We start from the raw sequence: 57,671 nt of genomic DNA, 5'->3' as shown, positions 1-57,671 counted from the left end.
TCCGGGGCACGCAGATCCGGATGCTCGGACTCCAGGGCGAGCAACCGCTGGAACAGTTCGTCGAATTCCCCGTCGGAGATGATCGGCGCGTCGCGCACGTAATAGCGGAACTGATGCTCGCGCACCTCATCGGCGAGCTCCTGCCATTGCCTGCGCTGCTCCGCTGTCGCAGGCTCGGCAGCCTCGACGGTTTCCGGTTCGGCGCCACTTCCGATGTCACTCACGCCTGGCACATTAGCGGAGCCCACCGACAACCTCGGTCACGTTCCCGCACGTCGCCGCACTGATCCGGATGGGTGCGCAACGGTGGTGCAGACACGCCTCCAGCCTGAACAACCCGCGTTCGCAAGTGAACCGTCCTGAGGCCAGCTGGGCCGGACCGACTGCCCTCGGACGCGAAGCCGTGCTCATACAGTCGACCTGCCGGCAACTCGATCGCCGTCCAGCGAAGTCACGACGGCTGCATCACCCAGCTCAGTCCGTCGTCAGCGGTTCGGGTTCATCAGCGAAGACGTCCCCGACCTCCCCCACCGGCCGCAGGGCTGTCACGCCGAGCCAACGTGAGCCGGGGCGGGCGCCACAGCCGGGAAGCCAGTGCTCAGGACAGTCGAACTGCCGGCAACTCGATCGCTGACCAGCGGAGCCACGGCGGCTGCTGGGACCAGCTCAGTTCATCAGCAGCGATTCGGGTTCGTCGGCGAAGACATTCGCGACCTCGTTTGCCAACCGTAGGGCCTGCCGCGCCCAGGTCAGCGGTGCTTCGGCGAGGCCACAGGCCGGGCTGACGGAGACCTGCCGCAAGGTGCCGCGTGGGAAACCGAGCCGGTCGATCAGGCGGACGGCAGGTTCGGCAACGTCGCGCCAAGTGAGCGGCGCTGTCGGCGGTGTGGTCGGGACCAAACCGAGGACGAGGCCTTTCCCCGAGTCGATGGTTTCGCCGATGGCGTCGAGCTGCCTGGTACTGATAACGAACAGGTCGAAGCCGAGGGAATGTGCGGCCGAGCGGCGCAGCAGATCCAGTGCGGGCGGTGCGGCGCAGGTGTGCACCAGAACCGGCGCCTGCTGGGCTTCGATGACGGTGTCGAGTAGCGCCAGCGCCTCCGGTTCGGGGACCGCGCGCACCGTATCGAGCACGCTCGTGCCACTGAGGGATCCGTCGAGCACCTCGGTCAACGACGGTTCGTCCAGTTGCAGCACCACCTGAGCGTCGAGGCGTTTACCGACTTCGGCGATATGCCCGGCGAGGCCTTCGGCCAATGATTCCGACAGGTCGCGTACGGCGCCCGGGTCGGTGAGGGCACGGCGCCCGCCCGCAAGTTCGACCTGCGCGGCGAGTGTCAACGGCCCGGTGGCCTGAACTTTCACCACGCGGCCTTTTCCGGGGAGCCCGGCCGTCTCCCAGGCTCCGTCTAGTGCGTCGATGTCGGTGCGGAGCAGGTCGCGCGCCCGCCGCGCTACCGCACCCGGGCGGGACGTGAGCCGGTATCCCCTTGGTGTGGTGTCGAACTGGATATCGACCAGCAGCGCCGAGGCGCGGCCGAGCATATCGGCGCCGACGCCGCGGGCGGGCAGCTCGACAAGATGCGGCAACCCGGCCAGTTCCCCCACGACGACGGCCGCCGCTTCGCGGGGATCGGTGCCCGGCCAGGAGCCGACTCCCGTAGCGACCCCGGCCGGTATGCCGTTCCTCACCCGACCGCGCCCGTGGGGGCGGTGCGGGCGGTCGCGCAGATGGTGCCGCTGCCGATTACCCGATCGCCGTCCGCGTCGGGCAGGTACAGCACGACAGCCTGGCCGCGAGCGACACCAGTCAACGACTCCCGCAATCGCACGGTCAGTCCGTCACCGGACGCTTCGGCGACGGCGGGCGCGGTGCCGCCGTGCGCGCGAACCTGCGCGATGCAGTCGACGGGGCCGTCGGGAGCGGATCCGGAGGTCCAGACCGCCTTCTCGGCCTCGATCGTCCACACGTGCAGATCCTGTGCCGATCCCACCTGGACGGTGCCGGTGTCGGGATCGATGCCGGTGACGTAGCGCGGTTTCCCGTCGGCGGCCGGGCCGGGCAGCCCGAGCCCTTTGCGCTGGCCGATGGTGAAGCCGTGCACACCTTCATGCTTGCCGAGTTCGGCGCCGTCGGCGTCGACGATCGCGCCCGGCCGGATGCCGATCTTCGCCCCGAGGAACGCGCGCGTATCACCGGAGGGGATGAAGCAGATGTCGTGGCTGTCGGGTTTGTTCGCCACCGCCAGCCCGCGTTCGGCGGCCTCGGCACGAATCTGCGGCTTCGGGGTGTCACCGACGGGGAACATTGCCCGCGACAGCTGCTGCGCAGTCAATACCGCCAGCACATAGGACTGGTCCTTGTCGGCGTCGACGGCGCGGCGCAGCACACCGTCGTTCAGCCGCGCGTAATGCCCGGTGACAACGGCATCGAAACCGAGCGCGACCGCCCGGTCGGCCAGCGCGGAGAACTTGATCTTCTCGTTGCAGCGCAGGCACGGGTTCGGGGTCTCGCCTGCCGCGTAGGCGGCGACGAAATCGTCGATCACGTCCTCTTTGAACCGGTCGGCGAAATCCCAGACATAGAACGGGATGCCGAGCACGTCGGCGGCGCGGCGCGCGTCACCGGCGTCCTCCTTCGAGCAGCAGCCGCGCGATCCGGTGCGCAGCGTGCCGGGCGCCGTCGACAGCGCCAAATGCACTCCGACCACCTCATGACCGGCGTCGACGGCCCGTGCCGCCGCAACCGCCGAATCCACACCCCCGCTCATCGCGGCGAGTACTCGCATCAGACACCTCCTCTCGCACCGGCCAGTCCCGCGGCCCTGGCCCGTTCCACCACATGCGGCAGCACCTCGAGCAACGCCCGGATATCGGATCGGGTCGTGGTGTGCCCCAAAGAAAATCGTAGAGAGCCGCGCGCCTGTCGCGGCTCGACGCCCATCGCGATCAGTACATGGCTGGGTGAGGCGACACCCGCGGTGCACGCCGAACCGGTCGAACATTCGATACCGGCGGCGTCGAGCAGCATCAGCAGCGAATCGCCTTCACAGCCCGGGAAAGTGAAATGGGCGTTACCCGGCAGCCGGCGCTCGTCGTGCGGGCCGTTGAGTACGGCATCCGGGACGAGTTCGCGAACGCCGGCGATCAGTTCGTCGCGCAGCGAAGTCAGCTCCGCGGTGTTCGCGGGCAGCTCCGTCACTGTCTGGTGCAGCGCGGCGGCCAGTCCCACCGCCGCGGGCACATCAGAGGTTCCCGACCGTAGGTCACGTTCGTGCCCGCCGCCGTGCTGGATCGGCACACACGGCACCTGCCTGCCGAGCAGCAGTACCCCGATCCCGTGCGGCCCGCCGACCTTGTGACCGGCCACACTGGCCGCCGACAGACCGCTACCGGCGAAGTCGATCGGTAGTTGGGCGGCGGCCTGCACGGCGTCGCTGTGGATGGGCACCCCGAATTCCTGCGCCAGCGCCGCGAGCTCCCCGATCGGCTGGATCGCGCCGACCTCGTTATTGGCCCACACGACGCTCACCAGCGCGACCTCGTCACCGTATTCGGCCAGCGCTTCGCGCAGCGTGCGCGGCGACACCATCCCATCGCCGTCCACCGGCAGCCAGGTCACCTGCGCACCCTCGTGCTTGTGCAGCCATTCGACCGCGTCGAGCACGGCGTGATGTTCCACGGCACTGGCGAGCACGCGAGTGCGGTGCGGTGCGGCGTCGCGACGAGCCCAGTAGATGCCTTTGACCGCGAGATTATCGCTTTCGGTACCACCCGAGGTGAAGATCACCTCTGAGGGCCGCGCCCCCAGATCCGCCGCGATCGACTCGCGCGCTTCCTCCAGTCGACGCCGGGCGGCCCGACCGGACCCGTGCAGCGAGGACGCATTGCCGAGCAGTCCCAGCGCACCCGTCATTGCCTCGATGGCGGCGGGCAGCATCGGTGTGGTCGCCGCATGATCGAGGTAGACCGTTGTGGGCACACCGCTGACCGCACCCTGGAACGCCGACTTCATGACCAATCCAGCCTATCCCACCGTTGACCTGCATATCTGCGGGGTATCCCCCGGCTCTTTACGCTACGACTACGAGTTGACCCCACGCTCGGCAAACCACTGATCGCCTGCCGGTATTCCGGGAGCCCACCTGCAGTGCCGCTCCGGGCCGTCCTGCTCCTCGCCCACCGGAGGTACGTCGGCCGAGTGGTCCTGACCGGCCAACGTACCTCCGGTCAGGACCATCTCAGGCGTGCGACTGGACCGCAACGAGGGCGACCTCGGTAAGCGTCGGTCGCTCTTCGATCACCTGCATGCCATCCGCCTACCGGTCATGCCAGTCCTGTTCGGCGGGGCTCGAGCCGATGTCTCGATTGCCTTGAAACAATTTTACATGTTGAACGTACCGTTATTTAGCGGTACGGTAGTCAACGTCACAAAGGTTGGCTGGCTTGCATCACCGGAAGCCAATCGGAATCACCACCAACCCCGCGGCCGGACAGCCGCCCGAACTTCGAACGAGGACATTCCCGATGAGCCGAGAGAACCGCCCACAGCGCACCCGCCGAGTGCTGGCACGAGTGGCCACCGCATCTGTGCTGGCCCTGATGCCGCTCACAGCCGTCGCCGTTCCTGCATCGGCCGCGCCGATCGCACTGGAACCGTCCGAGCAGGTCGAGACGGTCAGCCGCCCCGGCGGCAAGCACAACCACGGCCACGGACGGCACAATCACGGCCGCCACAACCACGGCTCGTACGGTCGCCACGACCACGGCCATTGGAACCGCGGGCGCCACGACCACGGGCACTGGAACCGTGGCCGCAACGACCACGCCGATTGGGACCGCGGGCGCAACAATCACGGCCGCAACCACCATCGGCACGATCACAGCCACTGGAACCACGGCCACCACAACAACCACCACTGGAACCACGGCCGCGGCAGGCACGGTCACTTCCCGTTCCCGCTGCCGTCCACAGGCAGCGCATTCTGAAACGGTGACCGCGCCGGGGCGCTTATTGAGCACCGAGTGCCCTCTTCGGCGGTCTCGGCCCCCGTCGCCAGCGGTCGGCTGTCGATGTCGCGGGCCCGGCCTACGATCGGTGAACGTGATGCATGTACGGGAGCTGCATTCGTGGCCGTCCACCGAGGCCGAGGGGGTGGCGATCCAGCAGCGGTTACGCCCACTCGTGCGGTTCGACGGTGCACCGGCGCAGGTGCGGACGGCGGCCGGGCTGGATGTGGCGTACCGCGAAGACGATGAGCTGGTCGCGGTCGTGACCGTCGTGGATATGGCGGGATTGGATGTCGTGGATCGCGCGATCGTGTACGGCAAGGCCGAATTCCCTTATATCCCCGGCCTGTTCGCTTTCCGGGAAGCGCCGTCACTACTGCGGGCCCTGACCGAACTCACCGTGACCCCGGATGTACTGATCTGCGATGGCCACGGCCTCGCCCACCCCCGCCGCTTCGGGCTTGCCTGCCATCTGGGCGTGCTCACCGATACACCCAGCATCGGCGTCGGCAAAACCGCCATAGGCCACTACGAGCAGCCCGCCGACCAGCGCGGGGCCTGGACCCCGGTCGAACTCGACGGCGATACCGTCGGCCGGGCCCTACGCACCCGCCCCCACGTGAAACCGGTATTCGTCTCCATCGGCCATCGCTTCACCCTCGACGCGGCCTGCGAGCTCGTGCTGCGGTTGACCCCGAAGTATCGGTTGCCGGAAACGACCCGCACCGCCGACCACCTCGGCCGAACAGCACAGGGCCGATAGGCGATTCTCGATAGCAAGACCGCTGTTACCTCCAGCGACGCGCTACATCTGAGCTGATAGGCGTCCTGACGAGCACGAAAGCGAACAGGACCGCCATCGCTGCGTCGAACAGCTGACACAAACAGATGCAAGCGCTGCGCACTCGACGTCAATCGGTTGCGGAGCTTCTCGGCGCAATAGGCGAAGAGCTCCCGCAAGCCCGGTACTTCATAGGCGTCGGCGGGGATCTCGTCGTCGGAAAAAATGCCGCAAACTATCCTCGCTCGCGACCGAACCTCCACTGTGCAAGCTTGATAGCGGTCGGCCTATGCCGGTCCCCGGGGTGAGACGACCGAGTCGACCAGCTACTACCGCACGCTGACAGTTACTGCCCTGGCGGAAATTTCAGTCTCCGGATCAACGGTGTTGAACCACACCATGGTTCAGGTGTTCTGTCGCTGCTGCGAGGACGGCGTGCGCGTCGGCAGAAAGATCTGTTGCCCGAACCGAACGTTCGCAGCGCAGGGCGAGATCGCGGCGGTTGCTGCCGGGTTGTTCGACGGGGGCCAGGGTCACCTCAGCGGTGATACCGCGGGAGCGCAGGACCCGTAGGGCGGAGCCGGTGAAGGTGTCGTCGCCGACGAAACCGGGGATGGTGGAGCAGTTTCCGTTGCGGTCCAGGTAGCGCAAGCGGACCGGCTGGACCGGTATGGCGCTGTCGATGGCGGCTTGGAAGAAGGCGGGGCGCAGGCGGCCGTAGGCGCGGCCGCACCAGGTGGTGCCTTCGGGGAAGACGCCGATGCGTTCGCCGGACGCCAGGCGGGCGGCTACCTGGTCGACTACGCGGGGCAGGTCGCGCAAGTTTTCGCGGTTGAGGGGTACCACCCGCAGCAATCGGGCGAGGGTGCCAAGGATCGGCCAATCGATCAGGTCCGCGCGGGCGACGAAACCGAGGGGTTGGACTGCGGCGAGCGCGACGATATCGGTCCAGCCGATATGCCCGGCGACCACGAGCGTTCCGTTCCCTGGTTCCGCATAGCGGGCATTCGGTGCGCTCTTCTCGGCGCGGTCGTCCGGAAAGCCTGTATCCGCGCCACGCGTACCTGCAGCCGTACCGTCCCGCAGATCGACCACGCGAAGCCGCAAACCGCAGCAGCGCAGCACCATGTGGGCGAAGCGGCGCTGCACGTGCTGGCGGCGCTTCGCCGGGGTGAGCACATGCGCGAACGGGTAAGCGGCGAGAAGCACGGTCAACCCCAGAATCCGTACGACCAACCGGACGATGCCGGCTTCCGCGGCCTGCTGCACACAGCTGATCCCACACGGGCTGGACGGAACCCATTGGTGTGTCATATCTCTCACCGTCCGCTGTCGAAACTCGCGGCAGCGCCGCGTAACCGGTCCAGGTAGCGAGTGTTGATGGTGGCGAGACCGAGCAGCGCGACGAAGTCGGCGACGGCGAAGTCGGGGTCGTGCGCGGGTTCACCGCAGATTTCCGCGCCCAGCCGCAGGTAGCCGCGCAGCAGCGGCGGCAGTGCGGGGCGGGCGGGAGCAGGTAGCTCGTCCAGGGGCGTGCCGTCGACGACGACGGGCCGATACGGCCGCACCCGGCGTTGCGGATCGCAGGCGTGCCGTGCCAGCAGCAGATCGCGCACCCCGCGCACGTTCACTCCGGCCGGCTCGGCGGGACTGTTCTGCATGGGCACCGACACGCATCCCATCACCCAGTCGTAGCCGGTGAGCTGGATGTAGTGCAGGATTCCCGCCCACATCAGGGTGAGCACCGACCCGTTGCGGTGTTCGGGCACCACGCAGGCCCGTCCCATCTCCACAATGCGGTGACCTGTGGGGTCGAGGCGAGTCAGATCGAATTCGGTGGCGGTGTAGTAACCGCCCGTCGCACCGACTTTGTCCGGTGGCAGCATCCGGTAGCAGCCGACGAACTGTTCAGTGGTTTCGTCGCGGACCAGCAGGTGGTCGCAGTGTTCGTCGAAGCGGTCGGCGTCGAGGCCGGTGCCGTTGTCGGGGATCCGGAAACCGGGTTCGGCGGCGAACACGTCGTAACGCAAACGCTGTGCCGCCGTGCGATGTTCGAGGTCAGAGGAAACGATCAACGCATATCTGGACTTGTGCGCGCCCGTGTCCGTCGGTCGAGCCGGGGCTGTCAGCACAGACGTAATGCTCATATCTGTAAGGAAGCCAGCCCGACACTGCGCCGGAGCGTCCGCCGGGTGTCGCGGTGATGCCGGTTCCGTGAACGAGACGCCGATCACATCCGGGTGTTCACCGATGCGTCGCCGCTCGTTCGGTTCGGTGTCCGGGAGCTGACGACCTGCGCCAATTGGCGAACCTACGTGCTCGAACGACACCCGACCGCGACGTCATGGTATGCGCCGCCACTGTTCCCGCTGCGCTCGAGCGGCAACACCGGCCGCCGGGAAGGCCGATAACCGAGCCGAACCGCAGCCGGTGCGCGGGCGGCTCGAACCTGGTGACAGATCCGCCCGCGCTCTTCGCTGCGTGTCGTCTGCGGCTCAGGCTGCGACGCGTTCCCGCTCCCGTGGCCGGTCGGTTTCCCGCTCCACCTCCGCGAACCCGGGCCGCCCCGTCCCGATGAACGCCACCAGCCACGACACCACCGCCGCGAACCGGTTTCGGAAGCCGACCAGGTAGAACAGGTGCACCGCCAACCACACGAACCAGGCGATCACACCGCGGAAGGTGATGCGGTCGTTGAGTTTGGTGACGGCACTGAACCGGCTGATCACCGCCATACTGCCCTTGTCCCAGTAGATGAACGGGGTGCCCGGCTGGGTTTTGCGGCTGATGATGTCGGCGGCGTGGCGGCCTTCCTGCATGGCGACCGGCGACTGCCCGGGGTAGCCGTTGAGCGAGGTCATATCGCCGATGGCGTAGATATCGGCGTATCCGGCGACGGTGAGGTCGGGGTTGATGAGCAGCCGACCGGCGCGGTCGGTCTCGCATCCGGTGGCTTCGGCCAGCAGTTTCGCGAATCCGCCCGCCTGCACACCGGCCGACCAGACCACGGTTTCGGCGTCGATGTTCTGCTCGGTACCGTCCTTGCCTTTCACTGTCACCTTGCCGTTGTCGATATCGGTGACAAAGGTGTCGACCAGCACGTTCACCCCGCTGCGGGTGAGCGATTTCTTCGCGTACGCCGACAGCCCACCACCGAACGGCGGCAGCACCTCGCCGGCACCTTCCACGAGCGTCACCGAAACTTCCTGGTGGTAATACCTTTTGGCGAGCTCGGTGAGCTGCCCGGCGACCTCGACGCCGGTCGCGCCCGCACCGACCACGACGAAGCTGAGCAGCCGCCGCCGGGTTTCCTGGTCGGCGTCCGCGGCTTCGGCGAAGACGTGTTCGATCTGCGCGCGCAGCACCCGTGCGTCGTCGATGGTTTTGAGCGAATAGGTTTTCTCGGCGAAATCATCGCGGCCGAAGTACGACTGGCTGGCGCCAGTGGCGGCGATCAGCGAACCGTAGCGGATGCGTCGGGTCCCGCCAGGGGTCTCGTAGGTGAGCACGGCGTCGTCGGGGTCGATATCGACGACCTTGCCGAGCCGGACATCGGCTTCGTCATGGCGGCGCAGGATGCCTGCGATGGGCGGGGCGATCTCGTTCGCAGCCAGCACCCCGGTGGCGACCTGGTACAGCAGCGGCTGGAACAGGTGTTCCGGGGTGCTCGAGATCAGCACATAGTTCACCCCCGCTTTGGCCAGCTGTTTCGCGGCGGCGAGCCCCCCGAATCCCGATCCGATGATGACGACGTCGGCATGTTCTATTCCTGTGGCCTGGACCACAGCCGTGTTACGCATGAAAACTCCTCCTTCTGTCATGACAAACCGTCATTCAGAACGGAGATATTTCAAGGGTCAGGGCGCATAATTGAGATGACTCTTATCGAGATTGTTCATGAGTGGAGGTTGGGGTGGAGCTTCGCCAGCTCACATACTTCGTCGCAGTGTGCGAGGAGCTCAGCTTCAGCCGGGCCGCGTCCCGCTGTTTCATCTCACAGTCGGCGATAAGCCATCAGATCGCCCGGCTCGAACACGACCTGGGCGTCCAGTTGTTCGAACGCACAACCCGCTCCGTGGTCCCCACCGACGCCAGCACCAGGCTACTGCCGCTGGCCAAGCAAATGCTCAGTTTGGAGTCCGCTATCCGCGCCGCCGTGCGCACTTCCAGTCCCCGCATCCGCCTCGCCGCGAATATGTCCTTCGCCACCCGATCCCTGTCCGCGATCGCGGGCGCACGCGAAGCCCACCCCGGCGCGGAAATCGAATTCGTCATCAAACCCTTCCGCCAGCGCATCGCCGCCGTAGCCGACGGCGACTGTGATCTGGCCCTCATCCGCGGCAGCGTCCAACAACCCGGCCTCACCGTGGAACAACTCTGGGTCGAAGACCTCATGATCGCCACCGCCCCCGCCCACCCCCTGGCCGGCCGCACCGACGTCACCCTCAAAGAACTCGGCGACTACCCTCTGCTGCTCCCCCCGGAATCCGAACAAGTTCTGTTGCACAACGTCATCCGCGCTGCATTCGCCGACTTCCCCGGCCCGATCTTCGGCCCACCCATCCCACCCGACCACACAGCCACCATGGAACTCATCAACCATCCCGACGCGTGGACGGTGCTGTACGCGAACAGTCCCACCGACGGAATCGCAACCGTGGAGCTGATCGAACATCGCCTGCGAATCCCGGTGTCGGCGGTGTTGCGCACCGATGCGCGACGCTCACCGATCCTGACCACCCTGCTCGCAGCCCTGCACTGCGCGTAACCGGACGGGCACTGCGTTCACCTGGCGAAGAACTGCGAAGTAGCTGGAGAAACGTCGTGAATACCGTTGTGTTGCAAGGTCTCGTAGGGCACGATGCCCTTGTATGAACAGACGAATCCATGGCGCTGTCCTGCTGGCTGTGTCCGCTGCGGTTGTCACCTTCGGTCCCGTCACTCCGGCGGGAGCGCAAACGCCGTTCAAAGCACCTGAGGTCACCTTCGCCGGCACCGCACCGGGAATAGTGACCGCCACCCTGCACAACCCGAACGACCGGGGCCAATGCTGGGCCGAAGCGGGCGTCGGCCCCAACAACGACCATGTCTTCTTCGGCAACGGTGCCCCCGAGTCGCTGGCGCAACCCGGCCAGACCGTCAAGACGACGCTGGAAGGTCTGGAACCGGGCACGACGATCAGCGCACGAGGCGGCTGCCATAACGGCGCCGAGTTCGAATTCTCCGAGCTGGTCCAGGTCGCTGTTCCCGCCGATATGCCCGCAACCGGCAGCTTCGGCAGCTGACAACGTGCGGTGGCGGCGAACGTGCCGCCACCCACACCAAACCTCGTCAACTCGCGGGCATGGTGGCCGCAACCGGCGAACTCGGCTCGTATCAGTCACCGCCTCGGCCGGGTCACAACAGCGGAGTCGCCACGTAAATCCAACACTGAATACCTTGGCCCAGGTCATAATTGGGGTTCTGCTTGTACGGTCGGCATGGCATGCAAGACCCTGCAACCAGGCCAGTGGTGCCCGTCGGTGTGATGAGGGAGTGAACATGGGATCGATCGAGATCATGCAGTGGCTTCAAGAAGGTGCGAGTGTCGGAGACCCGATCCGGGGGCCGCTGTACGTCGTGGCGTTCCTCGCGATCGGGTTGATCGGGCTCCTCACCGGCGGAGCAGTCATCTGACCGGTACAAGCCGATGGCATACGAGGCCACCTGCATTCCAGCCGAGGCCGGGCATAAATTGGTAGACGAGGTGTCGGCTCGCTCCTAGCATCGCCAGCTATGTCCTACGAGCATCCTTTGGCGCACCTCATCGGTATCGAAGGCGTGGCCCTGTTGCGTGCGTTCAATGGGGAGTTCGATCGAGATTTTGTCGATGCTCGACTGGACGAGGTTCGTCGCCTGCTCGACGATCATTCCCTGATGGAGGCGGGAGTGACGGTTGATCGGCTCGATTCGATTGCCGGATACCGTTCTTGGGCAGGAACTTACGATGAGCCGGGCAACGCAGCGTTCGATATCGAGCAGCCTGTCGTGCACGACATCCTCGACACGCTGCCTATGGGCACCGTACTCGACGCCGCCTGCGGGACCGGACGGCACGCCGCGTACCTGGCCGCAGCAGGACACCGAGTGATCGGAGTCGACAGCTCGCCGGAGATGCTGGAGAAAGCCCGAATTCGGCTGCCGCAGACCGATCTTCGCCGAGGCGATCTCGAAGCTCTCCCGTTGGACGACGATTCGGTGGACGCTGCTGTCTGCGCCTTGGCCCTGACCCACCTGCCGCGTCTCGACAAGGCGATAGCCGAATTCGCTCGCGTCATCCGGCCGGGCGGCCACCTGGTGATCTCCGATATTCATCACGAGATGGTGCTGCGCGGCTCCATCCCACCGGTAGAGATCGGCGGACGGCCCGGGCGGCTACCGGCGTACCGCCATTACGCGGGCGACTACCTATCTCCCGCGCTGGCCAGCGGGTTTCAACTGAAAGCATGCAAGGAACCGCGCGTCCTCCACAACGGCCCCACCCCACCGCCCGCAACCGAACCTGGACCGTGGCAGACGTGGCCATGGTCGCTGAGCGCCTTGGTTCCGGAAGCGACACAAGCGGCGAACCGCGAAACACCAGCGCTCACCGTGTGGCACTTCCAGCTGCCCGAGTAGTCGCACCACACCGGCAGGCTCAGCGAACCCCCTTTATCGAAGGTTCGCTGAGCTCTCGATGGCCTACACCTGACTGGCCCCGAACCACCCGTTCAACAAATCTGCGGTGGACGCATCACACTCCGCCGCCCTGAAACCAGGGGGCGACCAGCCGGGTTCTTCGAATCGCGATCACCGACCATGCCGCCCGCCAGGTGGCCACTTCCATGCACTCTTAGCCGCCACTGCTGTGGCTACTCTTGGCCCAACTCACTCATCATCGGCTACGTTCCTTGATCACCGCCGGGACAGCAGTGCGGCGGCGCCGTGTGCCATGCCGAGGACTGCCGCTGTCGAGGCCACGGCTGAGACCGTAAGGCCACGATCATCTCGGCGTATGCCCGCGCGGCCGAGTTCCCGTCGCGCCCACCAGTAGTACGGAATCACCACCGTCGGCGCCGTGACAACCCCCGGCGTGTAGCCACGCGCCGCCGCGGACAGTGCCAGATGCGCGAAACCGTGCAGCCCGAAGGCGGTGACGACGGTCTGGAAGAAGGGCGAGCGCCCATCTGTGCGCACCCCGTCCGCAGCAGCCGCTGCCATCACCACGCCTACCAGGCCGATAGCGATATGTGCGTGTTCGTCCGACACTCCTCGGCGCAGCCACGGCGGGACCGGCAGCCAACCTGGTTTCACACCACTTTCGGCCCTGTTCCTGGACCAGGGCCCCATAGTGAGCCACTCCTCGGCATCGTTGACAAGCCAGGCACCGAACAGACCCAGCGCCACCGTCTTCGGCCCCATCACAACCACCTCTCATTTTATTTACAGGTCGTAATGTAATATAAACATGGTGATGGATCAACGTCCGACAGCTACCCGCGGCAGACCCCGCAACACCGAGATCGACAGCGCCATCGTGTCGGCAACGCTGGAACTACTCGCCGAACGCGGATACGCGGAGCTCACGATCGGCGCCGTAGCGACCCGCGCCGGAGTCGGCCGCCCCACGGTGTATGCGCGCTTCCCGGATAAGAACGCCTTGGTCGTGCACTCACTCGTGCAGACCGTGCCGCAATTACGGAACCCGGACACCGGTAACGCACTGCGCGATCTGACCGAGTTGGCGACCGAATTCGCGACCCAGCTGGTGCGATCACCCATCGGCCGCACGGTGTTGGCGGTGCACGCCGAAGCCGGTCGCCATCCAGAGCTCGCGGATTTACTCCGCACGCACTACTGGCGCCCCAGGGAACAACTGGTGCACGAACTGATTCACCGCGGCCAGCAGCAGGGCAGTATCCGCGCCGACATCACCCCCGAGCACATTCAAGACCTTGTCTACGGCCCGCTCCTCTACCACTGGCTGATCCTCGGCGAACCCGACCGGCACACGATGGAAACACTGCTGACCGCGTCGTTGCATGCGATCACACCGTGCTCGCACGCAGACTGACCTACTTGCACACATTTGGTACATTTGAGCAGTCACTTCGGTGATGCTGAGAGGTGGGATGCTGCTGTCACGACACCCCACCGGGTGAGTTAGCTAGCCCGCACTCGGCGGACCAGTGGTACCTTCGGGGCGAAGGTCGGGAAAACTCCTGCGCGACAGCAAGAAAACTCCGCCCGCCGTCGTGACGGCGGTCTTCGATAGACCACCTCACTTTCTCGACCACGCGCATGAACACCCATTCGGCGCCCGTTCTGCGGCGATCTCTCGGACGTTCCCGCCTGCACCTGGTCGGCGTCGACGACGGCAACGGCCAGCCTGACAAAAGCGGCGATGCCTTGGAATCCTCATTGTTTCGGTAGCAAGGGAATCGCGCCGGTCCGCGATAATGTGAGTAACAGGCGCGATCGGAAGACAGCTGAATGCCCGCTGACGGAAGGCCGAACGCCTATCCCGCGCAATCGGTGACAGCCGGATGGGAGGCAGGATGCGCACTTTCCATTCGTGGATTTTGCAGGCCCACATACTGCGTATTCGGGACCGCCTCACCGAAAGCTTGCAGCGGGCCGGAACACGCCACGCCGAGATCAGCTGGGAAGTAAGCGGGGGTGCTCGCGACAGCGCAACACGCACGACCGACACCGTTCAATCGGGTTTGCAACTCCCCGAGGGGTCGAGCAGCTTCTCCCCGACAGACGCGGGCCGGGACCTCTTGCCGCAAAATCCTAAGGAGCTACACGCTTTGTGGTCGGGACTGACGCGCGCCGAAAAGGACAAGTTGTACCGGGCCGACCCGTTCATCGGCAACCGTCCCGGTATTCCGCATGTCGACCGTGACTTCTACAATCGCCGGAATCTCGCCGCTTGGTTCGCTCAGGCACGGAAGATGCATGACGCACCTCGTCTGGCACGTGCCGATGCGTTGCGGCGCTGCGGTGTGATCGACTTCGCGCTCAAATCGCCGGAGGGAGCGCCCCGGCACTATTTGACCCGGTTGGACCAAGACTTCCGGGTCGCCGTTTCGGTCGACAACCCGGATACGGCCGAGAACGTGGTGACCCTTGTCGCCGGTACCGGCACCAACCCGATCGGCATCTGGCATGCCACGGACCGGGCGGAGCGAATCCGGCAAGCCGCGCTGGCGGTCGATCCGAACGCCCGCACCTCCGTGACCACCTGGTACGGCGATCGGCCGCCGTTGCCCAGCCGAGTGGGGGACAGTCTGCCTGCCCGCAACGATGCGCAACCTCTGCGCAGCCACCACGAAGGGTTGCGAGCGACCCACGAAGGGCCGCCGTCACACAACACCCTCATGGGCTACTCCTCCGGCTGCACCAATGTCGGTTACGCCGCCATGCACCCTGTGCAGGCGGACGCCCTCGTCTTCGTGGGCGGTGTCGGCACCGGTGTGGAACGCGTCGCTGACCTGCGCCTCGCCGGTGTCGACCCGACCGATATGGAACGGCACGTCTTCGCCACCGTTGCCCAACACGACTCGATCCAGCTGATGCCCAAGGTGCACGGCCCACCGCCGACCGAGCTGGACGTGACCGTGTTCACCTCCGACACCATCCGCGGCCCCTGGACGTCGCTGGGCTGGAATCCCGATATCCACGGCTCCTACTTCGACAGCAACAATCAATCCATGCACAACATCGGCCTCATCGTCACCGGCAACGGGCATCTGGTTACGTGAGGGCGGGTCTTCCCGGCCCGGAAAGGACAGCACCGTGTTCGAGAATTCGGAAGCCACCGCGCGCGAACAGTTACATCGATATCTGGTGGAAACGCTGCGGGCACTCCCGGCGCGGCTGTCCCTTTCCCAGGTCGACCCGGCAATGCCGGAAGCGGTATTCTCGCCGGGAACAACGTTGCCCTGCAACGATAACGATGACGAAGCCGGGCCGAGATACTTCGATATCGGGTACTGGCTGATCGGGACAACCGCCGCGACCTCCGACGTCGATATCGATCTCGTCGCGGCAGCATGGACCCGCCTGGGTTGGCGAACGCATACACCTCACCGCGGGCGCCCCCGGGCCGTCTTCTGTCGCACACCAGACCAGTACGGGCTCACCGTCCAACAAAGCGTCGACGGGCATTTGAGCCTCTTCGGTTCCACCCCACCCTTTCCGTCCGACGCCACCGGCGGGGAACCACTGCCCAGAACCATCGAGCACCCGTGACGGCTCAGGGCAAAGGTCAGGAAAGCGCCTGCGCGACAGCGAGAAATCTCCGCACATCGTCGTGACGGCAGTCTTCGACAGACCACATCACTTCCTCGACGGCCCGCATGAACGCCCAGCCACGCGCGCGTTCGCACTCGATATCGAGTTCTGCGGCCGTCGCAGCGACGAATCTCCGCGCCCGCTCGGGGTCCGGATTGCTCTCGACCTGTTTCATGATGAGAAAGCCTGCGTCGAATGCGGCCTCACCCAGATATGCCTTGGGATCGATCAGCAGCCACGGTTCCCGTTCCGCAGCAACGATATTGCCCAGATGGGTATCTCGATTGACGATCAGCAGCGGGCCGTCCGGCTCGGCGAGTTCGGCGCACCAGCGATGTGCTCTAGCCAGTAAGGACGCCGGGAACGGGGCCGCCAGATCGGGTTCGTCGAGTTGCTCCACCCAGCCGGCGACCATATCCGCGACCAACGGCAGCGGCGGGTATCCGGGTGGGATGTCGATGGGTGGGCGGCGCAGCCTGCGATACAACGCGCACGCGATCTGCACCTTGCCCGCGTTTTCCGGCTTACCCTCCAACGGAATTCTGGGCTGCCGCACCAGTGGCGTGCCCGGCCGCGCCCATTCCAGCAGCAGCGCCCCGCTCTCAGGGTCGTAGTCGTACAACTGCACCGCCCCGTCGCCCTGGTAGCAGAACATCCCGGCGGCTTCACCGAGGTTCTCCTCGTCCACCACGGGAATCTTCAACACCGCGACCGAACCGTCCGCCCGCCGAACAGGAGCGACGAAAGAATGAGTACCACCCCCGAACGGCTGCCCGATCAACTCCAACGCCCAATCCTGGCACCGCTTGGCGACCACTTCGGGCAGATCGGCGAGCCAACGCTCGCCCCGTTCCTCGAAGATCTCCCGAATGTTGTCGACCACATCGGGAGGCAGCGACATCGTCACCGAACAAGCCTGGCGAAGCGGGATCGCTGAAGCAACCCATTTGTCGTCCGGATCACCGCCCTCCGACCGATAGCTGCATGAGGACGGCCCGGCACCAGCCGACGACCAGCAAGCCAACTGGGCTACTACCGATGGCGGTGCCGGATGGACGTGACGGGCGCTGCAGGCGAGAATAGTGCCGCCTCAAGGGCATAGAGGGCAGGGCGCCCGCGACAGTCGCCTACACGGGCTGTTCAGACCGCCCGTGTACCGACGACGGCGGTACAAAGCGAATGGGAGGAAGGTTGCGTACCTTTCACTCGTGGATCCTGCAGGCTCATCTGTTTCGCCTGCGGGACAGCCTTGCCGAGAGCTTGCAGAAGTTCGGTCGCCACCATGAGACAACCACGCGGAAATTCGGCGGTCACCTGAAAGCCGCGGGTACCGAAGCAACCGCTGCCGACGCCTCGAGCAAACGAGATGTCGAGAACTCGTTCAACCTCTCGCCTGCGGATAGGACCCAGGGATCGCCGCTGACGAACAACGAGACGTTACCGACCGATCCCAGGGAACTCCACGCAATGTGGTCGCGTCTGTCGACGGCCGAAAAGGATGCGCTGCACCGGGCCGATCCGTCCATCGGTAACCGCGACGGTATCCCCCAGGCCGACCGCGACTACTACAACCGCAAGAATTTCGAGGCATGGATGGCACAGGCGCGTGCTGCAGAGTACGACGACCCGGAACAACGTGACAGAGTCATAGCCGACTTCAAAACAATCGAGAAGGCGCTCGCTGCCCCGGAAGGGTCCCCGCCCCGCTTTCTGACTCGGCTGGACGAAGATTTCCGGGTGATCGCGGTCTCGGTGGGAAACCCGGACAAAACCCAGAACGTGGTCACGTATGCCTCAGGCACCGGGACCAACCCCAACTACATCGACAAAATCACGGACAAAGCCGGGAAGATACGGCAAGCCGCGCTCGCAGCGGACCCAAAGGCCGATACAGCGGTGACCATATGGATGGGAGACAGAGCCGATCTACCCAACCACGCCATCGAAAAGGTTCCCGCAGAGAACGGCGCCCAGCCGTTGCGCAGTTATCACGAGGGGCTGCGCGCCACACACGAAGGCGCGCCATCGAACAACACCTTGCTCGGTTATTCCTACGGCGCAGTCAATGCCGGATACGCTGCCCGGCAACCACTGGAGGCAGACAACATCATCTTCGTCGGTAGCTTCGGCACGGGCGTCGATCGAGCCGCCGACTTGCGTCTCGCCGGTGTTGATCCGGCAGACATGGATAAACATGTTTTCTCCACGATGGCCCGGCACGACTCCATCCAGCTCATGCCCAAGGTCCACGGCCCGCCACCGACGAGGCCGGAATTCGGTGGCACCGTATTCAGTGCCGATTCCGAACGCGGCTCATGGACTTCACTTGGTTGGAACCCCGATGCTCACGGCTCCTACTTCGACACCAGCAACCAAGCCCTGCAAAACATCGGGCTCATCATCACCGGCAACGGCCATCTGGTGACATGAGAGAAAGGACTCGTCCATGCCGATGGCGGCCTCGGAATCTATCGCGCGCCAGCAGCTGTACCGCTATTTCCTGGACACCCTCCGAATGCTTCCCGTGGAACTGTCGCTGTCCGTGCACAACGCAGCGGTGCCGACGGCAGCATTCGACGTCGGCACCACCCTGCCCTGCGACGACTCTGATGACGGCCGGACCGGCCCTCTATACTTCGACATCAGCTATTGGCTCATCGGGACCACCCCCGCAAGCTCCGACGCCGTCATCGATCTCGTGGTCGGCGCCTGGGCCGCTCTGGGCTGGCGTACCCGAACAGGCCGCACCACGCGGCCCCGGAGCGCGTTCTGCCGCACACCCGATTACTACGGGCTCGCCGTTCAGCAGAGCGTCGACGGGCACCTGAGCCTGTCCGGCTCCACCCCACCCTTCCCTCCTGACACCGCCGGCGGGGCTCCACTCCCCAGAACTATCGAGCATCCGTAACGGCCTCTCGTCCTCGACGGCGCCAGAACATCGCCCAGTCGCAGAAAAGTGGGCAGCCGACCGGAAGTACCGGTCGGCTGCCCACACGAGCCCTTCGCGGCCGGGACTGCCACAGCCGCGTGGCGTCAGCCCTTGTGCTTCTTGACCTCTTCGGTCAGCTGCGGGGCAACGTTGAACAGATCGCCGACGATGCCGTAGTCGGCGATCTCGAAGATCGGTGCCTCTTCGTCCTTGTTGACCGCGACGATGGTCTTGGAGGTCTGCATACCGGCGCGGTGCTGGATGGCGCCGGAGATGCCCAGGGCGATGTACAGCTGCGGGGACACCGTCTTACCGGTCTGACCGACCTGGAACTGGCCGGGGTAGTAGCCGGAGTCGACGGCGGCGCGGGAGGCGCCGACGGCCGCACCGAGGGAGTCGGCGAGCTCTTCGACAACGCCGAACTTGTCGGCGGAGCCGACGCCGCGGCCACCGGAGACCACGATGGTGGCTTCGGTGAGTTCTGGGCGGTCGCCGGAGACGGCGGGTTCACGCGAGGTCACCTTCACGACGCCCTCTTCCTGCGCCGGAACCTCGACGGTCACCTTTTCGCCTGCGCCGCCCTGGGCCGAGGCCTCGATCGAACCGGGGCGCACCGAGATCACCGGAACATCGCCGGTGGCCTTGGCGTCGACAGTGAACGCGCCACCGAAGATGGAGTGCACCACCGAGCCGTCGCTGTTGATGTCGATGACGTCGACCAGCAGGCCGGAGCCGATGCGGGCAGCCAGGCGGCCCGACACCTCTTTGCCTTCGGCGCTGGCGGCCACGAGGACAGCAGCCGGGGAGGCCGACTCGACCAGGCCGGCGAGCACGTCGACCTTCGGGGTCACCAGGAAATTGTCGACATCGTCGGATTCGGCGATGTAGATCTTCTCGGCGCCGGCGGCGGCGAGCGCATCGGCCAGCTTCTCGCCGGTGCCCGCGCTGCCGAGCACGACGGCGGCGGGCTCACCCAGGGTGCGGGCGGCGGTGAGCAGTTCGGTGCTGACCTTTTTGATCGCACCTTCGGCGTGCTCGATGAGCACAAGTACTTCTGCCATTTGTCTTCTCTCCTGAAGTTTTGCGACCTGTGAACGGGGCCGGGGCCGAGCAGGTCCGGATCAGATGATCTTCTGGCCGACGAGGTACTGGGCGATCTTGGTGCCGCCGTCCCCTTCGTCGGCGACCTTCTCGCCTGCGGTGCGCGGCGGCTTCGGGGTGGCCCCGGTGACAGCGCTGCCCGCGTTGGCGACGCCAACGGTCGACGGATCGATGCCCAGATCGGCCAGGGTGAAGGTCTGCACTTCCTTCTTCTTGGCGGCCATGATGCCCTTGAAGGACGGGAAGCGGGGCTCGTTGATCTTCTCCGTGACGGAGACGATGGCCGGGAGGGTGGCCTCCAGCTTGAACACGCCCTCGTCGGTCTCCCGCTCGCCGGTGATCTTGTCGCCGTCGACGGTCAGCTTGCGCAGGTGGGTCAGCTGGGGGATGCCCAGGTACTCGGCGATGATCGCGGGCACCGCGCCTGCGCGGCCGTCGGTGGCCTCGTTACCGGCGATGACCAGCTCGACGCCCTCGACCTGACCGAGCGCGCCTGCCAGCACCCACGCGGTCTGCACGGCATCGGAACCGTGGATGGCCGGATCGTTGATGTGGATGGCCTTGTCGGCGCCCATGGACAGCGCTTTACGGATGGCCTCGGTGGCGCGGTCGGGACCGGCGGACAGCACGGTGACCTCGCCGCCCTGGGCTTCCTTGATCAGCAGCGCTTCTTCGACGGCGCGCTCGTTGATCTCGTCCAGCACCGCGTCGGCAGCTTCACGGTCGAGGGTGTAGTCGCCGTCGGTCAGCTTGCGCTCGGACCAGGTATCGGGAACCTGCTTGATGAGTACGACGATGTTCGGCATCGGTCTTCGTCGACCTCCTGTTCTGGTTTACACGGTTATGGCGGTCGCACGATATGTGGCCGTACGTCCTTGTGAATAGCTCAGGGCGTGAGACTACCCTACGTTAAGTTACTAGTGGGTAACTTATTTGTCAGGTGTCTTCCGTCACCCGTCCAGCCGCGACCAGGCGATCGGCCGTCCAGGTCATGGCAGTAACGTCAGGGGGATGAGCGAGGCTGTGATTCCCGCCGCATCCGGCGGCCCGAGTGCCGCTGTGTTTACTCCCGCGGTGTCTACTCCCGCCGTGATGAACGACGTGACGGAGAACACTGCCGTCGAACCGCTGCCCTTGACCGGCGAACGCACGGTGCCCGGTATCGCCGAGGAGAACTATTGGTTCCGTAGGCATGAGGTCGTCTACGCCCGGCTACTGGACCGTTGCACCGGCAAGATCGTCCTGGAAGCCGGGTCGGGCGAGGGATACGGCGCGAACATGATCGCCGATGTCGCCGCACACGTCATCGGGCTCGATTACGACGCGAGTGCGGTCGCCCACGTGCGCGCGCGCTACCCGCGGGTGGAGATGATCCAGGGCAACCTCGCCGCGCTGCCACTGGACGACACCTCCGTCGATGTGGTGGTGAACTTCCAGGTGATCGAACACCTCTGGGATCAGGCCCAGTTCCTGCGCGAATGCCTGCGGGTGCTGCGCCCGGGTGGGGAACTGCTGATCAGCACCCCGAACCGGATCACCTTCTCCCCCGGCCGCGACACCCCGCTCAACCCGTTCCACACCCGCGAACTCGACGCCGCCGAACTCACCGAGCTCCTGGCCGAAGCCGGATTCCGGGTCGAGACGATGACGGGCGTGCAACACGGGCCTGCCCTGACAGCGCTGGACACCAAGCACGGCGGCTCGTTCATCGACGCGCAGATCGAACGCGCCCTGGCCGGGCAGCCGTGGCCGCAGGAGCTGACCGCCGACGTCGCGGGTGTCACCGCCGACGATTTCGTCCTCGTCCCCGACGATATCGACACCAGCCTCGACCTGGTGGCCATCGCGGTGAAGCCGTGAGTACCACCGAAAACGCCGCTGTGCCAGGGCAGTTCACGCTCGTCCTGCATTCCCATCTGCCGTGGCTGGCCCATCACGGGCGCTGGCCGGTCGGCGAGGAATGGCTTTACCAGTCGTGGGCCGCAACCTATCTGCCGGTCGTCGAGGTATTGAGAACCCTTGCCGCCGAAGGGCGCTCACATCTGCTGACCCTCGGCATCACCCCGGTCCTCGCCGCCCAGCTCGACGATCCGCACTGCCTGGCCGGGATGCATCACTGGCTGGGCAACTGGCAGCTGCGCGCCGATGAAGCGGCACTGGCGGGCAATCTCGCGCTCGGCAGGCACGAACACCGGCTGGCGGCCGCCGCGCTGACAGAATTCGAACAGCATTGGCGGCACGGGGCCGCGCCGGTGTGGCGGCAGCTGATCGACGCCGACGCCATCGAATTGCTCGGCGGGCCGCTCGCGCATCCGTTCCAGCCGCTGCTCGACCCGCGATTGCGGGCGTTCCAGCTCAGCGAAGGCCTGGCCGACGCACAGCTGCGCTGGGGGCATACCCCCTCCGGTATCTGGGCCCCCGAATGCGGTTACACCCCGGGCATGGAGGCCGGTTACGCCGAAGCAGGTGTGACGCATTTCATGGTCGACGGGCCGTCACTGCGCGGTGATACCACGCTCGGACGGCCGGTGCGCGACTCCGAAGTGATCGCCTTCGGGCGCGACCTACAGGTGAGCTACCGGGTGTGGTCGCCCAAATCCGGTTACCCAGGACACGGGGCCTACCGCGACTTCCACCATTACGACCATGACACCGGGCTCAAACCGTCCCGGGTCACCGGCAAAACCGTGGCCGGGCCGGACAAAGCCCCCTACGACCCGGAGCTGGCCGCCGCGGCGGTGCAGCGCGACGTCGACGATTTCGTGCAGACCGTGCGGGAGCGGCTGATCGCCGAATCCGAACGCATCGGCCGTCCCGCGCTGGTGGTTGCCGCGTTCGACACCGAGCTGTTCGGCCACTGGTGGCATGAGGGACCGCAATGGCTGGCGCAGGTGCTACGTGCGCTGCCCGAAGCCGGAATCGAGGTCGGCACCCTCGCCGACGCCAGGAACCGCGGGTATGTCGGTGAGCCGGTGCAGCTGGGCGATTCGTCGTGGGGTTCGGGCAAGGACTGGCGGGTATGGGCCGGTGACCAGGTTCGTGACCTGGTAGAACTCAACGACGACGTGGTGCGGCTTGCACTGGACACCGTCGACAAGATGCGGCAAGACGACCAGTACGACACCGCCCTCGGGCGCGACCGGGTGGCCGACCAGCTGCTGCGCGAGGCGATCCTCACCGTGTCCAGCGACTGGGCGTTCATGGTCAGCAAGGATTCCGCCGCGGGATACGCCCGCGACCGGGCACACCGGCACGCACATGCGGTGCGCGAGATCGCGGCCGCGGTCGGCGCCGGTCAGCGCAGCAAAGCACGGCAGTTGGCGGCAGGATGGGCTGCGGCCGACGGATTGTTCCCGGCCCTGGACGCCCGACGATTGCGCGTCCCTCCCGCAGAAGGACCTACATGAAGATTTTGATGGTGTCGTGGGAGTACCCGCCGGTTGTGGTCGGCGGACTCGGCAGGCACGTCCATCACCTGGCCACCGAACTCGCCGCCGCCGGGCACGAAGTGGTCGTGCTGGCCCGCAGGCCCACCGGCACCGACCCGGTCACCCATCCCACGCACTCCTATATCGCCGACGGCGTGCTGGTGGTGGCGGTCGCCGAAGATCCGCCCGTCTTCGATTTCGGTGAAGACATGCTCGCCTGGACGCTGGCCATGGGACACGCCATGGTGCGCGCCGGTGTCGGGCTCGGCAAACCGGGGATCGGCGACGGCTGGACCCCCGATGTGGTGCACGCGCACGACTGGCTGGTTGCGCACCCGTCGATCGCGCTGGCCGAGTACTACGACGTCCCGCTGGTCACCACCATCCACGCCACCGAAGCGGGCAGGCACAGCGGTTGGGTATCGGGCCGGGTGAACCGGCAGGTGCATTCGGTGGAATGGTGGCTGGCCAACGAATCCGATGCGCTCATCACCTGTTCGACCTCGATGCAGGACGAGGTGGAACGGCTCTACCAGCCCGACCGGGTCCCGATGACGGTCATCCGCAACGGAATCGACGTCGGCGCATGGTCTTTCCGGCCCCGGCCGCCGCGCAGCGGGCCGCCCCGCCTGCTGTATGTGGGCAGGCTGGAATACGAGAAAGGCATCCAGGACGCGATCGCCGCGCTACCACGCATCCGCCGCCTGTACCCGGGAACCACACTGACCGTTGCGGGGGCGGGAACGCAGTTCGAATGGTTACGGGAACGCGCCCGCGTGCACCGGGTGATGCGGGCTGTGCACTTCATCGGCCGGTTGGACCACGAAGACCTGCTCGGCTGGTTGCACAGCGCCGACGCCATCGTGCTGCCCAGCCGGTACGAGCCGTTCGGGATCGTCGCGCTGGAAGCAGCCGCCGCGGGCACGCCGCTGGTCACCTCTACCGCGGGTGGTCTCGGTGAAGCCGTTATCGACGGCGTCACCGGTTCTTCGTTCGAACCCGCCGATGTCGACGGATTGGTCGCTGCTGTACGCACGGTGCTCGACGACCCCGCCGCCGCCCAGGAGCGCGCCTACACCGCACGCGAACGCCTCACCGCCGACTTCTCCTGGGATGTGGTCGCCGCCGAAACCGCGCAAGTCTATTCGTCCGCGAAACGCCGGGTCAGGACGCCGCTCGGGCGTCCCGTCATGGTGGAACGCCCGCTACCGGAACGGGACCCGAACCAGCCGGTGTAACCTGCTACGACTCGTCGTCCTCGGCCTTGAACGCGAAGATTTCGCCCACCGTGGTAGCGACCACGACCTCCCCCTCGGGACCGACGGAGGTCCCGGTCGTCGTGCCTTCGGCGCCCGGAAGCACGTCGGAGTCGAGGGTCTCGCCGGTCCGGGTGTCGAACGTGATCAAGTGCAGGCCGTCCCCGGCGGCGGTGACGTAGCCGGTATTGCCCGCGGTCTGCACGGGGGCACCACGCAGGGCAACTTCCTTGCGCTCCCATACGGTTTCGACGGCGTCGCCGTTGTCACGCAGGGCGAGCAGGTGGCCGTCGTCGCCTGCGGGGATGATCAGGCCGTCGTCGGAGACCGAAATACCACGACTGGGGGCCCAGTCGAGTTGGTGCACCCATGTGGTGCTGCCGTCGGCGGTGTCGACCGCGATCAGACGTTTGCTGTTGTCGCCGACGTAGACGGTGCTGCCGTCGGCGGACAGAGCCGGGTCGGTGGCGCTGCCGCCGATGAGCATATCGGCGCGCCATTCCTCGTTTATCGCACCGCCGGCGTAGCGCATCGCGACGAGGGACGCCGTCTGCGCGCCCGGCTCCCACACCGTCACATAGAAACGACCGGTTTCGGTGTCGAGAGCGGAGACATTGGCGACCGCGCACTGCGGGCCGCCGGTGGAGCAATCATCGAGGCCGTCGCCCGCGGCGGGCCAGTCCAGGCCGGGATGTTCGAGGAAATCGGGCTGGCCGAGCAACTGTGCCGTGGGAACCAGGCGGTGGCCGGTCTGCCGGTCGAGGACATCGATCTGGCCGGTCTGGGTGATGCTGAGCAGATTGCTGTCGCCGGTGAACTGCAGCGAGATCGGCACCCCGGCCACCGGGACCCGCCAGCGCGGCTGGCCCAGGTAGTTCTGGGAGTTCACGCCGCTGTCGTCGCCGACGTAGACGTTGGTCATACCGTCGAGCACCGAAGGCGACCAGATGGCGTTGGGGCCGAGCGGATTACAGAAACGCTTACGCCCCGTCTCCATTTGATAAGCGAAGAGATGGCAATCCGCATCGGTGCGGGTGGTGACGAACATCTGCCCGTCGGAGCCGACGGTCACCGGCCTGGCCAGCGGGCCGCCGACCGGGCGCGACCAGTCCAGGCTCAGCGACCGGGCACCGGTGACCGGGCTGGTTCCGCTGTTGCTTGCGTCGTGGTGCGGAGCGGGCCAGCCCAGGCCCGCTCCGACAGAGATATCGTCGACGTCGGTGCCGCAGCCGGTGAGCGCCAGCGCCCCCGCCATCAGCGAAGCCACCACATATCGGGACCGGGGCCGTCCGGATACAGCTCCGACGCTGTTGCCGATTCGCACCTGCTGGTCTCCCTCTGCCGTGGTTGTCTCCCCCCGCGCCCGCGCGCCTGTGTGAGGTTAGCCGAAGGGTATCGGTCCGGGCCGAGGAGCGCGAAAGTAGGCTGGGGCCGTTAGGCCGGAACGGGCTCGCCGGACCTCATCCAGGTCGGGGCCCGGAGCAGATGACGGAGGACAGGACGTGACGAGCATGTGGGGCGCACCGTTGCGCTCACGCTGGCGGGGATCGCGGCGTCGCGACCCGCGGCAGGCCAGGTTTCTCACCCTCGCCTCGCTGCGCTGGGTGCTGGCCAACCGCGCCTACACACCCTGGTATCTGGTGCGTTACTACCGGCTGTGCAAATTCCGGCTGGCGAACCCGCACGTCATCCTGCGCGGCATGGTGTTCCTCGGTAAACGGGTCGAAATCCATGCCACCCCGGAGCTGGGCAAACTCGAGATCGGCCGCTGGGTGCACATCGGCGACGGCAACGCCATCCGCTGCCACGAAGGCTCGCTGCGGATCGGCGACAAAGTGGTGTTCGGCAAGGACAACGTCGTCAACACCTACCTCGATATCGAGATCGGGGAATCCACCCTGGTCGCCGACTGGTGCTACATCTGCGATTTCGACCATCGGATGGACGACATCACCCTGCCGATCAAAGACCAGGGCATCGTCAAGAGCCCGGTCCGCATCGGCCCCGACACCTGGATCGCGGCCAAGGTGACTGTGCTGCGGGAGACCCGCGTCGGCCGAGGTTGTGTGCTCGGCGCGCATGCCGTGGTCAAGGGCGAGATCCCCGACTACAGCATTGCCGTCGGCGCGCCCGCCAAGGTGGTGAAAAACCGCAAACTGGCCTGGGATGCCGCCGCCGAAGAACGGGCAGCGCATATGGCGGCCCTCGCAGATATCGAACGGAAGAAGAACGGGGTCGCCCACGGCGCGTAAAGCCCCGCTGTTTCACCCGGCCGGATCGAGCGTAGGTGTCGGTGCGCTCGGTTAGTGTCGGCTCATGAACGGCTATGCGGCGCTGCTGCGCGGGATCATGCCCAGTAACCCGAATATGCGGAACGAGAAGCTGCAGACGGTGTTCGAGGGGCTGGGTTTCGACGCGGTCGCCACGGTCCTGGCCAGCGGCAACGTCGTGTTCCGGACCGCGAACACCGACCCCGCCGAGCTGGAAGACCGGATTCAGGACGCACTGAACCGCGAACTCGGCATCCCAGGCGGCACCATCGTGCGCAACTACCGGCAGTTGCGCGATCTGCTCGACCGCGACCCGTTCGACGGACTCACACACAGCCGTGAGACCTATCTGACCGCGACCTTCCTGAAACAGGACGCACCCGCGCATACCGACATGCCGGAGGATCCGAACCCGCTCACCCGCGTGGTCGGCTACGACCCGGAGGCGAAAGTATTCCTCGCCATCATCGACAACAGCTCGCCGAAAACGCCCGACTTCATGGCCTGGCTGGAACGCACCCACGGCAAAGACATCACCACCCGCACCTGGCTCACTGTGCAGCGGGTGGTGAAGAAAATGGAGACAACGCGTTAGGGCGTGCGTACCTCCGCCTTCGCGCCGAACGTGCGGCAGGCGTACCTCCGTATTCGCTCCGGGCGTGCGCATTCCCGTATACCTCCCGCATTCGCACGGCTGTGCACGGTCTGCCTACCTACCGTTCTTGCTCCAGCCGTGTGCTTTTGGGCGTTTCCAGTGAGGCCACAGGGGGTACACAGGGGGTTACGTCTGCTAGAGGGTGCCTGCCACAGGGCGCGCTGGGCGGGCAGGTGAATAGGTGAACAGCACCGCAGGGTTCGGTATAGAGCGGCATCAGCGTAGACACCGGAACCCGCGGGGATCGGGGGGCGATGCCCGGAGAGCGGCCGAAAATCCATGGCATGCATGCCGTTACCGGATGGCTGTTGGAGTATCTGCTGGATCGGCCGGATGGTCACAGCCGGAAACTGCCGGTGGTGGTGGCACTCGGTCCGCGCGGAACCGGAAAGACGGCCCTGCTGCGCGATATCGAATACCGGTGCGCCCATGTCCCGCACGCCTACCTGGATTTCGAGAGCCGTGAACGGGAACCCCGCGAGGCGTTCGGGGAACTCGCCTTCGAGCTGAGCAAACACTGGAAACAGTTCGGCCGTATCGCGTTCCCCCGCCTGTGGTTGTGCCTGCTCGCCGTGGGCAGCACCCTGCACACCCGGGCGGACAACCGCAGGCAGGCGTTGCGAGAGCTGCGCCGCATCGTTTCCAACGGGCAGGGAATCGAACAGGGACGCAACGGGGTCATGGATTTCGTGCAGCTGGTCGACCCAATCGGCGCGGGCCTGCCCGCGTGGACGGCGCCGGTGGCCGATGGTCTGCTGCGCGGGCTCGGCTGGTTCGACCGCCGCAGGCTGCTGGCCGCAGGCCCGCGGCTGCCCAGCGCGCAGGGCAGGCTCGACGATGTGCTGATCGACCTGGCGAGATGGGCCCATGACGACGATGAGGACCGCGCCGATGTAGACGCCATCTTCTGCGAGGCGTTCCTGCACGATCTGCGGCGCGCCTACTCCGGGTTCAACCGGTCACGGCGCACCTTGAACTGCGTGGTGCTGCTGGACAATGTGCACACCATGTCCGGGCAGAAATTCCTGCTCGCCCTGCAAGAAGCACGACGGCGCGCCACCGGCGAACCCGACCCGATGGCGGTGTTCGCGTCGTCGGGCAATTGGATTCCGTATTGGAGCGAAAGCTGGCACCGGCCGGGCGGCCACCGGTTCAGCGACGACGAAGGGCGGCGGTCCCGTGGGCACCGCACCGGCGGAATCCGGTGGCCCGCGCCGAGAAAAGCCTCCGATATCGACGCCGACTGGCTGGACAACACCGGTACGGAAACGCCGTGGAACCCGTGGTATCTGCTCGATCTGAGTCACTTGTCCACTCAGGACATCGGTGATCTCGCGGTCGAACGCCGGATGCATTCGATACCCCGGGTGACCGAATTCGTGCGAGGACTGACCGCGGGCCATCCCGGCGGGACAGTCGAAATACTCGCGGCGCTCTCGCGCGCCTGCGACAACACGCCGCTGGCGGGTGCACGCCACATCCTGCACGCCGCACTGCCCGAAGCCGAATCGCAGGAGCAGCAAGATCAGCTGACCGTGCTCGACCGGGTGCGGGCCGAACTGCTGCGCGACTTCGACACGGCCGCCGACCGGCGGGACCTGGTCACCGCTTCGGCCGCCCGCACCGTCGATATGCTCTACCGCCCCGAAGTGCTGGATTCACCACTGCCGAACGGCGAAGGACTGCTCGAGGCGTTGCGCAACCAGCTGTGGATCGAGGAGACCGACGGGGCGGAACCCGAGCTGGTGCTCAACCCGTGGTTGCGCCATATCCTGCTGCAGGAACTGGCCGACCGCGATGATTCCGATCCACGTGACTGGGACACTACCCACATACTCTGCCGGAACATCTACGAAAACAGCGGCCGGGAAGCCGCAGCCCGGTACCACGATATGGCCATCGGCGATCTCGGTGCGGTGATCAGCTACCTGGGACAGCCGTTCGCCGACCGGCACACCGAGTTCGATGTGGCCACGGCCGGCGCATGGCTGGCCGACGTGGACCTCATCACCTCGGCGCCCATCAGGTCATCGACCGATATCGCCCCGATCGACCGGGTCGGCGAGCTGGTGCGAGCCTGCGGTGCCGCGCCCGACCACCCCGTGGCCTGGCTGGTGGCCTCGCTGTGGATCTCCAACAACCCGCTCGGCGATCCGGAGCGGTCTCTGGACCACACCATCGAAAGCGAACTACGGCAGCTGGCGCGCGGCCGGGGACGCGGCTCGGTGCTGTTGTACGAGCGGGCGGAAAGGTACCGATGAGCGATCAGATCGTGCCGCCGGCGCCGAGCTGGCGGAAGTGGGCGTGGGCAGCCGCAGCGGTGGCGGTCGCGGCGGTAGTGGCGCTGGTCGCGTTGGTGGCGGTGCCCCTTGCCGTCGAAGCCGCCAAACGGTGCGGCGACGGCGTGATCCGTAGCGGACCCGGCTCCGAATGCGTGGGCGTGACCGACGGCAGTGTGATGTTCGAACCCGAGCTCGCGGCGATCCAGGAACACATCCACACGGAGAACACGCAGGTAGCGGCGTCGGGGAAGCCGTATGTCAGCATCGCGGTGCTGCTGCCGATGACACGTGGCGCCGATGGCGGCGAGCTGGTGACGATGCCGTGGCTGCGCCACCACCTCGAGGGCGCGCATCTGGCGCAGCTGGCCGCCAACCACACCACGACCTGGGGCGGCACACCGCAGATCCGTCTGCTGCTGGCCAATGCGGGTAGCGGGTTCGGGCAATGGGCCACGGCGGTCGACGAGCTCGACCAGCTACGCGACCAGGAACGGATCGTCGCCGTGGCCGGGATCGGGCTGAGCGTCGAGAATGCGGTGCGGGCGATGGAGCGGTTGGCCGAACTCGGTCTCCCGATCATCGGATCGACGCTCACCGCGGACAGCCTGACCGCGGTCCCCGGCTTCCTGCGAATATCACCACCCAACTCCGATCAGGCGCGCGCGGCCGCCATGTATGCGAAACCGCGGGCGCAGCAGGCGCTGCTGGTGCGTGACGAGAACCCGAACGACCACTATGCGATCACCCTGGCCGAGGAGTTCAGCGAGTACTACCTGGACGAAACACATCGGTTCTCCGGCCCGGTCGAACGGTACAACTCGCAGGAAGGCGGGGTGGCCAACACGTTCAACCACATGCTGCCCAACATCTGTCATGCCGCACCTCAGTTGGTGTACTTCGCAGGACGGGCCGTGCATGCGATCACCTTCATCAAGGCGCTGGCCGAGCGCAGCTGCCGTGATATTCCGATCACTGTGCTCACCGGGGAAGACATGTCCCTGCACACCGCGCCCGACGAGGCGGTCCGAACGGCGCTCGAATCGGGCGTCTCGGTGGTGTACACCGCGTCGGCGCACCCGCAGTCCTGGGAGAACCAGCAGCACGACCTGTTCAATCTGCATTCGGTCGCCCAGTTCGCGCCCGACTGTCGTGGACCGGTGTGCTACCGCGCGTTGTCCGACGATTCGCTCGACGACGCCAGCGCGATCGTCGCCCACGACGCAGTGGTCACGGCGGTGCAGGCGATCCGGCAGTCGTCGGTCGACGGTGCCGTGGTGAGTGCGGCAGACGTGCTGCAGTCGATGAACCGGTTACACGGCGCGACCGCAGTGCGCGGGGCCGCCGGAATCCTCTCGTTCGACGAAGCGGGCGACCCGGTGAACAAACCGATCCCCATGTTGCGGCTGCTACCTGGGCGTTCACCGGAATTCCTCGGCCTGTCGTGGCCGGGAATCGAGTGACACGCTTCACGGGCAGCGAGCGGCATACTAACGTAGCTGTCTGGGTAGGCCGCAGGCTTCCCCGTGGTGGTCTACTGATCACGGTTGGCCTATTCTCTGCCTGACACGCTCGGGCTGTGGTTGACACGTTTGCGGTACCGCTTTCTGGCTCCTGGCCGGAGCGGAAGTCGATCGACCCAGAGAGGGAACCCGCAGCGAATGACCTCCCCCCGCCGTTCCGCACGTCGCGCCAACAGTTCGCGGTCCAGGAATTTGCTGTTCGTCCAATTACTCACGGCAGCAGTCGACACGGCGCCCGATTCGGTCGCGATCCGGTTCAACCCGACCGGTGACCCGGCCGACCAACGTGAGCTCGGCTACCGGGAACTGGACCAGGCTTCCTCGCAACTGGCCCGCTATCTGATCGGGCGCGGCGTCGGGCCCGGAGATTTCGTCGCGGTGGCGATCACCCGGTCGGTGGAGTCGGTGCTTTCGGTGTGGGCGATCGCGAAAACCGGCGCCGCCTACGTACCCATCGACCCCGCGTATCCGGCGGACCGGATCACGCACATGATCAACGACAGCGGCATCACCCTCGGCCTCACCACCGCAGCGCATCGGGCGGCGCTGCCCGATGCCGGTATCGAATGGGTCGAACTGGACGCCCCGGCGCATCGGGACGCAGTCGCGTCGACACCCGCGCATCCGATCTCCTACCAGGACCGGATCCGGCCACTGTCCCCGCAGCACGTCGCCTACGTCATCTTCACCTCCGGGTCGACCGGCAGGCCGAAGGGTGTGGCGGTCACCCACGCCGGGCTGGCAAGCCTGGTTGCCTCGGAGATCGCCGGCCGCGGCGTCACCGCGCAGTCGCGGGTCACGCACCTGTGTTCGCCGAGTTTCGATTTCTCGGTGATCGAGATGCTGCTGGCATTCACCTCCGGTGCCACGCTGGTCGTGGTGCCGCCAACGGTGTTCGGCGGTGTCGAACTGACCGATCTGCTGCGCCGCGAGCGAGTCACCCATATGTGCATCACGCCGAGCGCGCTGGAATCGCTCGACCCGGCCGGGCTCGACGACCTCGCAGGCGTGATCTGCGGCGGAGAGCGGCTGGCCCCGGAACTGGTCGCGCGCTGGGCGAACGACACCAGGGCGGTACACAACGTGTACGGCCCGACCGAGACCACGATCATCGCGATCCGCGCGGATGCGCTACCGCCCGGCGAGCCAACCCATATCGGCACCCCGGTACCTGCGATGGGCACCTATGTGCTGGATGCGCGGCTGCGGCCGGTGCCGAACGGGGTGGTCGGCGAACTGTATCTGTCCGGTCCCGCGCTGGCGCAGGGCTACCTGGGGCGGCCGGAGCTGACTGCGGAACGGTTCGTCGCCCATCCGTTCACCACCGAAACCGGCGCAGGAACGCGGATGTACCGCACCGGTGACCTGGTGCGTCGCACCGCGAACGGGATCTTCGAATACCACGGCCGGGTGGATTTCCAGGTCAAGATCCGGGGCCTGCGCATCGAACTCGACGAGATCGACAATGCGTTCACCGCCCACCCCGACGTCGACTACGCCGCGACCCTGGGTATGACGCTGCCGTCCGGCGTGCAGGCGCTGGTGTCGTACGTGCTGCCGCGCGCCGAAACCACGGAACCGGACAGCAAACGTATGCTGCTCGACACTGCCGAGCTCACCGATTTCGTCGCGAACACCCTGCCGGCCTATATGGTTCCGGCCGCGATCACCGTCCTCGACGAGCTACCGCTGACACCGGTGGGCAAACTGGATCGGGCCGCGCTGCCGGAACCGGTGTTCGCCGCCCGCAACTTCCGCGCGCCGAGCACACCCGCCGAACGGGTGGTCGCCGATGTTTTCGCGGCGCTGCTGCTGCCGGAGTCCAGCGACCACCAGGTGGGCGCCGACGACGATTTCTTCGAACTCGGTGGCAACTCGCTGCTGGCAACCCAGGCAGCGGCCCGGATCGGCTCTGCGCTACAGACGCGAGTTCCGGTCGCATTGCTGTTCGAAGCTTCCACGGTGGCGAAACTGGCGGAACGGGTGCAGGAGTTGACCGGCGGCCCGGTCGCCGCGCCGCGGCCGATGCCGCGTCCGCAGCAGGTGCCGCTGTCGTATGCGCAGCAGCGGATGTGGTTCCTCAATCGGTTCGACGCCGCCGACGTCAACAACCATATTCCGCTGGCGGTGCGGTTACAGGGACAGCTGGATACCGCCGCGCTGCGCGCCGCGATCGCCGACCTGGTGGCACGGCACGAAGTGCTGCGGACCAGCTACCCGGAGCACGACGGTGCGGGTACCCAACTGGTGCACGAGATGTCGGACCCGGTTGCGGTACCGGAGCTGCCGGTGCTCGAGGTCGCCGAAGCGGAGATCTTCGAGCGCACTGTCGCGGTGGTGCTCGACGGTTTCGATGTGACAGCTGCGCCGCCGATCCGGTTGCGGCTGCTGCGAGTCGCCGCTACCGACCACGTGCTGGTGTGTGTGGTGCACCACATCGCGGGTGATGGTTCGTCCATGGCCCCGCTGGCCGGCGATCTGATGCAGGCATATTCGGCGCGAGTGGCGGGCGCGGCCCCGGACTGGGCACCGCTGCCGTTGCAGTACGCGGACTTCACGCTGTGGCAGCGGGAGATGCTCGGCGACGACAACAACCCGGATTCGCTACTCGCCGAACAGATCCGGTTCTGGCGGCAGCGGCTGGCCGACCTGCCGGAGAAACTGGACCTGCCCGCCGACCGGCCCCGGCCCGCCGTATTCTCCGGGCGCGGCGCGAACTACGACTTCCAGATCGATGCGTCGGTGCACGCAGCGCTGAACCGGCTCGCGCAACGACACGACGCCACCCTGTTCATGGTGGTGCACGCGGCGTTCGCGCTACTGCTCGCGCGCCTTTCCGGCACCCGCGATATCACCGTCGGCACCCCGATCGCTGGACGCGGTGACGCCGCGTTGGAGCCGTTGATCGGCATGTTCGTCAACACCCTGGCCTTGCGCACCGAGATCGACCCCGATTACACCTTCGCCGAACTGCTGCACGAGGTGCGCGGCCGCAACCTCGAGGCGTTCGGTCACGCTGATGTGCCGTTCGAACGGCTGGTGGAGCTGCTGGACCCGGTGCGGTCGGGTGCGCATCACCCGCTGTTCCAGGTGATGCTGACCTTCCAGAACTTCGCGCCCGTCACGCTGGAGCTGCCCGCGCTGTCGGTGTCGGCGTTGGAATGGTCGGTGCCGCTGGCGAAATTCGATCTCGAACTGACGGTGACGCCGCACGAACACGAACGCACACCGGCCGGGATGTCGGCGTCGTTCGCCTATGCCGCCGACCTGTTCGACGAGGCGACCGTCGCGGGCTTCGCGCGGCGGTTCCGCGATCTGCTGACCGCGGTGGCCGAGTCGGCGGAGCAGCCGGTCGGTGAAATCGAACTGCTCGAGGCGGACGAACGCACAGCGATCCTGGTCGATTGGAACGACACCGCGCACACCGTCGCACCCGCACTGGCGCTCGACGGATATCGGCGCGCGGTACAGCGGTACCCGGACCTCATCGCCGTCGCCGACGCCGGAACCGAGCTGACCTACCGGGAATTCGACGAGCGCGTCAACCGGCTGGCCAGAGTACTGATCGAGCGCGGGGTGGGCGCGGAATCGCTGGTTGGGCTGGCGATCCGGCGTTCGGTGGACCTGGTGGTCGGCATGTATGCGATCGTCAGCGCGGGCGGGGCGTACGTCCCGGTGGACCCCGATCATCCGGCCGAGCGGATCGCGCATGTGCTCGACATCGCGCAGCCCGTCTGTGTACTCACCACGACCGCCGACACGGTACCGGTGCCCGGCGACGTCCCGGTGTTGCGGCTGGACGAGATCGACACCGAAACACGCTCCGGCGCACCGATCCGCCCCGAAGAGCTGGCCAGGCCGGTGCGGGCGGACCATCCGGCGTACGTCATCTTCACCTCCGGTTCGACCGGGCGGCCCAAGGGTGTGCTGATCTCGCATCGCGCGATCGACAACCAGATCGAATGGATGCTGGATGCCTACCCCATGGGTCCCGGCGACGCGTACCTGCAGAAGACCGCGACCACGTTCGACGTCTCGCTGTGGGGCTATCTGATGCCGTTGCGGGCGGGGGCGAAACTGGTCGTCGCCGGGCACGACGATCACCGCGACCCGGTGGGGCTCGCCGCAACCATCGCCGAGCACGCGGTCACTGTCACCGATTTCGTGCCGTCGATGCTGGCGGTGTTCGCCGCGCACGCACCCGCGGAGCAGCTGGCGACCTTGCGGGATGTGTTCGTGATCGGTGAGGCGCTGCCGCCGGAAACGGTGCGCGCGGTGGCCGCGGTGACCGACGCGCAGGTGCACAACCTGTACGGCCCCACCGAAGCAGCGGTGTCGGTCACCTATTGGCCTGCGGGCGAAGCCGCGGGGACCACGGTGCCGATCGGCGTGCCGCAGTGGAACACGCGAGTGTACGTGCTGGACGATCGGCTGCGGCCGGTGCCTGCGGGAGTGCCCGGCGAACTGTATCTGGCCGGTGAGCAACTGTCCCGCGGTTATGTACGGCAGCAGGCGCTGACCGCGGGCCGGTTCGTCGCGGACCCGTTCGACAGCGGCGCCAGAATGTACCGAACCGGCGACCTGGTGATCTGGCGGGCGCCGGACGCGCGAGAATCGCAACGACTGGACTATGTGGGCCGCACCGATTTCCAAGTGAAGTTCCGTGGCCAGCGCATCGAACTGGGCGAGATCGAAACCGCGCTACTCGCCCAGCCTGCGGTCGGTCAGGCCGTAGCGGCGGTGGTGACGGCCTCAACCGGCGACCAACTGGTCGGCTACGTGGTGCCGCTGCCGGGACAGACCGTGGACGTGCCGGAACTGCTGACCGCGGTCGGCGCGGTGCTGCCGTCCTATATGGTGCCGTCCACGCTCATGGTGCTGGACGAGCTGCCATTGAACACCAGCGGCAAACTGGATCGGCGGGCGCTGCCGGAACCGGTGTTCGAGGCCGGGGAGTACCGGGCGCCGAGCACCCCGGTCGAGCAGGCCGTCGCGCGGGTGTTCGCGGATCTGCTGAACGTCGAACAGGTCGGCGCCGACGACGATTTCTTCGCTCTCGGCGGTAACTCGCTGCTGGCGACGCGGGTCGTCGCCAGAATCAACGAGGCGCTGACAGCGCGGCTGACCGTGCGCGAGGTGTTCGAGTCGCCGAAGGTTTCCGCGCTCGCCGCGCGTATTGTCCCCGGCGGGGGCGCGGCCCGCCCGCCGCTCACCCGAGCCGAACGGCCCGAGCGTATTCCGCTGTCGCTGGCGCAGCAGCGGCTGTGGGTGCTCAACCGGATCGAACCCGACTCCCCTGCCTACAACATGCCGTTCGCCATCCGGCTGTCCGGCGCGCTGGACATCGACGCCGTACGCGCCGCGGTCGCCGATGTGCTGCAGCGGCACGAGGCGCTGCGCACCCGTTTCCCCATCGACGCCGATGAGAACCCCTATCAGGAAATCCTGCCGGTGGAAGCAGTGCTGCCGGACGGGCTCGTCGTCGCACACAACGCCACCGACGTGATGGAGACAGTGGCCGGTCTGCTGTCGACGGGCTTCGATGTCACCGCGGCCGCACCGGTGCGGGTACGACTGTTCAGCTCCGGCGACGATCATCTGCTCGTGCTGGTGGTGCACCATATTTCCGCCGACGGCGCGTCGCTCGCCCCACTGGCCCGCGATCTGGTGACCGCCTATCTGGCCCGCACCGGCGGTGATGCACCGCAGTGGTCGCCGCTGCCGGTGCAGTACGCCGACTACGCGATCTGGCAGCGCGCCGTTATCGGCGCCGACGACGACCCGGAATCGGCTGCCGCACGTCAGCTGTCGTACTGGAACACACAGCTGGCCGGGGTGCCCGGGCCGCTGGAGCTGCCCAAGGACCGGCCCCGCCCGGCCGTACCGTCGGCGCGTGGCGCGTCGACGGGTCTGCTGGTGCCCGCGCAGGTACACGAACAGCTGAACCGTATCGCGCGCGAACACAACGCCACCCTGTTCATGGTGGTGCACGCGGCCCTGGCGGTGCTGCTGGGGCGGATGACCGGCGGCACGGATATCGTCATCGGCACACCCATCGCCGGACGCGGCGAACAAGCGCTCGACGATCTGGTCGGCATGTTCGTCAACACGCTCGCGCTGCGCGTCGATCTCGGTCGGCAGACCACCTTCCGTGACCTGGTCGAACACACCCGCGACACCGACCTGTCCGCCTTCGCCCACGCCGATATCCCGTTCGAGCGGGTGGTCGAAGAGGTCACCGCAGCCCGCGCCGGATCACGCAACCCCCTCGTCAGCGTCGTCCTGTCGTTCCAGAACCTGGAACAGCCGACCCTGGAACTGCCCGGCCTCACCCTCGCCGCGGTGGACACCGGGGAGGTCACCGCCAAATTCGACCTGCAGGTCATTGTGGAACCCCGGTTCGCCGATGACCAGGCGGGTGAACTCGCGGTGATCTTCACCTACGCCACCGATATCTTCGATGAAGAAACCATGCGCGTCCTCGGCCGCAGGTTCGAACGTGTGCTGTCGGCGGTGGCGGCCGAACCCGCGACCCCGCTGTGGGATATCGACATTCTCGATGCCGAAGAAGCGCAGCGACTGCGTGCGGCAACTCCAGCCACACCGGCTCCACGCAGTGACGAACAAACCGCTGTCATGCTGCTGCCGGATCTGCTCGCCGCCGCGGCCGAAGAGAACCCCGACGGTGTGGCCGTCGTCCTCGCCGACGCCGAGGAAACGGTGGCGGAGCTGGACTACGTCGAACTCGACGAGCGGTCGTCACGATTGGCGCGGTCGCTGCTCGCGCGGGGCATCGGACCGGAAGACCGTGTCGCAGTGGGTATCCACCGGTCGCCGGAGTCGGTGCTCGCGGTATGGGCGGTCGCCAAGACCGGCGCCGCGTTCGTGGCGGTCGACCCCGACCAGCCCACCGAATCGAATGCCCGCAGGATCTCGGATTCGGGAGCACTGCTCGGCTTGACCGTCACCGCGAGCCGGGAGAACCTACCCGGCGGGATCGAATGGCTGGCCATCGACACCGACGAGTTCGCGCGAGAACTCGAGGCTCAACCGGATGGCCCGATCACCGACAGTGACCGGCCGCGCCCGCTGCTGGCGGAACATCCCGCATATGTCGGCTACGACTCGGGCGCCACCGTAGTCGTCTCGCATGCGGACCTGTCGAGCTTCCACTCGCAGCTGCGGGAACGTTTCCAGGTGCCGAGTTCGGCGCGCACCCTGCATTCCGCATCGCCATCGTCAGAGGAGTCGGTGCTGGAGTTGCTGCTCGCGGCCGGTGGCGGGGCCAGCATTGTGGCGGTCGCGCCGACCGTCAGCGACGGAGCGGAACTGGCCGCGGTGCTGCGACGCGAACGCGTCACCCACGCCTATATCGCCCGCTCGGCCCTGGCTGCGGTGGACCCGGCCCGCCTCGACCGGCTGCGCGTGGTGCTCACCGACAGCGAAACCGTCCCACCGGAGCTGACACAGCGCTGGGTACAACCCATCTCGGGTCGGCGAACCAGGCAGCTGCACAACGTACGCGGACTGCTGGATACCGGGAGCAACGAGTAGGTCGAAACGCACGGTCCCCGTCGGGAGCACGGCTTCGATACCCCAGCGATCGAGGCGACCGACCCGGACAGCACGAACCCGTGCGCGGTCGTGTGCACCGAGTTCGTGCACGAGCAGCCACGGACTGCTATCGGGCGGCGATGGCGCTGGTCAAGAAAACCGTTGGGGTGCTGCCGATTCTGGTGATCACAAGGGTGAACGACTGGGACCCAGCCGGCTTGAGCCGACGCCGCAGCTGATCCGGGTCGACGTCGACGCCACGGACCAGGATCTCCAAGGACCCGCAATCGCGGCGGCGGAGTTCGGAGCGCAACGCCTTCTCGCGGAAATCGAGACAGTCGACGATGCGGAACCCGCGCATGCCGGGTGGCACGCTATCGCCGGTCAGATAGGCGATACGCGGATCGAGTTGCCACAGGCCGTGTTTCGCCGCGTAGTGGCGCACCAGTCCCGCGCGGACCACGGCACCGTCGGGGTCGATGATCCACTCCCCCGGCGGTTTCTCAGGGATATCGTCGGGTTCGGCGTCGGTCAGCACGGTCGGTGCCCCGGTGGTGGAGAGAACGGTCGCACGGCGGGTTATTCCGGGGGTGGTGAGCCCCGGCGACCACAGGCAGGCTTCACGCACCGCACCGTTCAGTGACACCACATCCACTTCGCCGGGCCAGTCGAGGCGGTCGAAATCCAGGCCGGGTGCGCATTTCACCACCAGGTCGCGACCAGCGTAGGTGCCGAGCAGATCCGGTAGCGGGGGTTGCAGTTTCGCCGGGTCATGGGCGCGTTTGCCGTCGGCGCGGCGGGCCGGGTCGGCGACGATCACGGTGTCGGTGCTCACCGGCGTCAGCGCGTCCGCTCTGGCGAGCAGGACGTTGCTCGTACCGGCGAGATTGTGTGCGGCCATCGCCAGCCGCACCGCATCCAGATCGCTACCGAGCACCACCGGGCAAGACCGGGACAGTTCGGCGAGTTCGGTTCCGACAGAACAGGTCACGTCGTGTATCGCCCGCCCTGTCAGGCGTTCGGCGCGGTAGCGGGCCACCACCGACGGGGTCGCCTGCTGCAACGCGTCGTCGGTGAACAGCCAGCGGTCGGCGTGCTCCAGTTTGGTGGCGGCGCGGCGACGCAGCCGCACCGTCTCCACGAGCGCGGGTGCGTGCGCGCCGTAATCGCGGCGGACCCGCTGCAGATCCCGCAGATGAGTGGCCGGGATGAGCTCCAGCCGATCGACCTCGGCCAATGCGGCAGCGCCTACCGCACCGGCGAGATAGTCGATATCGGCGCGGCTGAAGCCGTAACCCACTACTTGCCGCTACCGCCCGGCTTCACACCGGTGATCATGGCGTTGTAGAAGAACTGGCGCGGGACGATGCGACGCATCACGTTCTCGTCCAGCCAGCTCAACCCGATCCAGGCCCGGTACATCGCCATGCGGTACCGCCAGGTCAGCTTCTCCTCCGGCACGGCGGCCTCGAAGGTGCGCACCGGCCAACCCCACAGCGCGGCGGCGAACTCCTCGGTATGCGCGGCAACCTCCACGGCACCGGCCGAGCGGGCCATCGCCTCGAGCTGGCCGGGGTCGAAGGTGTGCAGGTCGACCACAGCTTCCAGGGCGGCAGCGCGGGAGGATTCGTCCAGTTCCTCCTGAGGACGCCGCCAACCGGACAGGAAAGGCAGCCGGGTGATGCCGGTGGTGGCCTTCCAGGTGATATTGCCCAGTCGGCGAGCGTAAGCGTTGCCGATGGTGGTCGGTTCGCCTGCGAAGACGAAACGCCCGCCCGGCTTGAGCACCCGCAGACATTCCTTCAGCGACAACTCGACATCGGGGATGTGGTGCAGCACGGCATGGCCCACCACCAGATCGAAGGTGTCGTCGTCATACGGGATGGTTTCGGCATCCGCGACGCGGCCGTCCACGTCCAGGCCGAGGTTTTGCGCGTTACGCAACGCGACCTTCACCATGCCGGGCGACAGGTCGGTTACCGAACCGCTCTTCGCCACCCCGGACTGCATCAGGTTCAGCAGGAAGAACCCGGTGCCGCAGCCGAGTTCCAGCGCCCGCCCGTACGGCAGCGGCGCGGGACCGACGGCAGCATCGAAACGGCCCCTGGCGTAGTCGATACAGCGCTGGTCGTAGGAGATCGACCATTTGTCGTCGTAGGTCTCGGCTTCCCAGTCGTGATAGAGGACCTGGGCGAGTTTGGTGTCTTTGAGCGCTGCTTCGACCTCCGCCTCGGTGGCGTGCGGGTGCGGCGCGGGGTCGTCGGGGCGTTCCGTCATGGTGGAAAAGCCTAACCCGTCCAGATCAGGCCCCTGATACCAGTGGGTACGACTCAGGTCATCGGCCAACGAACTGTGCCGACCCCGGCCCGTCCGCCACATAAGAACGTGTTCCGATCAGGCGGTCTTCGGTACCGAACAGGTTCGACCACTCGGCGCGGGCGCGTTCGCCGCCGTGCGGACCCGCTTCGAACACGGCCTTGGCGGCGGCCAGCGCGCGGGCCGGGCCGTCGGCGAATCGACGCGCCCAGGACAGCGCGGCGGTGTACACGTCATCGGGTGCGACGACTTCGTCGACCAGACCGTAGGTGAGGGCGTCGTCCGCGGCCATGAAACGACCGGTATAAACGAGATCCTTGGCTGCGCCGGGGCCGATCAGGGCGGCCAGCCTGCGGATCCCGCCCAGCGGGATCAGGCCGGCGTGGATCTGCGGCAAACCGAGTTTGACGTTATCGCCCACGATACGCCGGTCCGCGCCCAATGCCAGCTCCAGTCCAGCCCCCAGCGCATAACCACTGATCGCGGCCACCGTCGGCTGCGGAACCCGCGCCAGACACTCCAGCGCATCCTGCAGGTCCGCGGCCATCCCCGACGCCTGCTGCGCCGACAGCGCCGACAACTCGGCCATATCGTCACCGGCGCAGAACACCCGCTCGTCGCCGTAGACGACCAATGCCGCAATCTCCTGATCGGTGGCCACCACGGCGGCGGCCTCGGCCACCTCCAGCAGAACCTGGCTGTTCATCAGGTTCAGCGGCGGACGGCTGATGCGCAGCACCGCCACGCGGCGCGCGGTATCGCCGTCGAGTCGATCCAGGGTCACGTATTCGGCCATGGGTGCAAACGCTACCGGGTGCCGCCGGATCTGCCGCTGCTCACTACCGCACCATATGCCCCACCGGCGACCGTCCGAGCTGTTGCGGCGCTTATACGGCCCGGTGTGGTTGAACCGCGACCAGACGCAGCAGGTCTCGGAGGCAGCGGGCGGACGACCGGGCTCGGTGCTCAGTCCCGTGCGGAGCCCTGGAGCCGATTCTTGTCCGGGAGATCGGCGAAATAGCGTGCGTTGTCCGGGAAGTTCAGGACCTGCTTGCCATCGACGTCGGTGAGCACGGGCAGGATGGGTTCGATAACCGGTTCGGCGGCCAGGATCTCGGACGTAGAGCCGAATGCGCCCAACGCGACCAGTTGGGACCAGGTGGGCGGCAACAGCACATCCTCTCCGGCACGCCAGCGCTCCAGCGCGGCGGCCGGGGTGCGCCACTGCACCGCGGCGGCCTCGGAGGTGGCGCCGTCGGCCTTCTGCCCGTCCGGCAGCACGGCGACAAAGAACCGGGTGTCGTAACGACGCGGCTCCACCACCGGGGTGATCCAGTTGGCCCACGGCCGCAGCAGGTCAGCGCGCAATACCAGTTTCTCCTCGGCGAGGAACTGCGCCAGCGTCAGCTCGCGCCGCTCCAGCTGCTGCCGGGCATCCCGATAGCCTGCGGTATCGGCGATAACGCTGTCGGCGGTAGGGCCGGCCAGCAGCACCCCGCATTCCTCGAACGTCTCCCGCACCGCCGCACACACCAGCGCTTTGGCCCGCCCCGCCGTGGTGCCGAGCCGGTCGGCCCACCATTGCGGATCGGGCCCCGCCCATTCGAGCTCCACGGTGGCATCGGAGGGGTCCACCCCGCCGCCGGGGAACACGGTCATCCCCGCCGCGAACGCCATCGCGCCCACCCGGCGTTGCAGGAACACCTCCGGCCCGCTGTCGCCCTCCCGCACCAGCATCACCGTGGAGGCGTCCTTGATCGCCACCGCAGAACCCGAACCTGGCACAGTCGTCTCACTCACGCCTGCACCATAACCCCCGCTCGGTGAGCGCCGGCTCACACGGTGCTGATCCCGAGGTAGTGCGCAATCACTCGATCGAGGGCCGTCATGTCCTCGACGGACAGGTAATCCACAGGATCACCTACCAGGTAGTCGGTGTCGACCGACCGGATCTGGTCGACCAGCAATCGCGTCGATGTACCGGCGATGTGAACCTCCAGGCGTGAGGGAGACGGCGATGCACTCGTCGATGTCGGCACTATGGTGACCATCGACCAGTTCGTGCGTGTGAGCACGACGCCGTACCTGCGCCCCCGTTGTTCGTGGCCACGTTTGGCCTCTCCGAGGTCGACTCGGTACACCATCCCGCGGATCACCAGGCATCCGGCTCGGCGTTGATGTCCTCACCGCTGGCCTCTATACGGTCCGCCGCAGCCTGCATTCGCGCGTGCCAGCGTTCCCGTTCCAGCACGCGTAATGCGCGTCGCAGAACATCGCTCGTGGTCTCGCCCTCACGTGTCAGAGCGCGGACGAGCTCCTGGTCGGCCTCGGTGGCGCGAAAGGCGATAGTCGTCATGAACTCAGTTTAACGATCGTTAAACGCCCAGGCAACGGCATCGCCTCAGCGGGAGCGGTGTCTTCCGGAGCGGCGGGCGCGGCGGGCGAAGTAGCGGCCGTCGACGTGGTCGAGGGCAATGGACTGGCGGAAGGCTTCGCTGAGGTTTTCGGCTGTGAGCACATCCGACAGCAGGCCCTGGGCGACGACGGAGCCTTCGTTGAGGAGCAGGCCGTGGGTGAAACCGGGCGGGATCTCTTCGACATGATGGGTGACCAGGACGATGGCCGGGGAGTCCGGGTCGGCGGCGAGGTCGCCGAGGCGTTCGACGAGTTCCTCACGGCCGCCGAGGTCGACACCAGCGGCGGGTTCGTCGAGCAGCAGCAGTTCCGGGTCGGTCATCAGCGCGCGGGCGATGAGGACGCGTTTGCGCTCGCCTTCGGACAGGGTTCCGTAGCTGCGGTCGAGCAGGTGTTCAGCGCCGAGGCTTTCGAGCATATCGATGGCGCGGTCGGTGTCGATATCGTCGTACCGCTCCCGCCAGCGGCCGAGAACGGCATAACCGGCGGAAACCACGAGGTCGCTGACCTTCTCGTCCGAGGGGACCCGCGCGGCCACCGCTGCTGAGGACAACCCGATCCGCGGGCGCAGCTCGCTGACATCAACCCTGCCGAGCACCTCGCCGAGTAGATGCGCTGTGCCCGAGGTGGGGTGGGTTTCGGCGGCGGCGACGCGCAGCAGCGAGGTTTTACCTGCGCCGTTGGGGCCGAGGACGACCCAGCGTTCGTCCAGCTCGACCCGCCAGGTGACCGGGCCCACCAGGGTGTGCCCGGAGCGTCGGATGGTCACGTCGGTGAAATCGATGAGCAGATCGGGATCCGGTTGCGGCACGGCCTCCATCTTGGCTCGAGATCACCGGACGTGCGCCACCGGCCCGGACACCGACGGTGGCCAAACCGTTGTTGGTTCAGCCCGTGAATCCGGCGGAGGTGGCGATCACCGTCATCGAACCCGGCGCCACCTCGGTGAATCCGGCGTCACGCACGGCGACAGCAGCTCCGTCGGACACCGCCCGGGTCAGCCGCTGCCACTGCTGCGGCCCGGATTCGCGCACCGCACAGCAGAAACCATGTTCGGCCCATTCGCGCGCCTGTTCCACCGGCAGCGCCCCGGCGAGCAGCATGCTCGCGTGACCCACCTGCGCGGCGGCCTTGCCGAGGGTCATTTCCAGCTGCGAATTCACCCACAGCACCGGTATATCCGAATCGGGCGGTCCCGGTTCGTCGTGTTCCAGGTCGGTGCCGCCGATCTGGAGCCGTTTGATCCGTGGGTCGACCGACCCGACCGGCCCCGGCACCAGTGCTCGCGCCAGTGCGCCGCCGACCTCGACGGTCACCCCTTGGACATCGTTCGCGGCCTGCCACTGCGCGCCACGCGCCCGCCGCGCCACCTTGCGGATGCGCGAGCGTTTCCACGCCAGATACTGCTGCTCCCACTCCCCGCCCGGACCGACCCGCGGATCGAGGCACAAGGCGACCGCCGCAGCGGCCGCAGCGGCCAGCAGCGCGCTGCGGGCCGGCGGGTCGACCTTCGGCAGATGCAGCACCATCTGCATGGCTTGTACCAGCTCGGTATCGTCCGGATCGCTGTTGCCGCCGTAACCGGTGGCGAGTTCCGCGTGCCGCACGGTAAAACCAGGTTCCGCTGTCAGCGGCGGAGGCGGGGCGCCGGACTCACCTCCCGTCGCACTATCCGGCTCCGGAACCGCGACCGGCTCGTCACCGACGCGCGAACCGCTCGCTGGACTGTCCGGTATCAACACACACCCTCCCAGCACCCGTTTTCGACTTCGGTAAGCCTACCGACGCCGCTGACACCGGGGCCGTTCGCAGCCGCCACCTGGACTGCGCGTTCGCCCTCGCCTGTGATCAGGCCGGGATGCGGCTGCAGCGTTATATGCACCGGGAGACTGCCGCGCCGGTCCACTGTCGGCACGATGCCTGCCGTCCGCACCGGTATGCCACCGGTCGCCGTCGGGGCGCCGCAGAGCCCGCGGTCTCGCTGCACCTCGAGGCCCCTGAGGACGAGAGCGGGTACAGCCGCGCGCCAGCACCACCCGCTGCCAGAGCAGTTGGTCGAGGGGACCAGGTGAACCGATTCGCATGGGCCGTCGGACGTGGGCACCGGCGGTCGGGCGGTCAGCCCAGCGGCACCCGCCGCAACACTCCGTCGCGGGCATCGGCCGCTTCCACCTCGTCGCGAGTGACGCCGAGGATGAACAGCACCGCATCCAGATACGGATGCGACAGCGCGGTATCGGCCACCTCGCGCAGCGCGGGCTTCGCGTTGAACGCCACGCCGAGCCCTGCGGCGTTGAGCATGTCGATATCGTTGGCTCCGTCGCCCACCGCCACGGTCTGTTCCATCGGAATGCCGGTCTCGGCGGCGAAGCGCCGCAACGCGGTGGCCTTGGCCGGCCGGTCGACGATATCGCCGATCACGCGACCGGTGAGTACGCCGTCCACCACCTCGAGGGTGTTGGCCTGCACGAAATCCAGTTCCAGATCGTGGGCGAGGGGTTCGATCACCTGCCGGAACCCGCCGGAGACGACACCGCAGCGGAAACCGAGCCTGCGTAGCGTGCGAATTGTGGTCCGCGCACCGGGGGTCAGTTCGACCCGTTCGGCGACTTCGTCGATCACCTTCGCATCCAGCCCGGCCAGGGTCGCCACCCGCTGCCGCAGCGATTCGGCGAAGTCGATCTCCCCGCGCATAGCGGATTCGGTGACCCGGCGCACCTCGTCCTCCACCCCCGCATGCGCGGCCAGCATCTCGATCACCTCGCCCTGGATCAGGGTCGAATCGACATCGAAGACGATGAGCCGCTTGGCACGGCGGGCCAGACCGGCCCGCTCCACCGCAACATCCACCTGTTCGGCCACCGCGACGTCGGCCAGCGCGGTGCGCAGCCGCGAATCGGTGTCTGCGCCGGTGTCCGCAGCGGTGACCAGCAGCTCCATTCCGGTCACCGGGTAGTCGGCGATCCCACGGATGGTGTCGATATTGACGCCGAGGGTGGCCAGCTGGCGGGAGATGGCGGTGAAAGCCCGCGCGGTCACCGGAGCGCCCAGGATCACCACGGCATGGGTGGAGACCGGGGCCCGGCCCACGAAGGCGGTGTTGATGTCCACGTCGACGTGCATGCCGACGGTGTTCATCGCCTCCTCCAACTCGTCTTGCAGCGCCTCCGGATCGTGGGGGCAGGTGATCAGCACGCCGAGGGTGAGCCGTCCCCGGATGACGACCTGTTCGACGTCGAGCAGGCTCACCTGGTGCCGCGACATCGCCGCGAGCAGCACAGATGTCACGCCGGGCCGGTCCGGTCCGGTCACGGTGACAAGAACAGTGGTGTCGGCCAAAACGATGCGCTCCAGTCTTTCTGTGCCGCTCCAGGGTCGGGACCCGGCGGGGCCTCTCACCAAACGAGTGTGCACCCGCTGGTCGTCCAGCAGGTGCACACCCGTCCGTTATCCGGTAATGCTACTGCGCGGTCAGCTCTTGACCAGCGCGTCCTCGCGGGACTCCGCGTTGTGCTTGCCCGAGCCCCAGCCGACGTGCGCCTCGGCGCGCATTCGCTCGACCATATGCGGGTAGTGCAGCTCGAACGCAGGACGCTCGGAACGGATCCGCGGCAGCTCGTAGAAGTTGTGCCGCGGCGGCGGGCAGGTGGTGGCCCATTCGAGCGAGTTTCCGTAGCCCCACGGGTCGTCCACGGTGACCACTTCGCCGTAGCGGTAGCTCTTGAACACGTTCCACAGGAACGGCAGCATCGAGGCGCCTAGCACGAATGCGCCGATGGTGGAGACTGTGTTCAGCGCGGTGAAGCCGTCGCTGGGCAGGTAGTCGGCGTAACGACGCGGCATACCTTCCGCACCCAGCCAGTGCTGCACAAGGAAGGTGAGGTGGAAACCGAAGAACGTGGTCCAGAAGTGCCACTTGGCCAGGCGCTCGTCCATCATGCGACCGGTCATCTTCGGGAACCAGAAGTAGATACCGGCGTAGGTGGCGAACACGATGGTGCCGAACAGCACGTAGTGGAAGTGCGCGACCACGAAGTAGGAGTCGGTGACGTGGAAGTCCAGCGGCGGGCTGGCGAGGATGACGCCCGACAGACCACCGAACAGGAAGGTGACGATGAAACCGATGGAGAACAGCATCGGTGATTCGAACGTCAATTGGCCCTTCCACATGGTGCCGATCCAGTTGAAGAACTTCACACCGGTCGGGACCGCGATCAGGAAGGTCATGAACGAGAAGTACGGCAGCAGCACCGCGCCGGTGGCATACATGTGGTGCGCCCACACCGCGATGGACAGGGCGGCGATGCCGAGGGTGGCGTAGATCAGGGTGGTGTAACCGAAGATCGGCTTACGGCTGAACACCGGGAAGATCTCGGACACGATGCCGAAGAACGGCAGCGCGATGATGTACACCTCGGGGTGGCCGAAGAACCAGAACAGGTGCTGGTAGAGCAGGATGCCGCCGGTGGCAGGGTCGTAGATGTGGCCACCCAGGTGACGGTCGAACCACATGCCGAGCAGGGCGGCGGTCAGCAGCGGGAAGGCGAGCAGCACCAGCACTGCGGTGACGGCGATGTTCCAGGTGAAAACCGGCATCCGGAACATGGTCATACCGGGGGCGCGCATGCAGACGACGGTGGTGAGCATATTGACGCCGCCGAGGATGGTGCCGAGACCGGAGACGGCCAAGCCCATGATCCACAAGTCGGTGCCCACACCCGGCGAATGCAGGATGTCGGTGAGCGGCACGTACGCCGTCCAGCCGAAGTCGGCGGCACCGCCCGGGGTGACGAAGCCCGCGGTCGCCATGGTGGCACCGAACAGATACAGCCAGTAGCTGAAGGCGTTCAGGCGCGGGAATGCCACGTCGGGTGCGCCGATCTGCAACGGCAGGATGATGTTGGCGAAACCGAACACGATTGCCGTCGCATAGAACAGCAGCATGATCGTGCCGTGCATGGTGAACAGCTGGTTGAACTGCTCCGGGGACAGGAACTGCAGGCCGGGGCGTGCCAGTTCGCCACGCATCATCAGGGCCATCAGGCCGCCGATGAGGAAGAAGACCATCGAGGTCGTCAGGTACATCACACCGAGGACCTTGGGGTCCGTGGTGGTGACCATCTTGTAGATGAACGACCCCTTCGGACCGGTCCTTGCCGGATACGGCCGAGTCGCTTCCAACTGAGGGACTGGCTGGGGCTCTACGGCAGTCACTGATCCTCCTGAAGGTGCCTTTGAATCACTCCGCAGGCTCCACTGTTTGCCCCCGCCTCGGCGGGACACCGGGGCGGACAACGGTTTGCTTGCGCCTCTCGAATGGTAAACGGTGCCCGCGCGGCGGGCCGACCGGGTCCTACTCTGTGTCGTATTCGCCCGTCGCAGGGTGGGGTTCGTCTGCCGTTGACAGGAGTGGGACGGTCACGGCCATGTAACCTCACCCGCATGCCGGTGAGCGACACTGTACGCACCCGTATCCGCACCTTCCGCGACCCGAATACCCGGTCCGGCAAGCGAACCAGCCGCGCCCTCCGCGGGCTGGCGATCGCGGCCGCCGTGTGCGCGGCGGTGGCGGGCTGCGCGAACACTCCCGACGATTCGGCGTCCATCATCCGCACCACCACGAATATCGCGGGCGCCGGGGTGGTCGGCCTGGAACGTGACACCTCCCGCGCCTGCGCGCTGCCGTCGACGCCCGATCCGGTGAGCGGATCCACCCGCAGCGTCACCCACGCCTCCGGTGTTTCCCGGGTGCCCGCCGATCCGCAGCGCATCGTGGTGCTCGGCACTTCGGCATTGGATGCCGTATGCGCGGTCGGCCTGTGGGAGCGGGTGGTCGGCGCGACCACCGTCGGTGGCACGCGTCCGCAGCCGCCGTATCTGGGCACCGGTGTGCTCGAGATCCCCGCTGTCGGCCCGGCCGGGCAACCCGACCTCGCCGCGATCAGGAATCTCGACCCCGATCTGATTCTCGGCGGCATTCCGACAGCGACGGCCGGTTATCAGGCGTTACAGGACATCGCCCCCACCGTGCTGGTCGGTGACCCCGCGGACTGGCGGGACGAGTTCACCGCCTACGCCGCGGGCCTCAACCGCAGCGACGCCGCCGAGGCCGCGCTGCAGGCCTACCGCACTGAGGCCACCGACACCGGTCGCAGCCTCGCCGCGCACCTCACCCAGGCGTCGCTGGTCCGCTTCACCGCCGACGGCAGTCATGTGCTCGGCAACGAGACCTTCGCCGCTCAGGTCCTCGCCGATGTCGGCGCCTACCGCCCGACAGCGCAGCGGGAGGGGTCCTTCGAACTGGACGAATCCGATCTGGAGCGGGCCGAGGGCGATCTGATCTATGTGATGTTCGCCGGCGCGAACGGACGCGAGCACGGCGAGTCGGTGATGCGTTCGGACGAATGGAAGGAGCTGGGGGCGGTCACCGACAACCGGGTGTTCGCCGTCGACGATGCTCTCTGGCACACCACCGGTCTCACCGCAGCCCGCGCCGTGCTCGACGATATCCGCAATACCCTCAACGGCTACGTGAACAACTGAGGACACCCGCCCCGCACCCGAGGGTGAATTTTTCCCACCCTCGGAGGTGCGCGGTCCAGCGCTTGGGGTGCTGTCGCAGTCCCGCCGCATCGGCGAAATTCAGAGGACAAGCCGAACCCGCCTCTGAACCAGACCCGAGGGGACCTCATGAACACTGCGACCCATTCCCAGGCCGGCGACTCCCGCGTCCTGCCGCTGCCCCGGCCCGCTGCCGAGGTCGACCCGGACGCGGTCGTGGTGTCCGGCTCCGGGTGCGAGCTGACCTTCGCCGAATTGGATCGCTGGTCCAATCGGCTGGCCAGGTTGCTGCTCGCGATCGGGGCAGGCCCGCAGGTCCGGGTCGCTATCGCGGTGGATTCCCCGATCGAGCAGGTCGTCGCCGAACGCGCGGTCGTCAAGCTCGGCGGTATACCGGTGGCGGCCGACGACGGCTCGTTCGCCCTCGGCACCGGGCTGGGGGTCACCATCGGTGAGCGGCGGCCGGAACTCACCGACGCCATCGATTGGCTGATGCTCGACGACCGGTCCACGCTGCGCCACTATCTGGCCGGTTCGGATGCTCCGCTGGGTTCGGCGGATTTCGCGGCAGCGGGGATACCCGCCTGACCAGGCGTCTCGGTCACGCGTGCGGCCCGGACCGGAAAGTCCGGGCCGTTCAACGTCGGCAACACCTTCTCGACAGCCCCCCGCCGGGTTCAGAATTGACTTGTCGCGAGCGGTGCAGCGGCAGGCACTACCACTACCGCGGTAGCGGTGCGGGATCTCTACCCGGTAGTTCCGGCACGGTCAGAACGTAGGTCTTACCATGCAGCACCCTTCTTCACAGATCGTCGACAGCGGTCAGGAGCTCCCCGAGGGCGCGTTCGCCCTGTCGGCGGCACAGCGCGGTATCTGGTTCGCCCAGCACGTCGCGGGCGATGCTCCCTTTTCCATCGCCCAGTACGTCGAGTTGACCGGGCCGCTCGACCTCTACCTGCTCGGCCGGTCGGTTCAGCAGGCCGGGCGTGAGTTCGGCGCCGGGTATCTGCGGCTGATCGAAGTGGACGGCCATCCGTTCCAATTCGTCGACCCGAATCAGCAAGACCGGCTGATCACTGTCGATCTGCGCGCCGAACCCGATCCGGACGCGGCCGCGCACGCCTGGATGCGCGCCGAGTACGAGACGCCGCTGCGCCCGACTGTCGACCGGCTGGCCTATATGGCGCTGCTGCACGTCGGCGACGACCGCTGGTTCTGGTATTCGCGGCTCCATCACATCGTGCTGGACGGCATGGGTGCGCTGGCACTGGTGCAGCGCACCGGCGAGCTGTACAACGCGGCGGTCGAGGGTAGGCAACCACCTGCGGCCAAGGCCGACGATCTGCGCAAGATCGTCGACGCCGACCTGGCCTATCGCAGTTCGGAGCGCTTCACAGCGGATCGGGAGTATTGGCTCGACCATCTGCGCGGTATGCCCGATCCGGTGAGCCTGGCCGGGCGCACCGCCGCCGTGGACGCGCATCCCATCCGGGTTTCCGGTGCGCTGGCGCCGGAGACGGCGGCGCTGCTGGATTCGGTGGCCGCGGCCGCGGGTTCGGGGGTCGCACCCACCGTGGTGGCCGCGTTCGGCGCCTATCTGGCCGCTATGACCGGGACACCGGAGGTGTTACTGAGCCTGCCGGTGTCGGCGCGCACCACGGCGACGTTGCGGCGGTCCGGCGGGATGATCGCGAATGTGGTGCCGCTACGGCTGGCATTGACGCCGACCACGACGGTGGGTGCGGTGATCCGCGCCGCGCAGGGCGAGCTGACAGGGGCGTTGCGGCGGCAGCGGTACCGCCAGGAGGACATCTTCCGTGATCTGGGCCTGCCGATGGACGAGACGGCATCGTTCGGTCCCTCGGTGAATCTGATGATGGCCGACACCCGCATCCAGCTCGGTTCGGTCACCGGCCGGTTGCATGTGCTGACCTCGGGGTTGATCGATGATCTGTTCGTCAACCTGTATCCAGGCCTCGGCGGGGAGAGCACCCATATCGATTTCCAAGGCAACCCCAACCTCTACAGCGCCACCGAACTGGCCGCGCAGCACCGGCGGTTCCTGCTGTTCCTGCATCGGTTCCTGGCAGCGGGGCCGGACGCGGCACTGGCGTCGGTGTCGGTGCTGACCGGCGACGAGCAGGCCGAACTGACCCCGACGCGGGGGCCGGGGGGCGTCACGCCCCGCACCCTGCCCGATATCCTCGCCGCGGGCATGGCCCATGACCCGGACGCGGTTGCGCTGATCGGCGGGCCGGAGACACTGAGTTACCGCCGGGCCGAGGAGTACACCAACCGGCTGGCCCGGCTGCTGATCGCGGTGGGGGCGGGCCCGGAGCGGCCGGTGGCGATCTCGATTCCGCGTTCGGTTCGATCGGTGCTGGCGACGATCGCAGTCGCCAAGACCGGGGCAGCGTTCGTGCCGATCGATCCCACCTATCCGGCCGACCGCATCGAGCATATGGCCGGTGACAGCGGCATCGTGGCCGGTGTGACGGTGTCCGCCGCCCGGGAGTCGTTACCGGGCACGGTGGAATGGCTCGAACTGGACGACGCGGCCACCGAACACGCGATCACCGAACAGGACGCAGGCCCGGTCACCGATAACGATCGCCGTTCGCCGGTGCGGCTGGATCAGGTGGCCTACATCATCTACACGTCCGGGTCGACCGGCCTGCCGAAGGGGGTACCGGTCACGCACCGCGGGCTGGCGAATCTGGTTGCCGGTTCCGGAGCGGGTTTCGCGGTGGACTCCTCTTCCCGGATGGCGCACGCGGTGTCGCCGAGTTTCGATATCTCGGTCGAGGAGATCCTGGTGACCCTGGCGACGGGGGCCACGCTGGTGGTGGTGCCGCCGGCAGCGTATGCGGGCGAGGAGCTCGCGCAGGTGCTGCGCGCGCATCGAGTCACCCATCTGAACGTCACCCCGGCGGTGGCAGGCACGCTGGATCCGGCGACGCTGCCAGTGCTGGGCACAGTGATCGTCGGCGGGGACGCCTGCCCGCCGGAACTGGTGTCCACCTGGTCCGGCCGGAGGTTGCTCAACGGTTACGGCCCCACCGAGACCACGGTGACGACAACGCTGAGCCGACCTCTCTCTCCCGCCGCCCCGATCACTATCGGCGGGCCGACCCGCGGGGTGGCGGCCCTCGTGCTCGATCCGTGGTTGCGTCCGGTGCCGGTCGGGGTCATCGGGGAGCTGTATCTCGCCGGTCCCGGTGTGGCACGCGGCTACCACCGGCGCAACGGCCTCACCGCCGAACGTTTCGTCGCCGACCCGTACACCCACGGGGAACGTATGTACCGTACCGGCGACCTGGTGCGTTGGGTGCGCGGCGACGACCGCCTGGAGCTCGAGTATCACGGTCGTGGCGATTTCCAGGTGAAGATCCGCGGTTTCCGCGTCGAACTCGGCGAAATCGACGCCGCGCTACAACGGCAGCCCGGGGTCGGCTTCTCGATCACCGTCGGCGCGGAAACCTCCTCCGGCACGACCGCGCTGGTGTCCTATGTACTGCCTGAGCCCGGCGCGCAGCTGCACCCGGAAGCGTTGAAAGCCGCTGCCGGGGAGTCTCTTCCGGCCTATATGGTGCCCGCGGCGGTGATGGTGCTTGATCGTCTTCCGCTCACCCCGCTGGGCAAGGTGGACCGGAAAGCGCTACCCACACCCGATTTCGGTGCCCGCACCACTGTGCGCCGGCCGCCGTCGACGCCGCGGGAGGAGACCCTCGCTGCCCTGTTCGCCGAGGTGCTCGGGCTGGATTCGGTCGGTGTCGACGAGAGCTTCTTCGCCCTCGGCGGCGACAGCATCGTCTCCATCCAGTTGGTGTCGCGGGCGAAGGCGGCCGGGCTCGGGTTCGGCGCACGCGATGTGTTCGAACGTAAAACCGTCGCCGCGCTCGCCGCCGTTGCCACCGAGGTGACGGGCGGGCAGGTGGCCGAACTGCCCGGCGGCGGTGTCGGCGCGGTCGAGCTCACCCCTATCGTGCACGCGATGCTGGACCAGGCGGACACCTGGCGGCGTTTCGCGCAAGCCGTGCTGATCGAGCTGCCTGCCGATATGGATCGGGCCCGGCTGACAACCGCTGTCCGGACGCTGATCGACCAGCACGACCTGCTGCGCTCGTCGCTGCGCCACACCAGCGACGGCTGGGAATGGCTGGTCGCCGAGCCCGGCACCGGCGACGCCGAGGCGTTGGTGCAGGTGGTGAGTGCGAGCCGGGATATCGACCAGACCTGCGAACGCGAACTACAGCGCGCCGCCGATCTGCTCGATCCGGAGCACGGCGTCGTCGCCCGGTTCGTGCTGATCGAACGTCGCGATACCGGCCCGTTGTGCTGGCTGGTACTGCACCACTTGGTCACCGACGACATCTCCTGGCGCATTCTGCTCCCGGATCTGGAGACCGCGGCCACCGACGGCGCGCTCGCGCCGGTGGGTACATCGTTCCGGCGGTGGGCGTACGGGCAGCGCGCACAGGCAAGTGAGCGGACCGGCGAACTGCCCATCTGGCAGCGGATACTCACGACTCCAGACCTGGTTCTCGGCGCGGGCGCCCTCGACCCGGCAATCGACGTGGTCGCCACGAGGAGAAACCATACGACCGTTATCGACCTCGATATCGCCGATACCGTGCTCAGCGCCGCGCCCGACCGATTCCATTGCAACGCCGACGAGGTGCTCCTCGCTGCCCTCGCCATGGCGGTGGCCCGCTGGCGCGACCGCACCGGCGCGCTGTTCACACTGGAAGGCCACGGGCGGATGGACAGCATCGTCGGCGGCGCCGATATCGCACGCACTGTGGGCTGGTTCACCAGTGTGTATCCGGCGGCAGTCGACCTCACCGGCATCGACCTGGGCGAAGCATTCGCCGGCGGCGACGCGGCGGGCGCGGCGATCAAAACTGTCAAGGAACAACTGCGGGCGCTCCCGGACAAGGGTGTCGGTTTCGGCATGCTGCGTTATCTGAACCCCGATACCGCAGACCGATTGGCGCACGCGCCCACCCCGCAGATCAGTGTCAACTATCTGGGCCGAGCCACAACCTGCGGTGACAGCGACCCGTGGCTGCCGCGTCGGTTCGCCGCCACCCAGGACAACCGGGCGCCACTGACCGCCGTGATCGATATCAACGCCATCCGCACCGACAGCGGCCTAGAGGTGACCTGGGCTTATGCTTCCCGACTCCTGGACGCCGGCGATCTCGGCGAGCTGACCGACCTGTTGGATCAGGCACTGCGCGGGATCGCCGCGCACACGGGTACCGCCGGCGCGGGTGGATACACCCCCTCCGATTTCGAGCTGGTTCCGGTGCCCCAGCACCAGATCGACCGCTGGGAACTCGAATACCCGAATCTGCGGGACGTGTGGCCGCTGTCGCCGCTGCAGTACGGTTTGTTGTTCCACGCGCTGTACGACACCGACACCGCCGACGAGTACACGGTGCAATCGCTGCTCACCCTCGCGGGCACGGTCGACCCCGACCGTCTGCGTAATGCCGCACAGGCGCTGTTGGTCCGGCACGAGAATCTGCGGGTTGCCTTCGTGGAAACCGACGCCGGGCCACGCCAGCTCGTCCTCGCCGACATCGAACTGCACTGGCACGAGGTCGATCTCACCGATATCGCCGACCCGGACGAACGGCAGCGCGAACTGGACCGGTTGATCGCCGTCGACGCCCGCACCCGCTTCGAGCTCACCCATCCCCCGCTGGTGCGTTTCACCCTCATCCGCATCGCCGCCGACACCTACCGTTTGCTGCTCACCAATCATCATCTGATCCTTGACGGCTGGTCGGGGCCGCTGCTGGTGCGTGAACTGCTCACCCTGTACGTCACCTCCGGTGCTGCCTCCGCGCTGCCACCCGCCCGCTCCTACCGCGACTTCCTCGTCTGGCTACGTACCAGGGATGACGCCGAATCCCGCAGGGTCTGGCAGGAATCCTTGCTCGGCATCGACGCCCCGACCCGCGCGGTGCCGTCCCTGGCCGGGATCGAATCGACCGAAACCGGGATGGTCAGCACCGATCTTTCCCCCGATGTCGTCGCCGCCTGGGAAGGCGTCGCCCGCGAAGCCGGGACCACGGTCAACACCGTGGTGCAGGTAGGCTGGGCGCTGCTGTTGACCATGCTCACCGGCCGGACCGATGTGGTGTTCGGTGCGACCGTCTCCGGCAGACCGCCGGAGCTGCCGGGCGTGGCAGAGATGATCGGCCTGTTCATCAACACACTGCCGGTGCGGGTACGGCTCGATCCGGCGGAGCCGGTTGCCGATCTGCTGGTTCGCGTGCAGGCCGAGCAGGCGCGGTTGCTGGATCACCAGCACGTCGGCTTGGCCGCGATCCATGAGGCGGTCGGGATGGCCGAACTGTTCGACACATTGACCGTTTTCGAGTCCTATCCGATCGATCGGGAGGCGCTGTCGCAGGCGCTGGATATCGCTGGGATGCGGGTGCTCGACATCGACGTTGCCGACGCGGCACCGTATCCGCTGAACCTCATGGTGATCCCGCAGCACGGCGATGACGGCGCCGCCACCCTGCAGATCACGCTGAAATTCCTGGCCGGTCAGCTGGATCCGGCTGCGGCCCGGCCGCTGCTGGACCGTTTCATCCGGCTCGTCACCCAGCTCGCCGAGAATCCGCACACCCCGGTGGGACGGATACAGAACTGCGACGATATGGAATGCGCCGCCCTGCTGCCGGTGCGCGGCCCGCTGTCTGCTGAGCCGCGGACCATGCCGGATATTCTCGCCGCGGGCGCGGCCATCGACCCGGAGGCGATCGCGGTGAGCGCCGGTGAGTTCACCATGACCTACGGGGAGCTGGACGCCTGGTCCAACCGTTTCGCTCGGGTCCTGTTGCGGCGCGGTGTGGGCCGCGAGGTGTTCGTGGTGCTGGCACTGACCCGGTCGCTGGAATCGGTGGTCGCGGTCTGGGCGCTGGCCAAAACCGGGGCCGCGTTCGCGCCGCTTGACCCGCAGCATCCGGTGGAGCGGATCGAGCACATGCTGGCGGATTCGAAGGCCCCGATCGGGGTGACCGTCACCGTCACCGGCGAAACCCTGCCCGCCACCATCGACTGGCTGCTCCTGGACGACCTGAACACCATCCGCCGCGCCATGACGGTCTCCGACGCACCCGTCACCGATGCCGAACGCGGCGGGCCGATCGATATCGACCAGACCGCCTACCTGATCTACACCTCCGGTTCCACCGGCAAACCGAAGGCGGTGCTGCTCAGCCACCGGGGGATCGCGAACCTCGTCACCGCGCAG

44 protein-coding genes (1 of these 44 running past the window's edge) are annotated in these 57,671 nt (G+C 66.9%); 22 read left to right on the top strand and 22 right to left on the bottom strand.

All coding sequences use genetic code 11. The features are described from left to right. The 4 genes from ligA to B0T44_RS06670 form a co-directional block, all read right to left on the bottom strand. Positions 1-215 carry the beginning of an NAD-dependent DNA ligase LigA gene (gene ligA / locus B0T44_RS06685; protein ID WP_077115917.1) on the bottom strand. It extends 1,912 nt beyond the left edge of the window, so only the first 215 of its 2,127 coding nucleotides appear in the window; its start codon is at positions 213-215; its stop codon lies beyond the left edge, outside the window. 451 nt (positions 216-666) lie between these two features. Next, positions 667-1,692, bottom strand: a complete 1,026-nt coding sequence (locus B0T44_RS06680) for a methionine synthase (protein ID WP_077115797.1) — start codon at positions 1,690-1,692, stop codon at positions 667-669. After that, on the bottom strand, positions 1,689-2,789 hold the full coding sequence (gene mnmA / locus B0T44_RS06675) for a tRNA 2-thiouridine(34) synthase MnmA (protein ID WP_077115796.1): 1,101 nt from the start codon (positions 2,787-2,789) through the stop codon (positions 1,689-1,691). The genes B0T44_RS06680 and mnmA overlap by 4 nt, the downstream gene beginning before the upstream one ends. Beyond that, the gene (locus B0T44_RS06670; protein ID WP_077115795.1) at positions 2,789-4,015 is read right to left on the bottom strand and encodes a cysteine desulfurase family protein; all 1,227 of its coding nucleotides are present in this window, start codon (positions 4,013-4,015) and stop codon (positions 2,789-2,791) included. Before B0T44_RS06670 ends, mnmA begins: the two co-directional genes overlap by 1 nt. Before the next feature lie 512 nt (positions 4,016-4,527). On the opposite strand from B0T44_RS06670, the gene B0T44_RS26395 reads away from it, so the two are divergent. Further along, positions 4,528-4,989, top strand: a complete 462-nt coding sequence (locus tag B0T44_RS26395; protein ID WP_139347742.1) for a hypothetical protein — start codon at positions 4,528-4,530, stop codon at positions 4,987-4,989. A 118-nt stretch (positions 4,990-5,107) separates the two neighbouring features. Further along, positions 5,108-5,773 carry an endonuclease V gene (locus tag B0T44_RS06660; RefSeq protein WP_077115916.1) on the top strand — a complete coding sequence of 222 codons (666 nt, stop codon included), beginning with the start codon at positions 5,108-5,110 and terminating at the stop codon, positions 5,771-5,773. Between the two features lie 396 nt (positions 5,774-6,169). On the opposite strand, the gene B0T44_RS06655 is transcribed toward B0T44_RS06660, so the two are convergent. The 3 genes from B0T44_RS06655 to B0T44_RS06645 all read right to left on the bottom strand — a co-directional run bounded on the left by B0T44_RS06655 (position 6,170) and on the right by B0T44_RS06645 (position 9,591). Beyond that, complete coding sequence (locus B0T44_RS06655; protein WP_077115794.1) at positions 6,170-7,105, bottom strand: lysophospholipid acyltransferase family protein; 936 nt, start codon at positions 7,103-7,105, stop codon at positions 6,170-6,172. A 5-nt stretch (positions 7,106-7,110) separates the two neighbouring features. Then, on the bottom strand, positions 7,111-7,938 hold the full coding sequence (locus tag B0T44_RS06650) for a GNAT family N-acetyltransferase (RefSeq protein WP_077115793.1): 828 nt from the start codon (positions 7,936-7,938) through the stop codon (positions 7,111-7,113). A 348-nt stretch (positions 7,939-8,286) separates the two neighbouring features. After that, positions 8,287-9,591: an NAD(P)/FAD-dependent oxidoreductase gene (locus B0T44_RS06645; RefSeq protein ID WP_077115792.1), complete on the bottom strand. Its 1,305-nt coding sequence runs from the start codon at positions 9,589-9,591 to the stop codon at positions 8,287-8,289. 113 nt (positions 9,592-9,704) lie between these two features. On the opposite strand from B0T44_RS06645, the gene B0T44_RS06640 reads away from it, so the two are divergent. The 4 genes from B0T44_RS06640 to B0T44_RS06630 all read left to right on the top strand — a co-directional run bounded on the left by B0T44_RS06640 (position 9,705) and on the right by B0T44_RS06630 (position 12,448). Then, positions 9,705-10,559, top strand: a complete 855-nt coding sequence (locus B0T44_RS06640; protein ID WP_077115791.1) for a LysR family transcriptional regulator — start codon at positions 9,705-9,707, stop codon at positions 10,557-10,559. 103 nt (positions 10,560-10,662) lie between these two features. Next, positions 10,663-11,076, top strand: a complete 414-nt coding sequence (locus tag B0T44_RS06635; RefSeq protein WP_077115790.1) for a hypothetical protein — start codon at positions 10,663-10,665, stop codon at positions 11,074-11,076. Positions 11,077-11,332: 256 nt separating this feature from the next. Further along, positions 11,333-11,467, top strand: a complete 135-nt coding sequence (locus B0T44_RS27875) for a hypothetical protein (RefSeq protein ID WP_254893659.1) — start codon at positions 11,333-11,335, stop codon at positions 11,465-11,467. A 99-nt stretch (positions 11,468-11,566) separates the two neighbouring features. Next, positions 11,567-12,448, top strand: a complete 882-nt coding sequence (locus tag B0T44_RS06630; RefSeq protein WP_077115789.1) for a class I SAM-dependent methyltransferase — start codon at positions 11,567-11,569, stop codon at positions 12,446-12,448. A 276-nt stretch (positions 12,449-12,724) separates the two neighbouring features. On the opposite strand, the gene B0T44_RS06625 is transcribed toward B0T44_RS06630, so the two are convergent. Continuing rightward, positions 12,725-13,231 carry an HXXEE domain-containing protein gene (locus B0T44_RS06625; protein WP_077115788.1) on the bottom strand — a complete coding sequence of 169 codons (507 nt, stop codon included), beginning with the start codon at positions 13,229-13,231 and terminating at the stop codon, positions 12,725-12,727. Between the two features lie 52 nt (positions 13,232-13,283). Here B0T44_RS06625 and B0T44_RS06620 point away from each other — a divergent pair, with 52 nt between their 5' ends. The 3 genes from B0T44_RS06620 (at position 13,284) to B0T44_RS06610 (ending at position 16,066) form a co-directional block, all read left to right on the top strand. After that, complete coding sequence (locus B0T44_RS06620; RefSeq protein ID WP_077115915.1) at positions 13,284-13,883, top strand: TetR/AcrR family transcriptional regulator; 600 nt, start codon at positions 13,284-13,286, stop codon at positions 13,881-13,883. Positions 13,884-14,622: 739 nt separating this feature from the next. Further along, entirely contained in the window at positions 14,623-15,576 is a 954-nt protein-coding gene (locus B0T44_RS06615; protein WP_139347741.1) for an alpha/beta hydrolase, read from the top strand. Positions 15,577-15,610: 34 nt separating this feature from the next. Further along, a complete protein-coding gene (locus B0T44_RS06610; protein ID WP_077115786.1) occupies positions 15,611-16,066 on the top strand; it encodes a hypothetical protein in 456 nt (151 codons plus the stop codon). A gap of 16 nt (positions 16,067-16,082) precedes the next feature. On the opposite strand, the gene B0T44_RS06605 is transcribed toward B0T44_RS06610, so the two are convergent. After that, positions 16,083-17,009, bottom strand: coding sequence for an aminoglycoside phosphotransferase family protein (locus tag B0T44_RS06605; protein ID WP_254854166.1), 927 nt, complete (start codon positions 17,007-17,009; stop codon positions 16,083-16,085). A 278-nt stretch (positions 17,010-17,287) separates the two neighbouring features. Between B0T44_RS06605 and B0T44_RS06600 the strand changes: the two genes are divergently transcribed. Together B0T44_RS06600 and B0T44_RS06595 are read left to right on the top strand one after the other, a co-directional pair. Then, the gene (locus B0T44_RS06600; protein WP_081511716.1) at positions 17,288-18,538 is read left to right on the top strand and encodes an alpha/beta hydrolase; all 1,251 of its coding nucleotides are present in this window, start codon (positions 17,288-17,290) and stop codon (positions 18,536-18,538) included. 16 nt (positions 18,539-18,554) lie between these two features. Next, positions 18,555-19,016 (top strand): hypothetical protein, encoded by a 462-nt coding sequence (locus tag B0T44_RS06595; protein ID WP_077115783.1) that lies wholly within the window; start codon positions 18,555-18,557, stop codon positions 19,014-19,016. A 125-nt stretch (positions 19,017-19,141) separates the two neighbouring features. Here B0T44_RS06595 and B0T44_RS06590 read toward each other — a convergent pair whose 3' ends face one another. Together B0T44_RS06590 and B0T44_RS06585 are read right to left on the bottom strand one after the other, a co-directional pair. After that, the gene (locus B0T44_RS06590) at positions 19,142-20,098 is read right to left on the bottom strand and encodes an electron transfer flavoprotein subunit alpha/FixB family protein (RefSeq protein ID WP_077115782.1); all 957 of its coding nucleotides are present in this window, start codon (positions 20,096-20,098) and stop codon (positions 19,142-19,144) included. Between the two features lie 60 nt (positions 20,099-20,158). Continuing rightward, positions 20,159-20,944, bottom strand: coding sequence for an electron transfer flavoprotein subunit beta/FixA family protein (locus B0T44_RS06585; RefSeq protein ID WP_077115781.1), 786 nt, complete (start codon positions 20,942-20,944; stop codon positions 20,159-20,161). A gap of 286 nt (positions 20,945-21,230) precedes the next feature. Here B0T44_RS06585 and B0T44_RS06580 point away from each other — a divergent pair, with 286 nt between their 5' ends. From B0T44_RS06580 to B0T44_RS06570, 3 genes are read left to right on the top strand one after another with little or no spacing between them, the layout of a single operon-like run. Further along, positions 21,231-21,998, top strand: a complete 768-nt coding sequence (locus tag B0T44_RS06580) for a class I SAM-dependent methyltransferase (RefSeq protein WP_077115914.1) — start codon at positions 21,231-21,233, stop codon at positions 21,996-21,998. Then, the gene (locus B0T44_RS06575) at positions 21,995-23,545 is read left to right on the top strand and encodes a 1,4-alpha-glucan branching protein domain-containing protein (RefSeq protein ID WP_077115780.1); all 1,551 of its coding nucleotides are present in this window, start codon (positions 21,995-21,997) and stop codon (positions 23,543-23,545) included. The genes B0T44_RS06580 and B0T44_RS06575 overlap by 4 nt, the downstream gene beginning before the upstream one ends. Then, positions 23,542-24,804, top strand: a complete 1,263-nt coding sequence (locus B0T44_RS06570) for a glycosyltransferase family 4 protein (protein ID WP_077115779.1) — start codon at positions 23,542-23,544, stop codon at positions 24,802-24,804. The genes B0T44_RS06575 and B0T44_RS06570 overlap by 4 nt, the downstream gene beginning before the upstream one ends. A 4-nt stretch (positions 24,805-24,808) precedes the next feature. Here the strand turns inward: B0T44_RS06570 and B0T44_RS06565 are convergent, their stop codons facing one another. Continuing rightward, entirely contained in the window at positions 24,809-26,077 is a 1,269-nt protein-coding gene (locus tag B0T44_RS06565) for an outer membrane protein assembly factor BamB family protein (RefSeq protein ID WP_077115913.1), read from the bottom strand. A 256-nt stretch (positions 26,078-26,333) separates the two neighbouring features. On the opposite strand from B0T44_RS06565, the gene B0T44_RS06560 reads away from it, so the two are divergent. The 5 genes from B0T44_RS06560 (at position 26,334) to B0T44_RS06540 (ending at position 39,103) form a co-directional block, all read left to right on the top strand. Further along, positions 26,334-27,074, top strand: a complete 741-nt coding sequence (locus B0T44_RS06560; protein ID WP_077115778.1) for an acyltransferase — start codon at positions 26,334-26,336, stop codon at positions 27,072-27,074. A gap of 64 nt (positions 27,075-27,138) precedes the next feature. Then, complete coding sequence (locus B0T44_RS06555; RefSeq protein ID WP_077115777.1) at positions 27,139-27,687, top strand: DUF1697 domain-containing protein; 549 nt, start codon at positions 27,139-27,141, stop codon at positions 27,685-27,687. Positions 27,688-28,001: 314 nt separating this feature from the next. After that, complete coding sequence (locus B0T44_RS06550) at positions 28,002-30,008, top strand: hypothetical protein (protein WP_139347740.1); 2,007 nt, start codon at positions 28,002-28,004, stop codon at positions 30,006-30,008. Continuing rightward, complete coding sequence (locus B0T44_RS06545) at positions 30,005-31,489, top strand: type 1 periplasmic-binding domain-containing protein (RefSeq protein ID WP_077115775.1); 1,485 nt, start codon at positions 30,005-30,007, stop codon at positions 31,487-31,489. Before B0T44_RS06550 ends, B0T44_RS06545 begins: the two co-directional genes overlap by 4 nt. Positions 31,490-31,687: 198 nt before the next feature. Continuing rightward, entirely contained in the window at positions 31,688-39,103 is a 7,416-nt protein-coding gene (locus tag B0T44_RS06540) for a non-ribosomal peptide synthetase (protein ID WP_077115774.1), read from the top strand. A gap of 127 nt (positions 39,104-39,230) precedes the next feature. Here the strand turns inward: B0T44_RS06540 and B0T44_RS06535 are convergent, their stop codons facing one another. The 10 genes from B0T44_RS06535 to ctaD all read right to left on the bottom strand — a co-directional run bounded on the left by B0T44_RS06535 (position 39,231) and on the right by ctaD (position 49,048). Further along, on the bottom strand, positions 39,231-40,403 hold the full coding sequence (locus tag B0T44_RS06535) for a THUMP-like domain-containing protein (protein WP_077115773.1): 1,173 nt from the start codon (positions 40,401-40,403) through the stop codon (positions 39,231-39,233). Beyond that, on the bottom strand, positions 40,403-41,380 hold the full coding sequence (locus B0T44_RS06530) for a class I SAM-dependent methyltransferase (protein WP_077115772.1): 978 nt from the start codon (positions 41,378-41,380) through the stop codon (positions 40,403-40,405). Before B0T44_RS06530 ends, B0T44_RS06535 begins: the two co-directional genes overlap by 1 nt. Positions 41,381-41,438: 58 nt before the next feature. After that, positions 41,439-42,215, bottom strand: a complete 777-nt coding sequence (locus B0T44_RS06525; RefSeq protein ID WP_077115771.1) for an enoyl-CoA hydratase-related protein — start codon at positions 42,213-42,215, stop codon at positions 41,439-41,441. 170 nt (positions 42,216-42,385) lie between these two features. Beyond that, positions 42,386-43,156, bottom strand: coding sequence for an NUDIX hydrolase (locus B0T44_RS06520; protein WP_245839306.1), 771 nt, complete (start codon positions 43,154-43,156; stop codon positions 42,386-42,388). Between the two features lie 98 nt (positions 43,157-43,254). Continuing rightward, positions 43,255-43,563 (bottom strand): type II toxin-antitoxin system PemK/MazF family toxin, encoded by a 309-nt coding sequence (locus tag B0T44_RS06515; protein WP_281254050.1) that lies wholly within the window; start codon positions 43,561-43,563, stop codon positions 43,255-43,257. An 8-nt stretch (positions 43,564-43,571) separates the two neighbouring features. Beyond that, complete coding sequence (locus B0T44_RS06510; protein WP_077115768.1) at positions 43,572-43,775, bottom strand: hypothetical protein; 204 nt, start codon at positions 43,773-43,775, stop codon at positions 43,572-43,574. Between the two features lie 45 nt (positions 43,776-43,820). Further along, the gene (locus B0T44_RS06505) at positions 43,821-44,654 is read right to left on the bottom strand and encodes an ABC transporter ATP-binding protein (protein ID WP_077115767.1); all 834 of its coding nucleotides are present in this window, start codon (positions 44,652-44,654) and stop codon (positions 43,821-43,823) included. Positions 44,655-44,721: 67 nt separating this feature from the next. Beyond that, complete coding sequence (locus tag B0T44_RS06500; RefSeq protein WP_077115912.1) at positions 44,722-45,465, bottom strand: aminoacyl-tRNA hydrolase; 744 nt, start codon at positions 45,463-45,465, stop codon at positions 44,722-44,724. A 487-nt stretch (positions 45,466-45,952) separates the two neighbouring features. Beyond that, entirely contained in the window at positions 45,953-47,179 is a 1,227-nt protein-coding gene (gene serB, locus B0T44_RS06490; RefSeq protein WP_139347749.1) for a phosphoserine phosphatase SerB, read from the bottom strand. Between the two features lie 126 nt (positions 47,180-47,305). Then, positions 47,306-49,048: an aa3-type cytochrome oxidase subunit I gene (ctaD, locus tag B0T44_RS06485; RefSeq protein ID WP_077115765.1), complete on the bottom strand. Its 1,743-nt coding sequence runs from the start codon at positions 49,046-49,048 to the stop codon at positions 47,306-47,308. A 228-nt stretch (positions 49,049-49,276) separates the two neighbouring features. Here ctaD and B0T44_RS06480 point away from each other — a divergent pair, with 228 nt between their 5' ends. The 3 genes from B0T44_RS06480 to B0T44_RS06470 all read left to right on the top strand — a co-directional run. Further along, entirely contained in the window at positions 49,277-50,377 is a 1,101-nt protein-coding gene (locus B0T44_RS06480) for an ABC transporter substrate-binding protein (RefSeq protein WP_081511710.1), read from the top strand. Between the two features lie 147 nt (positions 50,378-50,524). After that, entirely contained in the window at positions 50,525-50,983 is a 459-nt protein-coding gene (locus tag B0T44_RS06475) for an AMP-binding protein (protein ID WP_077115764.1), read from the top strand. Between the two features lie 199 nt (positions 50,984-51,182). Next, a partial coding sequence (locus B0T44_RS06470) for a non-ribosomal peptide synthetase (protein ID WP_139795317.1) occupies positions 51,183-57,671 on the top strand: 6,489 nt, incomplete at its 3' end.

Source organism: Nocardia donostiensis (assembly GCF_002081715.1).
GTDB lineage: Bacteria > Actinomycetota > Actinomycetes > Mycobacteriales > Mycobacteriaceae > Nocardia > Nocardia donostiensis.
This window is presented reverse-complemented; position numbering and strand designations above follow the sequence as displayed.

Bases quoted from the DNA above. Each gene is read 5' to 3' on its own strand.
- mnmA (WP_077115796.1), bottom strand. From the start codon at position 2,789: ATGCGAGTACTCGCCGCGATGAGCGGGGGTGTGGATTCGGCGGTTGCG.
- B0T44_RS06670 (WP_077115795.1), bottom strand. From the start codon at position 4,015: ATGAAGTCGGCGTTCCAGGGTGCGGTCAGCGGTGTGCCCACAACGGTC.
- B0T44_RS26395 (WP_139347742.1), top strand. From the start codon at position 4,528: ATGAGCCGAGAGAACCGCCCACAGCGCACCCGCCGAGTGCTGGCACGA.
- B0T44_RS06660 (WP_077115916.1), top strand. From the start codon at position 5,108: ATGCATGTACGGGAGCTGCATTCGTGGCCGTCCACCGAGGCCGAGGGG.
- B0T44_RS06655 (WP_077115794.1), bottom strand. From the start codon at position 7,105: ATGACACACCAATGGGTTCCGTCCAGCCCGTGTGGGATCAGCTGTGTG.
- B0T44_RS06650 (WP_077115793.1), bottom strand. From the start codon at position 7,938: ATGAGCATTACGTCTGTGCTGACAGCCCCGGCTCGACCGACGGACACG.
- B0T44_RS06645 (WP_077115792.1), bottom strand. From the start codon at position 9,591: ATGCGTAACACGGCTGTGGTCCAGGCCACAGGAATAGAACATGCCGAC.
- B0T44_RS06635 (WP_077115790.1), top strand. From the start codon at position 10,663: ATGAACAGACGAATCCATGGCGCTGTCCTGCTGGCTGTGTCCGCTGCG.
- B0T44_RS27875 (WP_254893659.1), top strand. From the start codon at position 11,333: ATGGGATCGATCGAGATCATGCAGTGGCTTCAAGAAGGTGCGAGTGTC.
- B0T44_RS06630 (WP_077115789.1), top strand. From the start codon at position 11,567: ATGTCCTACGAGCATCCTTTGGCGCACCTCATCGGTATCGAAGGCGTG.
- B0T44_RS06625 (WP_077115788.1), bottom strand. From the start codon at position 13,231: ATGGGGCCGAAGACGGTGGCGCTGGGTCTGTTCGGTGCCTGGCTTGTC.
- B0T44_RS06620 (WP_077115915.1), top strand. From the start codon at position 13,284: ATGGATCAACGTCCGACAGCTACCCGCGGCAGACCCCGCAACACCGAG.
- B0T44_RS06605 (WP_254854166.1), bottom strand. From the start codon at position 17,009: ATGTCGCTGCCTCCCGATGTGGTCGACAACATTCGGGAGATCTTCGAG.
- B0T44_RS06600 (WP_081511716.1), top strand. From the start codon at position 17,288: ATGGGAGGAAGGTTGCGTACCTTTCACTCGTGGATCCTGCAGGCTCAT.
- B0T44_RS06595 (WP_077115783.1), top strand. From the start codon at position 18,555: ATGCCGATGGCGGCCTCGGAATCTATCGCGCGCCAGCAGCTGTACCGC.
- B0T44_RS06590 (WP_077115782.1), bottom strand. From the start codon at position 20,098: ATGGCAGAAGTACTTGTGCTCATCGAGCACGCCGAAGGTGCGATCAAA.
- B0T44_RS06585 (WP_077115781.1), bottom strand. From the start codon at position 20,944: ATGCCGAACATCGTCGTACTCATCAAGCAGGTTCCCGATACCTGGTCC.
- B0T44_RS06580 (WP_077115914.1), top strand. From the start codon at position 21,231: ATGAACGACGTGACGGAGAACACTGCCGTCGAACCGCTGCCCTTGACC.
- B0T44_RS06570 (WP_077115779.1), top strand. From the start codon at position 23,542: ATGAAGATTTTGATGGTGTCGTGGGAGTACCCGCCGGTTGTGGTCGGC.
- B0T44_RS06565 (WP_077115913.1), bottom strand. From the start codon at position 26,077: ATGGCGGGGGCGCTGGCGCTCACCGGCTGCGGCACCGACGTCGACGAT.
- B0T44_RS06560 (WP_077115778.1), top strand. From the start codon at position 26,334: ATGTGGGGCGCACCGTTGCGCTCACGCTGGCGGGGATCGCGGCGTCGC.
- B0T44_RS06555 (WP_077115777.1), top strand. From the start codon at position 27,139: ATGAACGGCTATGCGGCGCTGCTGCGCGGGATCATGCCCAGTAACCCG.
- B0T44_RS06550 (WP_139347740.1), top strand. From the start codon at position 28,002: ATGCCCGGAGAGCGGCCGAAAATCCATGGCATGCATGCCGTTACCGGA.
- B0T44_RS06545 (WP_077115775.1), top strand. From the start codon at position 30,005: ATGAGCGATCAGATCGTGCCGCCGGCGCCGAGCTGGCGGAAGTGGGCG.
- B0T44_RS06540 (WP_077115774.1), top strand. From the start codon at position 31,688: ATGACCTCCCCCCGCCGTTCCGCACGTCGCGCCAACAGTTCGCGGTCC.
- B0T44_RS06530 (WP_077115772.1), bottom strand. From the start codon at position 41,380: ATGACGGAACGCCCCGACGACCCCGCGCCGCACCCGCACGCCACCGAG.
- B0T44_RS06525 (WP_077115771.1), bottom strand. From the start codon at position 42,215: ATGGCCGAATACGTGACCCTGGATCGACTCGACGGCGATACCGCGCGC.
- B0T44_RS06520 (WP_245839306.1), bottom strand. From the start codon at position 43,156: ATGCTGGTGCGGGAGGGCGACAGCGGGCCGGAGGTGTTCCTGCAACGC.
- B0T44_RS06515 (WP_281254050.1), bottom strand. From the start codon at position 43,563: ATGGTGTACCGAGTCGACCTCGGAGAGGCCAAACGTGGCCACGAACAA.
- B0T44_RS06510 (WP_077115768.1), bottom strand. From the start codon at position 43,775: ATGACGACTATCGCCTTTCGCGCCACCGAGGCCGACCAGGAGCTCGTC.
- B0T44_RS06505 (WP_077115767.1), bottom strand. From the start codon at position 44,654: ATGGAGGCCGTGCCGCAACCGGATCCCGATCTGCTCATCGATTTCACC.
- B0T44_RS06480 (WP_081511710.1), top strand. From the start codon at position 49,277: ATGCCGGTGAGCGACACTGTACGCACCCGTATCCGCACCTTCCGCGAC.
- B0T44_RS06475 (WP_077115764.1), top strand. From the start codon at position 50,525: ATGAACACTGCGACCCATTCCCAGGCCGGCGACTCCCGCGTCCTGCCG.